Below are 46985 nucleotides of genomic sequence, written 5' to 3'. Positions count from 1 at the left end.
CCCGCCGCCGGCCGCGCCCGCCGCCCCCCCCGCCCCCCCGGGGGGGCCCCGGGGGGCCCCCCCCGGGGGGGGCGCGCCGCCCGGCCGTGCCCCGCCCCGCGCGCACCCACCACCCACCCCACCACGCACTACCCCGCAGGAGATGGTTCACGTGACGGGCGCACCCGTACTGGCGCTGCGCGAGGTCTCCAAGCGCTTCGGCGCCGTCCAGGCACTCACCGACGTCGACCTCGACGTCCACGCCGGCGAAGTCGTCGCACTGGTCGGCGACAACGGCGCCGGCAAGTCCACCCTGGTCAAGACGATCGCCGGCGTCCACCCGATCGACGAGGGCACCATCAGCTGGGACGGCCGCCCGGTCCGCATCGAGCGCCCCCAGGACGCCCAGGCCCTCGGCGTCGCCACCGTCTACCAGGACCTCGCACTCTGCGACAACCTCGACGTCGTCGCCAACCTCTTCCTGGGCCGCGAACTGCACCGCCGCGGCACCCTCGACGAGGTCGCCATGGAACGGCGCGCCAAGGAACTGCTGGACACCCTCTCGATCCGCATCCCCAGCGTCCGCATCCCCATCGCCGCCCTCTCCGGCGGACAGCGCCAGGTCGTCGCCATCGCCCGCGCCCTGGTCGGCGACCCCCGGATCGTCATCCTCGACGAACCCACCGCCGCCCTCGGCGTCGAGCAGACCGCCCAGGTCCTCGACCTCGTCGAGCGCCTGCGCGAGCGCGGCCTCGGCGTCATCCTGATCAGCCACAACATGGCGGACGTCAAGGCCGTCGCCGACACCGTCGCCGTCCTGCGCCTGGGCCGCAACAACGGGGTCTTCCCGGTCGCCGACACCTCGCACGAGGAGATCATCTCCGCCATCACCGGCGCCACCGACAACGCCGTCACCCGGCGCCAGGCACGCATCGCGGAGGAAGCGAAGTGAGCACCAGCCAGACCACCCCCACCCCGGCCCCCGCCGCCCCCGCCACCGACCCCCGACTGCTGGTGCGCCAGCAGGGCCTGGCCGGCTACGCCGAGGAGTTCCGCCGCAAGATCAAGAGCGGCGACCTCGGCTCACTGCCCGTCATCATCGGCCTGATCCTCATCGCGATCATCTTCCAGAGCGTCACCGGCCACTTCCTGCAGGCCGACAACCTCACCAACATCACCAAGTGGATCGCCGGCCCCGGCCTGATCGCCGTCGGCGTCGTCTTCGTCCTGCTCCTGGGCGAGATCGACCTCTCCCTCGGCTCCGTCGCCGGCGTCGCCGCCGCCGTCACCTCCGTCCTCGCCGTCCGCGAAGGCCTCAACGAGGGCCTGGCCATCCTGCTCGCCCTCGCCACCGCCGTCGCCATGGGCGCCCTGCACGGCTTCTTCTTCGCCAAGATCGGCGTCCCCGCCTTCGTCGTCACCCTCGCCGGCATGCTCGCCTGGAGCGGCCTGCAGGACTACGTCCTCGGCAAGCTCGGCACCGTCAACAACATCAACGACGGCATCGTCGCCAACCTCGACACCTACTTCCTCGGCGACGGCGACGTCCTCTACGCCTGGCTCCTCGCCCTCCTCTCCATCGCCGCCTTCCTCGCCGCCCAGCTCCTGGACGCCCGCCGCCGCACCGCCGCCGGCCTGCCCGCCCGCAGCACCGGCGAGATCGCCCTGCGCACCGGCGCCCTCGCCGTCCTCGCCCTGGTCGGCGCCTACATGCTCAACCAGGACCGCGGCCTGCCGCTGCCCCTGGTCGTCCTGCTCGGCGCCGTCGTCCTCACCGACTTCATGCTGCGCCGCACCTCCTACGGCCGGCAGATCTTCGCCGTCGGCGGCGGCGTCGAGGCCGCCCGCCGCGCCGGCATCAACGTCGCCCGGGTGCGGATCTCCGTCTTCATGTTCTCCGCCTTCCTGGCCGGGCTCGGCGGCCTGTTCATCGCCTCCCAGCAGGGCTCCGCGGACAAGCAGCTCGGCAGCGGCAACGTCCTGATGAGCGCCATCGCGGCGGCCGTCATCGGCGGCACCAGCCTGTTCGGCGGACGCGGCAAGACCTGGTCGGCGCTGCTGGGCATCCTGGTCATCCAGTCCATCACCACCGGCCTGGACATGGTCCACGCGGCCCAGGCCATCCAGTACATGATCACCGGCGCCGTCCTGCTGGCCGCCGTCGTCCTGGACTCCGTCTCCCGCCGCACCCGCGCCTCAGCGGCCCGCTAGCGGACCACCCGCGGCCGGCTCCACCGCCGGCTCCGCCGCGCACCGACGCCCCGGTGCCCCCGCCCTCCCGGCGGGGGCACCGGGGCGTCCGCGTCTTGAGGACCTGCCCGGCCGCGGGGCCCGGGGCCGTCACTCCTCGGACGGAAGCGGCCCGCCCGGACGTGACGCCGGCCCGCGGACCGGGCCCCGGGAACGGGCGGGTCTTCAGGCCTGCAGCAGGCCGGCGAAGCGCTCCAGGGCCAGGTCGCAGCGCTCGCGGTCGCCCGTGGTGGTGAGGTCGAACAGCAGGCCCCGCACCACGGCCATCACCAGCGTGGGGGTGGCGGTGTCCCCGGGCCCGGTGGTCACGTCGTGCAGGGCCGCCCGCAGCGGGACGAACCAGTCCGTGACGGCCCCGGCCTGGTCCGGGTAGTTCTCCGGGTGGGCCAGCAGGTCGGCGTGCACCTCGAAGAAGAGCCGTACGAACGGGGCGCGTTCGGGCGCGCTCATCCACGACCAGATCCCCCGCAGCCGCTCGCGCGGGCCGGCCTGCACGGCGCCCGGGGCCCCGCGGTGCGGCGGCAGGTGCTCGGCGAGACGGGCCGCGCCCCGGCGGCGCGCCTCGGCGAGGACGGCCGCCACCAGCTCCTGCTTGCTGCCGAAGTCGTAGAGCAGCATCCGCGGACTGGTCTCCAGCGCGGCGGCCAGCGGACGCAGGCTCAGCCCGGCCAGCCCGTGCGCCAGCACGTAGTCGGTGGCCCGGGCCAGGGTGCGCCCGCGGCGCTCGGGGTCCGGGGGGCGTCCCACGGGCGACCGTCCTTCCGCCGGTGCCGCGCTGAGGCGGCGTCAGTGATCACCAGGAGTATATGGTACGACTGTTTCAACAACGGGGAGGGGATACCGCCATGGACACCGGCGACCGCACACCGCACCACGCGCAGGACCACGCCGCCGAGCGGGCAGGCGACCGGGCGCAGGACCACGCCGCCCGCCGGACCGACGGGCAGGGGGCGCCCGACCGGGCCCTGGTCCTCGGCCCCGGCGGACGCCTGGGCGCCGCCTGGACGGCCGGACTCGTCCACGGCCTGCACCTGGCCGGGGCCGACCCGGCCGGCGCCGACCTGATCGTCGGCACCTCCGCCGGCGCCGTGGTCGGCGCCCTGCTCGCCACCGGACAGGACCCGAGCCACCTCGTCGACCCCGCCCGCCGCACCGCCCCCCGCCCCGGCGCCCGCCGGCCCGACCCCGCCGCCGCGGGCGCCGTGTTCGCCGTCCTCGGCCAGGGCCTGGACCCCGCCGAGGCCCGCCGCCGCGTCGGCCGCCTCGCCCTCGACACCGCCGACCCCGACGCCGAACAGGCCCTGCTGGACAACCGGCGCGCCCTGATCGGCACCCACCCCTGGCCCCGGCACCTCCTGATCACCGCCGTCGACGCCGGCACCGGCGAACCCGCCGTCTGGAGCGCGCACGACGGCCTGCCGCTGCTGCACGCCGTCGCCGCCAGCAGCGCCTTCCCCGGCGTCGAACCGCCCGTCACCCTCCCCGACGGGCGGCGCTGCATGGACGGCTCGCTGCGCGCCGGCGCCAACGCCGACCTCGCCGCCGGCGCCCGCGCCGTCCTGGTGGTCGAGCCGCTGGCCCACCGCTTCCCGCGCCCGCCGGCGGACGCCGAACTGGTCCTCGCCCCCGACCCGGCCGGCCAGGCCGTCCTGGACTCCGACCGCGCGGACTGGGACACCTGGGAGCAGGCCTACCGCGAGGGCCTGCGCCAGGCGGGCGGGCAGGCCCGGGCCGTACGGGCGGCGTGGGGCGCGTCGACCACCTGACGGCGTGCGGCGGTTCGGCCCCGGGGCGGCTCCGGGGCCGGGCCGCCCCGGTGGCGGGTGGTCATGGCCGGGTGGTCATCGGCGGGTGGTCGGTGGGGCGGGATCCTTCGGAGCGGTCCACCGCGGGCGCGGCCGCGGGCCGGGGCGGGCCGCCGCGGCGGTGGGGTTGCTTCCGGATGCGGCGGTGACCCGCACCGCAGTGCCGCTGCACGGGGGTGATGGCAAAGTCAAGGAAAGTCACCCGAACGAGTGAGACCAGGGGTACGCCGAAGTGGGTGGTGATGTTCAACACCCTGGTATGGCAGTCGAGTTGACTGATAGACATCACCCCCGGGGGGCCCGACGAACAGTTCACACATTCGGAGGGAACCATGAAGAACCGCTTCGTACGTCGTGCCGGAGTCGTGGTCGCCGGCCTCGCTCTTGTCACCGGTCTCGGCAGCACGGCGGCCCTGGCCGCCACCCCGGCCGCGGCCCCGGCCCCGGTCGTCGTGGTCCAGGACGTCGCCACCGCCGCCGCGGAGGTGCAGACCTGGACCTACGTCACCGGTCCGCTGGAGACCACGCTCACGCTCGACACCACCGCCCGTTCCGCGTCCATCGTGGTCTACGCCAACGTGCCGCTGCTCGGGAAGAAGAAGGTCGGCAGCGCCTCGGGCAGCCTGACCGAGGGCATCACCTTCCACCTGGGCCTGTCGCCGTTCGTCAACGGCACACAGAGGTTCTACCTGGTGGGCGACGACGTGCACCTGTACTACGACTTCGACGCGCTCGGCAAGCACTACACGGGCGACGTCAAGCTCGGCACGCTCCCGCCGCTGTAGCCCGTACGGCGCCGCCCGCCGCCCCGGAAGGTACCCCGGGGCGGCGGGCGGCGCCCGTTCGGCGTTCGTTCGGCGCCGGCCCGTCGCGCGTTCGGCGCCGGCGGGCGCCCGCCGGCGTCAGCTGTCGAAGGAGACCTGGTCGACGGTCCAGAACGCGCTGTTGGTGCCGGTGTAGCGGAACTGGAAGCGCACGCTGCTCGCGCCGGCCGGCACCGTCACCGGCAGGTGCTCGACGGTGTTCAGGTCCGCGCGGTAGGACTTCACCAGCTGCGGGGCGCCGTTGTCGAAGACCGCGTACACGTCGCCGGTCTGCGGGCCGTCGACCTTGTAGTCCGTCGCGAAGGACAGCGTGGCCCGCCCGGGCCCGGCCACCGGGTAGGCGGGGCTGACCAGGGTGGAGTCGAACTGGCCCGCGCCGTGGGTCTTGTCGTCCCACTCGTCGGAGTCGGCGACGGCGAACACGTTGCGCGCCCGCACGTTCGTCTCGCGGCTCTGCCCGAGCTGGGCGGCGGTCCAGAACTCGTCGGTGGCGAAGGCCCAGCCGCGCCACTCCGTCACGCCGCCGCCGGGCATCCGGGAGTTGTCGATGCTCCAGCCGGCGGGCGGGGTGTGGGTCCAGCCCTTGACGCCGGCCGGGATGCCGCTCTCGTCGGCCCGGGCCTGCAGGGCCGGGCGCAGCGCGTCGAAGGCGTCCGGGACGATCCGGTCGATCGGCTGCCCGTCGAGCTGCCAGGCCGGGTCGATCGCGGCGCCCTCGTGCGCGAGGACGGTCGGTGCGACGTCCACCGGCTTGACGTCGTAGCGCCGGGACCCGGCCGGGTGGCCCGCGCCGTCGGCGATCACGAAGGTCTGCCGCTCGTTGGCGCTGTTGCCGCCGTGGCCGCCGGCGTCGGTGTGGCCGTGGTCGGTGGTGACGACGATCAGCCAGTCCTCCGACCCGTACGTGGCGCGGGACTTGACGGCCTGCACCACCTGGCCGACGAGGGCGTCGACGGAGTGGATGGCGGCCGTGTACTGGGGGCTGGCGCCGCCGTAGGAGTGCCCGGCCTCGTCGACCTCGTCGAAGTGCAGGAAGGTGGCGTCCGGGTTGCCGTTGGCGAGGTAGTCGGCGGCGTCGGAGGCGGTCTTGGCGTCGTTCTCGCTCTCGGCGATCCGCACGTCGGCCCGGCCGTTGAAGACGTTGGCGGTGATCGGGTTCCACGAGCCGATCACCAGGGTGGAGGTGGCCGGGTCGGCGTTCTCCAGGCGGCTGGCGAAGTCGGGGTAGAGGTCGAAGCGGGCGCCCGCGAAGGTGTTGTCCTTGACCTGGTGCTTGTCCGGCCACACGCCGGTGCCGATGGTCGACCAGCCCGGTCCGGACAGGGTGGGCGCCAGCGGGTTGGCGTACAGGTTGCCGGTGGCGGTCATGCCACTGGCCATCAGTGCCTTCAGGTTGGGCGCGTCGGCGCTCAGCAGCTTGTCGTAGCGGGTGCCGTCGACGCCGATGACCAGCGTCTTGGCCTGGTGCACGCCACCGGGCAGGCCCTTGTACGGGGCTGCGGCGGCGTCCGTGCCGGCGGTCGCGGTGCCCGCGCCGGCGGGGGCGGCGGTGGCGGTGACGGGGGCGAGCGGCAGCAGCGCGGCGGCCACGGCGGCGGTGGTCAGGGCGGTCCAGGTGGAGCGGGGGATACGCACGGGGGCTCCCAACTCGGGGGCGGCGGGGTGCGGTTGCACCGGCACCGAGAATGGGGCGGCCGGACGAGGAGGACCCCTCCCATCTCCCACGCCGGTATGAACAACTGCCGAAATTCAGTCCAGACCGGTTATCAATCCGTTACCTGAGGGGTGTGACACCACCGCTCGATACAGTGGCGCGGTGAACCACGGCACCCCGCAGGCCCCCCTCGCCCCCGCCCGCTCCGGCGTCCCCGAGCACGGCCGGGTGCCCAAGTACTACCTGGTCAAGGCCCGCCTCGAGGACCTCATCGCCGAACTCGGCCCCGGCGGACGCCTGCCCACCGAAGCCGACCTCGCCGAACGCCACCACGTCGCCCGCGCCACCGTCCGCCAGGCCCTGCGCGAACTCCTCCTCGAAGGCCGCCTGCGCCGCCAGGGCCGCGGCACCGTCGTCGCCGGCCCCAAGATCGAACAGCCGCTCTCCCTCGCCAGCTACACCGAGGGCGTCACCCGCCAGGGCCTGCGCCCCGGCCGCACCCTCATCACCCTCGACCGCCTGCCCGCCGACCCCGCCATGGCCGAGCGCCTCGACGTCCCCACGGGCGAACCCCTCTGGCACCTGGAGCGCGTGCTGCGTGCCGACGAGGAACGCGTCGGCCTGGAGTCCACCTACGTCCCCGTCGCCCGAGTCCCGCACCTGGACGAGGAGTTCGACCCCGAAGGGTCCTTCTACGGGCACCTGCGTGAACGCGGCATCCACCTCGGCGGCGCCGACGAACGCATCGAGACCGTCCTCGCCACCCCCCGCGAAGCCCTCCTCATCGGCACCCCGCCCGCCCTGCCCATGCTGCTGCTCCACCGCCGCAGCCGCGACGACGCCGGCCGGCCCCTCGAACAGGTCCGCACCCTCTACCGCGGCGACCGCTTCAGCTTCACCCTCGCCCTGCACGCCCCGACCACCGACTGAGCGCGTCACGGCCGGCGCCGCCACCTCGCCCCAGGGGCAGCCGGCCGTCCTGGCGGTGGTCTGCCTCGTCGACGCGGCGAACCGGATGAACGTCCCGGCCCGCAACCCCGGCGGCGGCCGGGTCGTCAGGCCCGGCGCACCCGGGGGAGTCCGGTCACCGCCATGACCACGGAGTACAGCGAGGTGGTCGCGGTGAGGAAGAGGCGGTTGTTCTTCGGCCCGCCGAAGGCGATGTTGGAGACGGGCTCGGGGGTGAGCAGGCGTCCGATCAGCGTGCCGTCCGGGTCGTAGCAGTGCACGCCGTCGTCGAAGGCGGCCGCCCACAGGCGCCCCCCGTCGTCGAAGCGGATGTTGTCGAATCCGCTGTCCGGGGCCTCGGCGAAGACCTTGCCGTCGGAGAGGGTGCCGTCCTCGCGCACGTCGAAGACGCGGATGTGCCGGGCCCGGCTGTCGGAGACGTACAGCTGCCGCTCGTCGGCGGAGAAGACCAGGCCGTTGGGGCCGGTGAAGCCGTCGGCGACCAGGCGGATCGTGCCGTCGGCGGGGTCGATGCGGTAGACGTGGCAGCCGTCGAGCTCGGGGTCGGCGCGGTGGCCCTCGTAGTCGCTGGTGATGCCGAAGTCCGGGTCGGAGAACCAGATCGAGCCGTCGGAGTGCACCACGGCGTCGTTGGGGGAGTTGAGGCGCCGGCCCCGGTAGCGGTCGGCCAGGACGGTGAGGGTGCCGTCGTGCTCGGTGCGGGTGACGCGGCGGTTGCCCTGCTCGCAGGTGACGAGCCGGCCCTCGCGGTCCAGCGTGTTGCCGTTGCTGTGGCCGGCGGGGGAGCGGAAGACGCCGACGGTGCCGGTGGCCTCGTCCCAGCGCAGCATGCGGTCGTTGGGGATGTCGCTCCAGATCAGCTGGCGCCAGGCGGGCAGGTAGACCGGCCCCTCGGCCCACCGACAGTCCCCGTGCAGCTTCTCCAGCCGCACGTCCCCGTTGGCGCACTTCCCGGCCCGGAACCGGTCGTCCAGAACCTCGTACAGGCCGTACAGAACATTGCCAGACACAGTCCACCCCTTGCTGCTCAACTCCGAATCTCATTCGGTTCGGCATGAGTATGGCAGAAGCGGATATGGTTCCACCATGGCATCGGAGAACCTCGACGAGACCGACCGCGCGCTGGTCGCGCTGCTGCAGCAGGACGCCGGGCAGGCCTACGCCGCACTGGGCAAGGCGATCGGACTCTCCGCGGGCGCGACCCACGAACGGGTCCGCAAACTGCGCGAACGCGGCGTCGTACGGCGCACCACCGTCGACGTCGACCCCAAGGCGCTGGGCCTCGGCGTCCTCGCCTTCGTGATGGTCGAGTCCTCGGCCTGGATGGGCGACTCCGCCCAGGCCTTCGCCGCGATCCCGGAGATCGAGGAGGCCCACATCATCGCGGGCAGCGCCTCCGTCCTGGTCAAGGTGCGCACCCCCAGCACCGAACAGCTCCAGGACGTGCTGCGCCGCCTGTACGCCATCGACGGCGTCAGCGGCACCCAGGCGACCGTCTCCCTGGAGACCTTCTTCGAACGCCCGCCCTCCCCCACCCGCTAGGACGCGCCCGGCGCCGCAGCCCACATCGACAGCCGCTGCGGCAAAGGGAGTTCGGCCATCAGGCCGCCGCCACCCGGGCAGTGGACCTCCGGGGCCACCCGCCGCCCCGCCACCCACCCCGGCCGACCCCGGACCACAGTGTGGTGGCTTCCCCGCCCCGGACATCACCGAATCCCGTCGCCGCCGCGGGACGTCCCGCTAGGCTTCCCCCAAATCGCGTTCGGCACAGGGGAGATGCGGTTCGTGGCAGACATCGCCGAGATGGTCCAGCAGGCCGGAACGCTGATGACGGCTGCCGTGGCCGCCCACGGCCGGCAGGTGCTCGCACCGTCGCCGCCGGCCACGGCCGACCGGGCCGCCGCAACCGGGCACCGGTTGCTCCGGGCCGTCTGGGAGCACCAGGACGCCACCCGGCGCTCCGCCCTGGAAGCGGTGCTGGCGGACCTGGCGCAGGACACCCACGACCCCGACGCCCTCGCCGCGCTGCGCATGCACGTGCGGCGGGCCCTGCGCGAGAGCGTGGACCTCTACCGCGAATGGTCGGCGCTGCTCCCGGCACCCGGTGACACCGTGACGATCAACGCCTCCGGTGAGCGCTCGATCGCCGCCCAGTCCGTCTCCAACACCATCCACGGCGGTGCCTTCCACGGGACCGTCATCCAGGCGGGTGCCATCGGGGACGTCCGAACGCCCGGCGGGAACGGTTCCCCCCGGCGCCCCCCGCAGGACGCCGCCGTCCGGGACCGGGCCTCCGGCACCGCCGAGGACCTCACCGCCCGCAACAACGAGGCGATCGTGGCGCACGCGACGGGAGACCTCGAGCAGGCCACCGCCCTGATGGAGCGGAACGTCGCCGAATCCGCCCGGCTGCTCGGCCCCCACCACCCGGACACCCTGGCCGCCCGCAACAACCTGGCCAGTGCCTACCAGGAGGCCGGGGACCTGCACCGGGCCGTCCCGCTGCTCGAAGCGACCCTCCAAGCGTTCGAGCGGGTCTCGGGCCCCGAGCACCCCGACACGCTGACCACCCGCAACAACCTGGCCAGCGCCTACCGTGCGGCCGGCGACCTCGGGCGCGCCATCCCGCTGCTGGAGTCCACCCTCACGGAGCGCATCCGGGTCCTGGGGCCGGAACACCCGTCCACGCTCACCAGCCGCAACAACCTGGCCAGCGCCTACCGTGCGGCCGGCGACCTCGGACGTGCCATCCCGCTGCTGGAGGACAACCTCGCCGCCTCCGAACGGATCCTGGGGCCGGAGCAGCAGTCCACGCTCACCAGCCGCAACAACCTCGCCGGTGCGTACGTGGCCGCGGGGGACCCGGGCCGCGCCATCCCGCTGCTGGAACGCAACCTCGCCCTGTCGGAGCAGCTCCTGGGGGAAGAGCACCCCGGCACCCTGGGCGCGGCCAACAACCTGGCCGGCGCGTACCGCGCGGCCGGGGACCTGAAACGCGCCGTTCCGCTGCTGGAACGCAACCTCGCCCTGTCGGAGCGACTCCTGGGCGGGGAACACCCGCGCACCCTCGCCACCCGGCAGGACCTCGCGCTCGCCTACCACAGCGCGGGGCGCCTGCAGCAGGCCGTCGTGCTGCTGAGGATCACCCTCGGACAGTACGAGCGGATCTTCGGCGACACCCACCCCCTGACGCTGGCCTGCCGTGACGACCTCTCGGCCACCGAGCGGGAGCAGGCCGCAGGAGACCGGCGGTGACCGGTGACTCCCAGCGGACCAGGATCATCATCATCGAGCTCAGCGAGAACGACACCACCGACCTCCCGACCCTGATGCGCGCCCTCACCGAGGGCCGGCAACCGGCGATGGTGGTCGTCGAAGGAGGATTCACCATGGGCGACACCTACAACGTCGACGGACAGGCCGGTGCGGTCGGCCCGCACGCCAAGGCCAGCGACAACACGTTCATCCAGCTGCGGATGCCGGACGGCTCGCCGGTGGACCTGCCCGGCCTCGCGGCCCAGCTGGAACAGCTGCGCCTGGCCCTGAAGAGCGAGGCGGTCACCCTGGAGCACGACACCGCGGTGGGCGCCGTCGCCCAGGCCGAGGTGGCCGCCCGGCAGGGCGACGAGAACGGCGCCCTCGCCCACCTGAAGGCCGCCGGGGCCTGGGCCCTGGGGATCGCCCGCAGGATCGGCGTCGAGGTGGCCGCCCTCGCCATCGCCCACGCGATCGCCGGCGGCTGACCGGACCCGGCCGGAGTGGGAAGTCGGCCGGGCCGACTTCCCACTCGTTCCGGTGGCCGATGGCCCGGGACCGCTGGGTGGCCCTGCGCCGGGTCATGCGCACCGACCTGGGCCTGGAGGGCTGAGGCCCGCACCTGCCGGGCCCCGACGCCCCCAGTCGTGCCCCGGCGGGTCAGGTGGTGAGGGGGGTCAGGAGGATCCAGACGTGGCCGAAGGGGTCGCGGAGCATGGACTGCCGTGCGCCGTAGGGCATGTCGGCGGCGGGGGAGAGCAGCCGGGCGCCGGCGTCGACGGCGCGGGCGGTCAGCGCGTCGACGTCCGGTACGTAGACGTGCAGGGCGACGGAGGCGGCGCCGGGGGCGGGCGGGGCGAAGGGGGCGGCGTGGGCGTCGCCGAGCATCAGCGTGGCGCCGTGGACGGTGATCTCGGCATGGGCGATCCGACCGTCCTCGCCGTCGAGCCGGAAGAGCTCGGTGGCCCCGAACGCGGTCGTGTAGAAGTCGATCGCCTCGGCGGCCCCGTCGACCATGACGTGGGGGACGACTGCGTGCCGGTGGTGCTCGGGAATCCTCATGTGGATCAAGGTAGGGCGGTGCCGGGTGCCGGGGCATTGGGCGCAGGCCCCGCCCGGTCTGCGACGAAGGGAGTAGGACCGAGGTCTCACCGGCCGGCGCCGGACCGCGGTGGCCGGACCGCGGTGTCGGGGCGCGATGGTCGGGGCGCGGTGGTCGGGGCGCGGGACTTTGGTCCCCTCCCGGCCGGGGGTGGGGGTCACGCACCCTGGGAAGGGAGACCACGGGCCGTGAGGCAGAGAGGAAGAGTGCCGGACGCATGTCGGACGAGTCGACTGCCCACCGCCTGATCGAGGCCTACTTCACCCACTGCGACACCTGTCGCGAACCGCACGATCCGGACTGCCACTCCCGCTCGCACTGGCGGCTGTACCTGGATCTCGACCCGGCCACGCTGGAGCGCCTGCGCCGCTGGGCCCAGGCCCCGGACCCGCACCACCCGATCACCGACACCGAGCGCGCGGTCCTGCTGCACTGGCTGGAGGCCCGCGCCGCCTGAGCGGCGCGGGCCCGGGGCTCAGTTGTCGGAGCCGACGGTGGCGTCGTTCTCGGCGTTGATGATGTCGTCGCCGGCGATCTGGTTGCCGTCGCCGATGATCACCGTCCAGAAGTTGCCGCCGGCGACCTGCGCGGCGTCGTCCATCGCGCCGCCGGCCACCTGGCCCGAGCCGTTGTGGGAGCCGACGGTGGCGTCGTTGCCCGCGTTGATGATGTCGTAGCCCGCGACCTGGTTGCCGTTGCCGATGATCACCGTCCCGTGGTTGCCGCCGGAGACCGTGTCGGCCGAGGCGGTGCCCGGGACGGCGGCGGCCACGCCGGCGGCGGCGAGCAGGGTCAGCGCCCACGTGATGCTGCGGGTCGTACGGGTCATGGGTGTCTTCTCCGCTTCTGTCGGGTTTCGCCCCGAACGGGGCCAGGCGACAGTAGGAGCCGCGGCGGCGGTGGTGGGCGACCTTCCCCCGGTGGGCGGCGTGTCGGCCCGGTGCCGCGGTGCCGGGTGCGGCCGCAAGGTCCGCCCGGCACCCGCGCCCCCGCGGCCGCCGGGACGGCCCGCCCGCCGCGCGCCCGCCGCGTCAGACGATCTTCATCGTCCCCATCATGCCCATCGCCGCGTGGTCGATCAGGTGGCAGTGGTACAGGTACTCGCCGCGGTACCCGGTGAAGGTCGCCTGCAGCTTGACGCTCTCGCCCGGCAGCAGCGACACGGTGTCCTTCAGGCCGCACTCCGGGCCGGAGGTGACCGGTTTGCCGCCGCGCTCCAGCACCCGGAACTGCACCAGGTGCAGGTGGAAGTTGTGCGGCATCCGCTGGTTGGTGTTGGTGACGGTCCAGACCTCGGTGGAGCCGTACGGGATCACCGTGTCGATCCGGTCCGAGTCGTAGACCAGGCCGTTGATGTAGGCCATCGGCATCGCGCCGGGCGTGGCGGGGCCCTCGTCCATGCTGAGCCTGAAGTCGCGGGTGGTGGTGGCCGCCGGCAGCTCGGGCAGCGTGCGCAGGGTGTCCGGGAGCGGCTCGGTGTCGTCGCGCTCCCGGCGGGTGACCCGGAACTGCAGGACCTGCGCGGTGGGGGCGCTCTGGTCGCCGAAGGTGTTCTTCAGCACCAGGGTGGTGCCCACCGGGTAGTGGCCGAAGTCGACGACGACGTCCGCCCGCTCGCCGGGGGAGAGGAACACGCTCGTGGTGGTCAGCGGCGCGGGCAGCAGCCCGCCGTCCGAGCCGATCTGCTGGAACGCCGAGCCGTCGGACAGCGCGAGCTTGAAGAACCGCTGGTTGGAGGTGTTGAACACGCGGAAGCGGTAGCGCCGGGTGGCGACCTCGAAGTACGGCCAGGCCTTGCCGTTGGCCAGCACCACGTTGCGCAGGCGGTCGCCCATCACGTAGACGAGCTGGCCGGCGCTGTCGAAGCGTGCGTCGCGCAGGGCGATCGGCACGTCCTGCTCCTCGTCCGGCAGGTCCAGGCCGTCCTCGACGTCGTCGGTGAGCAGGTAGAGGCCGGCGAGCCCGCGGAAGACGTTCTCCGACTCCATGTGGTGGGCGTGGTCGTGGAACCACAGGTTCGCGTGCGGCTGCTGGTTCGGGTAGACGTACGTCCGGCGGCCGCCGCCGGCCGCGATCAGGTCCATCGGCGCGCCGTCGCTCTTGGCCGGCACGTGGCCGCCGTGCAGGTGGACCGAGGTGTCGACGCTCAGCCGGTTGGTCTGGTGGATCACCACGGGGCGCCCGGAGGTGGCCTGGATGAGCGGGCCGGGGAAGCTGTCGCCGTAGGTGCGCACCGCGGTCCTGAAGCCGGGCACGATCTCGGCGGTGGTCTCCTTCATCGTCAGCTTGTAGACGTCCGCGTCGCCGTCGTCGGAGTACGGCTCGAGCGGCTGCGGGACGGGCATGGCCTGGGCGAACTTCGGGATGGTGGAGGCGTCGAGGTCGGCTGCCTGCGCGACGTCCGTGAGCGCGGGGAGCAGCAGGCCGGCGGTCCCGAGCGTGGCGCTGGCCGCCACGCCGGTCCGGAGCAGGGTCCTACGTGTGATCACTGGTGTCCCCCGGGGAGAACGTCGGGCTCCCGGCGCCTGGCGGCACCCGAAGCGGTGAAGAACAGCGGGGCGACCCTTGCGCACGGGGCTCAAGATCGGCTTGCTTTCCGCTCGGATGTTCGTGTCCCGAACGAACGGCTGACACCGCGGCCCGGGCCGGCCGGGCCGGGTCCCGCTCCCGGCGGCCGGTCAGGCCAGCGCCTCCAGCACACCCTGCGCGCTCCAGTGCCCGGCCGCACCCGGACGCGAGGCCAAGTAGCGGGCGGTGCGCCGGCTGTCCCAGCCGTGGGCCTGCGCCAGGCCCGCGGCCAGGGTGCGCAGGTAGGCGGCGGAGGGCGGGTTGAGGTCGGCGCCGGCCAGGCCGGTGGGGGCGGTGAGGGTCAGCAGGGGGAGCCCGTCCAGTTCGCCCGCGTGCACCAGCGTCTCGTAGCGGCCGGGGCCGAGCGTGGCGCGCCCGGTGGCGAGCACCCCGGTGAGGTCGAGGTCGGTGCCGGGGGAGCGGTACATCTCCTGGGCGGCGATGTCGCTGAACTGGCCGAGCGTCAGCAGGTAGGCGCGGCCGGGGGCGGGTCCGGCGGCGTCCGGGTCGTAGAAGCCGCGGCCGCCGCCCCACACCGCGGACTCGGTGGCGAAGTACAGCAGCCCGGGCAGCAGCACGGGCACGTCCCGCAGCGGCGGGCGCGGGTCGCGGCAGCCGGGGCAGGCGAGGGCGCCGCCCTCGGGGCGCCCGCCGAGCAGGTAGCGGGCGAGCCGGGGGGCGTGCAGGTTCGACCCGTACGCGGCGTACCAGACCAGCGCGCCGCTCCCGGCCGCCGGAGCGCCGCCCGCACCGCCGGGCCGGGCCGCCGCACCGCCGGGCCGGGCCGCCGGCCGGTCGGGGCCCGGCGTGCCGGGGCCGTCCACCCGGTCGGGGCCCGGCGTGCCGTCACCGGGCCGCATCGCGCTCACGGACGGGGACGCTAGCAGCGCCGGCCCCGTGGCGGGCGGGCGGCGGGCCCGCCACACCGCGCGGCGGGCACCGGGCCGCCGAGCGGCTACCCTTCACCAGCGAAAACGCCCACACCCGCCCGAAACGACTTTCGAATCATCGGGCCGCCACCCCCGGCCGGCACCGATCATGAGAATTTCCTTTGACCGTACCTCCGCTGCATCCAGCCAACTCCCAGCGGAGTCATGGTGAGTGGGCGCTTCCCGCCAGGCGACACCCCGCACCACCCGTACGCGGCGAAACCCGCGCACCCGCACCGACGGAGCCGAGGACACCACCCCATGGACGCACGCCAGGACACGGTCGGCCCGGGCACCCTGCACCACCCCCACCCCGCCGCCGGCTGGCCGGTGGCCCCGCCCGCCCACCCGCGCAGCCTGCTCGACATCGTCGACGCCACCGCCCGGACCCACCCCCACGCACCCGCCCTGGACACCGGCACCGCCGTCCTCGACTACCGCACCCTGCTGCACGAGGTCGACACCCTCGCCGGCGTCCTGGCCGGCCACGGCATCGGCACCGGCGACCGGGTCGGCGTGCGCATCCCCTCGGGCACCGCCGACCTCTACGTCGCCGTCCTCGCCGTCCTGCGCTGCGGCGCCGCCTACGTCCCCGTCGACGCCGACGACCCCGACGAACGCGCCGCGATGATCTGGCAGGACGCCGGGGTCTGCGCCGTCCTGGGCGCCGAACGGCACCTGTACGCCGGCCCCGGCCCCCAACCCGGAGGCCGCCCCGCCTGGCCCGGCCCGGCCGACGACGCCTGGATCATCTTCACCTCCGGCACCACCGGCCGCCCCAAGGGCGTCGCCGTCACCCACCGCTCCGCCGCCGCCTTCGTCGACGCCGAGGCCCGCCTCTTCCTGCGCCGCCGACCGCTCGGCCCCGGCGACCGCGTCCTGGCCGGCCTCTCCGTCGCCTTCGACGCCTCCTGCGAGGAGATGTGGCTGGCCTGGCGCCACGGCGCCTGCCTCGTCCCCGCCCCCCGCGCCCTCGTCAAAGCCGGCACCGACCTCGGCCCCTGGCTGGTCAGCCGCCGCATCACCGCCGTCTCCACCGTCCCCACCCTGCTCGCCCTGTGGCCGCAGGAATGCCTGGAAGCCGTCCGCCTGATCATCGTCGGCGGCGAGGCCTGCCCCGCCGAACTCGTCGAACGCCTCGCCACACCCGAGCGCGAGTTCTGGAACACCTACGGCCCCACCGAGACCACCGTCGTCGCCACCGCCGCCCGCCTGCTCCCCGGCCGCCCGGTGCGCATCGGCGCCCCCCTGGACGGCTGGGAGATCGCCGTCGTCGACCCCGCCGGCCACCCCGTCCCCTGGTACGGCACCGGCGAACTCCTCATCGCCGGCGCCGGCACCGCCCGCTACCTCGACCCCGCCAAGGACGCCGAGAAGTTCACCGCCCACCCCGCCCTGGGCAGCACCCGCGTCTACCGCAGCGGCGACCTCGTGCGCAACGACCCCGAAGGCCTGGTCTTCCTCGGCCGCGCCGACGACCAGGTCAAACTCGCCGGCCGACGCATCGAACTCGGCGAGATCGACGCCGCCCTCCAGGCCCTGCCCGGCGTACGGGCCGCAGCCGCCGCCGTCCGCACCACCCCCGCCGGCACCGACCTGCTCGTCGGCTACCTCGTCCCCCACCCCGGCACCACCCCCGACCTCACCGACGCCCGCCGCCACCTGCTGGAACGCCTCCCCGCCCCGCTCGTGCCCGTCCTCGCCCTCGTCGACTCCCTGCCCACCCGCACCTCCGGCAAGGTCGACCGCACCGCCCTGCCCTGGCCGCTGACCACCACCGCCCCCCAGCACACCCCCGACGACCGCCCCACCCCCACCGACGGCACCGCCGGGCGACTCGCCCGCCACTGGGAACAACTCCTCGGCACCACCCCCACCACCGACGACGACTTCTTCGCCCTCGGCGGCTCCAGCCTCACCGCCGCCCGCCTCGCCTCCGACCTGCGCACCACCCACCCCGGCGTCTCCGTCGCCGACCTCTACGCCCACCCCGTCCTCGGCGACCTCGCCGACTACCTCGACACCCTCACCGGCGACCCCGACCCCACCCCCGGCCCCACCGCCGCCGCCACCGCCGCCCCCGCCCGCCCGGTACGCCGCACCCCCACCAGCGCGGGCCTGTGGCAAACCCTCGTCCTGCTCGGCGTCTTCACCCTCGCCGGCCTGCGCTGGACCCTCGTCCTCGTCGCCCTCGACAACCTCACCGGCAACCACCTCGCCTGGGCCCCCCACAGCTCCTGGTGGCCCGTCGCCGCCGGCCTCCTCCTCTTCTACAGCGCCCCCGGCCGCACCCTCCTCGCCGCCGGCGCCGCCCGCCTGCTCACCGCCGGCCTACGCCCCGGCAGCCACCCCCGCGGCGGCCCCACCCACCTACGCCTGTGGGCCGCCGAACGCGTCACCACCCTGCTCGGCGTCGCCGCCCTCACCGGCACCCCCTGGGCCCCCCGCTACGCCCGCGCCCTCGGCTGCCGCGTCGGCCCCGGCGTCCTGCTGCACACCCTGCCCCCCGTCACCGGCCTCGCCCGCCTGGGCGCCGGCGCCACCATCGAACCCGAAGCCGACCTCGCCGGCTGGTGGCTCGACGGCGACACCCTCCACCTCGGCCGCGTCGACATCGGCGAAGGCGCCCGCATCGGCCACCGCGCCACCCTCATGCCCGGCGCCCGCGTCGGAGCCCACGCCGACATCGCCGCCGGCTCCTGCGTCACCGCCACCGTCCCCGCCGGCGAACACTGGCACGGCTCCCCGGCCCGCCCCGCCCCCCACACCCCCACCCCCTGGCCCGCCCCCACCACCACCCGCTCCCGCACCTGGAACCTCGCCCACACCCTCGGCCTCACCCTCTTCGGCCTGCTCCCCCTCCTCGCCGCCCTGCCCGCCCTCGCCGTCGTCTACCCCATGATCGACACCGAGCGCACCCTCACCGACGCCCTCCTCCACCTCCTGCCCGCCACCATCCCCCTGGCCGCCCTCACCCTGCTCTGCCACGCCGCCCTGACCGCCCTGCTCGTCCGCCTCCACTCCCGCCCGCTGCGCCCCGGCTTCCACCCCGCCCACGGCCGCACCGCCTACTGCGCCTGGGCCGTCACCCGCCTCGGCGACACCGCCCGCCGCACCCTCTTCCCCCTCTACGCCAGCCTCCTCACCCCCACCTGGCTGCGCCTGCTCGGCGCCAAGGTCGGCCGACGCGTCGAGGCCTCCACCGTCCTGGCCCTGCCCGCCCTGATGCACGTCGACGACGGCGCCTTCCTCGCCGACGACACCCTCGTCGCCCCCTACGAACTACGCGCCGGCTGGCTGCACCTGGGCCCCTCCCACATCGGACGCCGCTCCTTCGTCGGCAACTCCGGCATCGTCGCCCCCGGCCGCACCCTGCCCGACAACTCCCTCGTCGGCGTCCTGTCCGACACCCCCGCCCACGCCCCCGAAGGCTCCTCCTGGCTCGGCCGCCCCGCCTTCGCCCTGCCCCGCGTCGCCGACACCGGCACCGACACCCGCACCTACGACCCCTCCCGCCGCCTCATCGCCGCCCGCGCCGGCGTCGAACTCTGCCGCCTGCTGCCCGTCATCCTCGCCGCCCTCCTCGGCGACCTCGTCCTCGCCACCCTCCAGGAACTGCGCGACGCCTACGGCCTGCCCCTGGCCCTCGCCACCGGCGGCCTCGTCCTGGCCGCCGCCGCCCTCACCGCCTGCCTGCTCACCACCGCCGCCAAATGGCTGCTCGTCGGACGCTTCCGCGCCGCCGAACACCCCCTGTGGTCCCCCTTCGTGTGGCGCAACGAGCTCTACGACACCTTCGTCGAGGAACTCGCCATGCCCTTCGGCGGCCACAGCCTCACCGGCACCCCCTACCTCAACGCCTGGCTGCGCACCCTCGGCGCCCGCATCGGCCGCGGCGTCTGGTGCGAGACCCACTGGCTGCCCGAGAGCGACCTCGTCACCGTCGGAGCCGGCGCCAGCGTCAACCGCGGCACCGTCCTGCAGACCCACCTCTTCCACGACCGCGTCATGCGCCTGGGCCCCGTCCACCTCGGCCCCGGCTCCACCACCGGCCCGCACTCCGTCGTCCTGCTCAACTCCACCCTCGGCGCCGGCTCCACCGTCGGCCCCGCCTCCCTGGTCATGCGCGGCGAGAACGTCCCCGGCGCCACCCGCTGGCTCGGCAACCCCGTCGCCGCCTGGAACACCGACCCCACCCCGCCCCCCGGCCGCCGACGCCGCCGCCCCGCCACCCTCTGATACGAAAATCCCCCGCCCCGGCCGGCCCGCCCCGCCCCCGGGCCGGCCCGGCGACCGCCCCACCCCGACCTCCCCCGGAAACCCCCGCCGCGCCACCGCCACCGCACCCCACCGGTGCCACACTGCCCGGATGGACACCACACGGGGGAGTGGAACGCCAACCGGCCTGCCGCCGTTCGCGGTTCGGCCCGTCCTCGCGATCGCCGGCGCGCTCGCCGCGCTGCTCATCGCCCTCTCCGGACGCTACGGCTTCCACCGCGACGAGCTCTACTTCCTCCTCGCCGGCCACCACCCGGCCTGGGGCTACACCGACCAACCACCCCTCACCCCGATCCTCGCCCGCGCCACCGCCCTCCTCGGCGACGGCCCCACCGCCCTGCGCACCCCCTCCGCCCTGCTCAGCGCCGCCACCGTCACCCTCACCGCCCTCACCGCCCGCGAACTCGGCGCCCACCGCCGCGCCCAGACCCTCGCCGCCGCCTGCTGCGCCGCCAGCGGCTACACCCTGGCCGTCGGCCACCTGCTCTCCACCAGCACCTTCGACCTCACCGCCGAACTCGCCGTCCTGCTCACCGCACTGCGCCTGCTGCGCACCCGCGACCCCCGCTGGTGGCCCGCCCTGGGCGCCGCCGTCGGCACCACCCTGCTCAACAAGCAACTCGTCCTGCCCCTGCTCGCCGCCCTGGCCGCCGCCCTGCTCCGGGAACACCGCCACCGGATCCGCCACCGCCGCCCCACCCCGCCCCACGCCCCCACCCCCACGACCCGGACCCCGCCCGCCGCCGCCTGGGCCCTGCTCGGCACCGCCCTGGCCCTGCTCATCGCCGCCCCCACCCTGTGGTGGCAGGCCACCCACGGCCTCCCCGAACTGAAGGTCGCCCACGAACTCGCCGCACAGAACGGCTGGGCCGGCCGATGGCTCCTCCTGCCCCTCCAGGCCCTCCAGTTCTCCCCGTTCCTGCTACCCGTCGCCCTCGCCGGCTGGCGCGCCCTGCGCCACGACGACACGCTGCGCCACGCCCGCCCGCTGGCCACCGCCTACCCGGTGCTGTGCGCGATGGTCATCGTCGGCGGCGGCAAGCCGTACTACCCGCTGCCGCTGCTGCTCGTCCTCACCGCCGCCGGCTGCGAACCCGTCCTCGCCCGCACCCGCCGCAGCGCCCGCGCACTGGCCCGCACCCTGGCCGCGGCCACCGCCGTCAGCGCCCTCGCCACCCTGCCCCTGCTGCCCGCCGGCGCCCTCGCCCTGCCCAACGCCGTCGACCCCGACCAGGGCGAACAGGTCGGCTGGCCCGAACTCACCGCCGCCACCGCCACCGCCTGGCACGACCTGCCACCCGACCGGCGCGCCCACGCCGTCCTGCTCACCTCCAACTACGGCGAGGCCGGCGCCCTCGCCCACTACGGCCCCGCCCTCGGCCTGCCCACCCCCTACTCCGGCCACATGAGCCTCGCCGACTGGGGCCCGCCGCCGGCGGACGCCACCGGCCCCGTCCTGCTCGTCCACCCCGCCGGGCATCCCGCGCTGGAGGCCCCGTTCACCGGCTGCCGCACCGTCGCCAGGGTCGACAACGGGCACGGCGTCGACAACCTGGAGCAGCACGCCGCCGTCGTCCTGTGCGACCCGGCCCCGCGGCCCTGGAACGAGCTGTGGCCGCAGCTGCGGCAGTACTGATGCGCCCGCGCCGGTCCGGTGTGCGCGAGGGACGAACGGGTGAATCCTCCGAGACCGTCGGCCAAGTCACCTGGGCGGATCGCCAGTTGGCCGGACCTTTCCCGCACCCGGATGGCAGTTTCGCCACCGCCGCCGTGTAGGTTTCTGTCCGTCGCCACCCACGGGTGCGGTGTTCCTCCCCCTCCTCTGAACCCGGCCCGGGCCGACCGGCCCGGGCGTCGTACGGAGACGGGAGGAGACCGAGTGGAAGGCGACGAGCCGCCCCGGACACGGAGGTCGGAGCTGATCGGACGGTGGCTGCGGCGCAACGCCGGGGTCATCACGGCGCTGGCGACCGTGGCCGCAGTGGTGGTGGCGGCGGTGAAGTAGGGCCCGGCAGGGCCCCGGTGAACCGCCGGGCGGGCCCCGCACAGGGGAGTGCCGGGCGCGCAGGGCCCGGTCCGTCCACCCGCCCGCACACGAAGGGCCCCCGACCAGTCGCAGTGGTCGGGGGCCCTTCCGTTCGCCCCACACGCTACCGCACCGGGCCGCCGCCCACCGGCCCCCCGTCCACCGGCACGCCGCCGGTCAGCCGCACCGCCAACTCCTCGGCCAGCACCGCCGACGGGCCCCGCCGCCGGCGCGACAGCACCAGCCCCAGGTGACGGCACGGGCCCGGCGGGGCCAGCGGCAGCGCGACCAGCTCCCCGTCCCCGCTCAGACCGATCTCCGGGATCAGCGCGATGCCCACCCCGGCGTGCACCAGCGCCTGCGCGAACCCGTAGTCCGTCGCCGTGCACGAGATCCGCAGCCCCACACCCGCCGACTCGGCGTACCGCGCCAGCTGCACCGCGGACTTGCGGCACCCCAGGATCCAGCGCTGATCGGCGAGTTCGGCCAGCCGCAGCGGATCGGGCCGCGCCCGGTAGCGCACCGCCACCGGATGGCGGCGCGGCAGCACCACCCGCAGTGGGTCCTCGCCCAGCGGCGTCCACTCCAGCCCCGAACGGTCCCCGGGCCGCCCCGGCGCCGGGGCGTCGTCGAAGTGATAGGCCAACGCGAGGTCGGCACGCCCCTCGCGCACCCCCGGCAGGCTCTCCTCCGGCTCCTCCTCCAGCACCGTCACCTCCACCTCCGGATGATCGGCGACGAAACCGGCCAGCGCCGCCGGCAGCAGCCGCCGCCCCGCACTGGCGAACGTGGCCACCGTCAGCACCGCCTGACCGGCCGCCAGCCGCTCCAACCGCTGCCGGGTGTCAGCCAGTTCGGCGGCGATCGCCTCCGCCGCCTCCACCAGCAGCCGCCCCGACTCCGTCAGCACCACCCCGCGCGTGGAGCGCACCACCACCGCCGCGCCCAGACCGCGCTCCAACGCCGCGACCTGCTGCGAGACCGCCGAGGCCGTACACCGCAGCGCCACCGCCGCCCGGTTGAAACTCCCGTGCCGGGCCACCTCACGCAGCACGGCCAACCGCTGGACATCGATCAACAGTTTCCCTAACGACGAGCCAATCCGATCGATACTACCGCTGGTGACCGCCGTCCAGCAGGCTGAACCCCGACACCACAGGACGGGCCGAAAGGGGCCACCGCAAATGGACGTGTGCGTGATCGGCGGAAGCCGCCACTTCGGACGCCGACTGATCGAGGAACTACGCGACGGCGGCGCCACGGTGACCGTCGTCAACCGGGGCTCCACACCCCCGCCCCCCGGCGTGACCCACCTGCTCGCCGACCGCGACGACGAACGGGCCCTGCACACCGCCCTCGCCGACCGGCACTTCGACACCGTCGTCGACCAGGTCTGCTACACGCCCCGCCAGGCCGCCATCGCCACCCGGGTCTTCGCCGACCGCACCCGCCGCTACGTCCTCACCTCCACCGTCGAGGTCTACGCCGAGACCGGCCGGCCCGGCGGCCCGGCCCTGACCGAATCGGCCGTCGACCCCGCCACCCACCCGATCGACCTCGAACTGCCCTGGCACGAGCAGCAGTTCATCGCCGACCACTACGGCGAGGGCAAACGCCAGGCCGAAGCCCTGCTCACCCGGCAGGCCCCCTTCGACACCGCCCTCGTCCGCACCGCGCACGTCCTCGGCGGCGCCGACTTCACCGGCCGCCTCGCCCACTACGTCCGGCGTATCGAAGCCGGCCTGCCGGTGGCCGTCCACCCCGCACCCCAACCCGCCTCCTTCGTCCACGCCCCCGAGATCGCCCGCTTCCTGGCCTTCACCGCGACCGCCGACTTCACCGGCCCGGTCAACGCCGCCTCCCACGGCCCGCTCGACGCCCACGAGTTGTCCGCCGCCATCGCCCGCGAACTCGGCACCCGCACCGAGCCGGTCGCCGCCGCGGACGTGGCGGTGAGCGCGGACGCGGAGACGGACGCACTGTTCTCGCCGTTCTCCTTCGACCGCTGCTACGCCATGGACACCACCCGCGCCGCCGACCTGGGCTTCCGCTTCTCCCCGGTCGCCGACTGGCTGCCCCAGGCCGTCCGGGAGGCCCGGGCATGACGCGCACCCCTGACGCCCCCGCGGTTCCCGCCGGCTGCGCCGGTCCCGGCGCTCCCGCCGTTCCTGCCGCTCCCGCCGCTCCCGCCGATCCTGCCGGTCCCGCCGGTCCGGTGGTCCGGAGCATCGGGGCAGTCGCGGTGGGCGCCATCGGCCTCGGCGCGATGCCGCTGTCCGTCGAGGGCCGCCCGGGCGAGGAGCAGGCCGTCGCCGTCGTCCACGCCGCCCTCGACGCGGGCGTGCGGCTGATCGACACCGCCGACTCCTACCACTGGCACGCCGGCGAACTCGGCCACAACGAACGGCTGATCGCCCGCGCACTGGCCTCCTACGGCGGCACCCGCGGCGCCGACGAGGTCCTGGTCGCGACCAAGGGCGGCCGGGGCCGCCCCGGCGACGGCACCTGGACGGTCGACGGCGACCCGCGCCACCTGCGCCGCGCCGCCGAGGCCTCGGCCGCCCGGCTCGGCGTGGCCGCCATCGGCCTCTACCAGCTGCACAAGCCCGACCCGGCCGTCCCCTTCGCCGACTCGGTCGGCGCGCTGCGCGACCTCGCCGACGCCGGCACGATCCGGATGGTCGGCCTCTCCAACGTGGACACCGAGCAGATCCGCATCGCCCGGGAGATCCTCGGCCCGCGCCTGGTCTCGGTGCAGAACCGTTTCTCCCCGGCCTACCCCACCACCCGGGACACCCTCGACCTGTGCACCGGGCTCGGCCTGGCCTTCCTGCCGTGGAGCCCGCTCGGCGGGATCTCGCCCAGCGCCGTCGACGACCCCGGCGGCCCCGCGCCGGCACCCGACACGCCCTTCCACGCCCTGGCGCGCGAGCGCGGCGTCAGCCCGCAACAGGTCTGCCTGGCCTGGCACCTGGCGCAGTCGCCCGTCGTCGTCCCGATCCCGGGCGCACGCCGGCCCGCCTCCGTGCGCGACTCGGCCGCGGCGGCCGCCCTCACCCTGTCGTCGGCCGAACTGGCCGCCCTGCGGCCGGAATCGGGCTGACGCCGCACGCGGGGCCCCGCAGTCGCGTCCGGGGCTCCGGCGGGCCCTGCCGGCCCGGGGCCGCCTGCGGCACGATCGGAATCCAGGCGGCCCCGGGACCGGACGGGTCCGTACGGGCGGGGCATCGACCGCGGTGCCCGTACGGCGCGGTCGGGACCCATTCGACGACGTCAACCGGGCTTGAAGTCAAGCCCCGGCCGTCGCCACTCCCGGACGCCCGGCCGTCGCCCGTCGCGGATGCCCGGTCGCGCCCCGGATGCCCGGTCCCGCCCCGCGCGCCCGGGGCCGTCCGGGGCGGGGTAGCCTCGCTCCCGGTGGGGGCGGCGGACGAGCTTTCAGGGGCGGGGATGGACGAGCAGCAGCGCGGCTACTGGCGGGTCGCGGACGGGGCGGCGGTCAGCGCCACCCAGGCGCAGGTGGCCTGGACCAGGGCCGCCTACCCGGCCCTGGTGGACGTGGCGGGCCGCTACCACGCGGTGATCACCTACGCCGAGCTCGCCGAGGAGGTGCAGCAGGCCGCCGGGGTCCGCACCCGGGTCCACCAGCGCAACTGGATCGGCAAGGTGCTGGCCCTGGTGGTGCGCGAGGCGCACCGGCGCGGCGACCCGCCGCTGACGGCGCTGGTGGTGCACTCCACCGACGGCATGGTCGGGGCCGGCTACCAGGAGGTGCTGGCCGTCGCGGGGGAGCCCCCGGTGGCCGGGGAACTGGACCGCGAGTACCACGCCGCCGCCGCCCGGCTCGCCTGCTACCGGCACTTCGGCGCGACGCTGCCCGCCGACGGCGGCACGCCCGCGCTGGCCCCGCGCCTGAAGGCGTCCGTGGAGCGCAAGGCGGCCGCCGCCGCCCCGCCGCGGCCGCCGGCGATCTGCCCCTCCTGCTTCCTGGAGCTGCCCGCCACCCGCATCTGCGACTCCTGCGGGGAACGCGCCTGACGGGGGCCGTCCCGGCGGGCGGTCCCGGCGGGCGGTCCCGTTCTCACACGCGTGCGGGCAGACGGCCGGGCATCCGCCAGCCCTCGGCCAGGCGGGACGGCGACAGGCGCTGCCCCTCGCCGAAGAACTCGCAGAACTTCATGATCAGCGGGTCCCAGCCCAGCGGGTCGACGTAGTGGTCGGTGCCGGGGACGATCAGGGACTCCTCGACGTGCGCCCGCACGACGGTCACCTCGAAGGCGGTGCACCCCGGGTTGCCGGCCAACGGGACGGCCGCCTCCAGCCGGCACTCCAGCTGGACGGGGCACTCGGCCACGCGCGGAGCCCGCACCAGCTCGGACGCCTGCTCGGTGAGCCCGGCGGCGGCGAACTTGCGCCGCTCGTGGCGGTAGCCCTGGCGCTGCCGGTACTCGGTGATGTGCGGGTTGGCGGTCAGCAGCGCGAGCCGGTCCACCGCGTCGACCAGTACGGAGGAGGGCAGGTTGAGCACGCACTCGCCCTCGTGCCGCAGGTTCTGCGAGGTCTGCGAGCTGTTGCCCAGGCCCAGGACGCAGGACTGCCCGAGCCACCACGCCGAGGACATCGGCGCCAGGTTGGCGCTCCCGTCCTCGTTGCGCGAACCGATCAGCACCACCGGGGTGCCGAAGTAGAGGACCTTGAGGTCGGTGACCTTGTGCACGTGATGCCGTCCTTGCCCGTCGTCGTGGAACGTTGACCGGGACCGACTCTGCCCGCCCGCGCCGCGTGGCGCTGGCGGAGATCGGACACGGCGTTCGGGCCACGGGGCTCGGGTGACGGTGTTCGGGTGACGGCGTTCGGGCCGGGGCCCCGGGCCGGGTCCGCAGGCGCGTCCGACGGGGTGCGGGGTTCGCCGTACCGGCCTGAACGGCCCTGCGGCGGTGCTATGTTCGGCCCGTCAGACAGCCCGACCAGCCGCCGCACCGACCGGGGCCGTGACCATGACCCACACCGACCGGCCGTCCGCCGCCGAGACGGCGGCCACGCGCGCCTTCCTCGACGAATACGCCTCCGGCGTCCGCGAGTTCACCGGCCGCGAGTTCACCGGCCTGCGGCTCGGCCGCGAGGACCTCTCCGACGCCGTCTTCGTCGACTGCGCGTTCGACAACTGCGTCCTCGCCTTCGGCGACCTCTCCCGGTGCATCTTCCGGCGCTGCCGCTTCCGCCGGATCAACGCCCTGTACGCCCGGTTCATCGAGGCGCGGTTCCTCGACTGCGACCTGAAGAAGGCCGCGTTCGGCACCGCCGACTTCTTCCGCGCGGTCTTCGACGGCGGGACGTTCGAGGGCAACTACCACGACGCGTTCTTCCTCCAGGCCACCTTCCACCGCGTCACCTTCGTCGGCGCGACCTTCGAGGGCGCCCACTTCGGCCTCGGGGTCTTCGCCGGCTCGAAGTTCCTCGCCTCCACGCTCGACCCGGTGGTGGTCAACGGTCTCTGCCGGGTCGACGAACGCACCGTCGCCGACTCCTTCCAACTCAACCACCAGGCGCTGGAGCTGGCCCGGGAACAGCTCGGCGACCAGGAGGCCGTGCGGGAGCTGCGCACCGACCTCGCCGGCCTGGACCGCTTCTTCACCGCGGTGGGCGCCGACCCGGACATGGTCCGCGCCCACCGCGACAGCGTGCCCGACCTGGCCGGGCCCGAGCGGCCGAGCGCCTTCATCAGCTACTCGTCACGGGACGAGGCGTTCGCCGCCCAGCTGCACCGGATGCTGGAGGCCAACGGGGTGGACACCTGGTTCGCCCCGCACGACATCCGCGGCGGGCGCACCGTCCTGGAACAGATCACCGAGGAGATCCAGCGGCGCGGCCGGATGATCCTCGTGCTGTCCGAGGCGAGCATGGCCAGCAACTGGGTGGCCACCGAGATCGGCCGCGCGGTGCGTGCGGAACGCGAGAGCGGCACCCGCAAGCTCTTCCCGATCCGCATCGTCGCGCACGAGCGCCTGCTCGACTGGGAACTCTTCGACGCCGACGCCGGACACGACCTCGCCCGCACCATCCGGGCCTACCACATCCCCGACTTCTCCACGGCCGCCAACCCGCTCACGCTCAGCGAGGCGGTCAGCCGGCTGGTGCGCGACCTGCGCCAGGACTGACCCCCCACCGCCCGGGCGGCGGCAGGGGGTCGGGGCCGGGCCCGGTCCGGGTCCGGGTCCGGTCGTGTCCGGTCCGGACCGGTCGGGTCGTGGTGGACGGTCGGGTCGGTCGGGTGGGTGATCAGTCGGGGTCGCCGACCGGGCCGCGGGCGGCCACCGTACGGGCCTGGCCGTCGTGCAGCCGGTAGGACAGCCCCACCACGGCCGCCTCGCCCGCCGCCACCTTGGAGGCGAGCACCTGGGAGCGCTCCAGCAGCAGGTCCACGGTCTGGCGGATGTGCTCGTCCACGATCGCGTCCGGGTCCTCGATGCCCGCCGCCCTGGCCGCCAGCACGCTCGGGGTCACCCGCTCCACCACGTCGCGCACGAAGCCGCCCGGCAGGCGCCCCTGGTCGAGTGAGTCCCGCGCCGCGGCCACCGCACCGCAGGAGTCGTGCCCCAGCACGACCACCAGCGGGCACTCCAGCACGCTCACGCCGTACTCGATGCTGCCCAGCGCCTCCGCCCCGGTGACGTGCCCGGCGGTACGGACCACGAACAGGTCGCCCAGCCCCCGGTCGAAGATGATCTCGGCCGCCAGACGCGAGTCGGAACAGCCGAACAGCACGGCGAAGGGCCGCTGTGCCGGAGCGAGGGCGGCCCTGCGCCCGGCGTCCTGGTTGGGGTGCTCCGGGCTGCCCGCGACGAACCGGGCGTTGCCCTCCAGCAGGACCCGCAGCGCCTGGTCGGGGCCGGATATCGGTGAGGAGATCATGCCAGCACCCTAGATCGGCGCTGGTGGGGACCGCACCAGGGGGGTCCGTCCGGCGTTCGTCCGCTGCCGTCCGGTGTCCGCTGCCGTCCGGTGTCCGTTGCCGTCCGGTGTCCGTTGCCGTCCGATGGCCGATGGCCGATGGCCGATGTCGTCCGCGGCCCCGGGGGCGGGGCGCGGGCTCAGAAGGCGTAGCGCACCCGCAGCCAGGGGGCGTGGCGCTCGATCAGCACCCCCAGCTCGGCCAGCGCGGCGGCCTTGGTCCGGGCCCGGTAGCGCACGTTCCAGGCGCCGTTGCCGGAGAGCTTGGGCTCCTGCAGCGCCGGACGCCACAGCACCTGCTCCGCCTTGGGATGCCAGCCGAGGTTGACCTCGTGCAGGTCCTGGTTGTGGGTCAGCATGATCACCTCGGCGGCCGCCTGCGCCTTGACCGCGGGCCCCAGCACGTCGTCCATCCGCTGCAGGAGCTCGGCCCAGTCGGCCTGCCAGCCGGGGCGCAGCACGACGGGGGAGAGGTTGAAGTGGACCTCGTACCCGGCGGCCAGGAAGTCGTCGGCGGCGCGCACCCGCTCGGGCACCGGGCTGGTGCGGACGTCCAGCAGCCGGGCGTCGGCCGGCGGCATGACGGAGAAGCGGATCCGGGTGCGCCCGCGCGGGTCCAGCTCCAGCAGGTCCCGGTTGACCCACTTGGTCGCGAAGGACGCCTTGGCGGTGGGCCACTGCCGGAACGCGGCGACCAGGTCGGCGGTGTTGTCGCACACCAGGGCGTCCACCGAGCAGTCGTTGTTCTCCCCGATGTCGTACACCCACGCCAGCGGGTCGCGCTGGTCGGGCACGCTCTTGCGGCCCTGGCGGGCGACGTGCCCGCCCAGGTAGCCGATGATCCGGTCGATGTTGGTGAACACCGTGATCGGGTTGGCGTAGCCCTTGCGCCGGGGCACGTAGCAGTAGGCGCAGGCCAGCGCGCAGCCGTTGGCCGAGCTCGGCGCGATCCAGTCCGCCGAGCGGCCGTTGGGCCGGGCCGCCAGCGACTTCTTCACGCCCAGGACCAGCACCTCGCGCTTGATCCGCGCCCAGCGCCGCACGTTGCCCGCGTTGCCGTGCAGCTGCGGGATCGCCCAGTGCGAGGGCACCTCGACGACCCGCGCCCCGGGGAAGCGCGCCAGCACCTGCCGTCCGCGCGGCGAGGCCAGGGCCGCCGGCTCGGCGTGGATCTCGCGGATGTCCAGCAGCGCGGCGGTGGTGGTGGCGGGCCGGGGGGTCGGGGCGCCGGAGTCAGGGGTTCCGGGCGCGGCCGGCACACCCGGCACACCCGGCATGCCCGGCAGGTGGGGCTGGTCGGTCACCGCGCGTCCCGCCCGGGGCCGGGGCGCCGTTCCGGTGCCGGCACCGGAACGGGTGCCCGCGCCGGTCCCGGCGCCCGCTCCGCCAGGTCCGCGAGCACCTCCCGGGCCGCCCGCGCGCCCGAGGCCAGCGCCCCCTGGACCGAGGCGGTGGCCCGGTGGTCCCCGCACACGTACTGCCCCGGCGCCCAGCGCGCGCTCCGGCTGAGCGGCAGCGGCGCCGGCCCGGCCGGCAGCGCATCGGCGATCCGGTAGTCCGTCAGCGTCCGCCACCGCGAGGTGTCCACCCCGTACAGCTCACCGGCCCGCGACCGGGCCGCCCCCTCGTCCGCGTCCAGCCCCAGCACCGAGGTCGACACCAGCGCCCGCCCGTCCGGCGAACACCGCGGCACCACCTCCGACAGCACCACCGTGTTCAGCACCCGCCGATCCGCGTCCACCACCAGCGTCGGCTCGCGCAACGGACTCACCGGCGCCACGTGGTAGAACGTCGTCACCGCCCGCCCCGCCGGCACCGGCAGCCCCGGCAGCAGCCGCGCCGCCTGCGCCATCCCGGTCGCCACCACCACCGCGCCGCCCGCCCGCAGCACCGACCCGTCCGCCAGCAGCACCTCCTGCCGCCCCACCCGCTCCACCCGCGCCCCGCACACCACCCGCCCCGCCGCCAGCCCCCGCGCCAACTGCCGCGGCACCGCACCGATCCCCTCCTGCGGCAGGCACAGGCTCCCGCGCAGCATGCTGCGCCACACCAGGTGGAACAGCCGGCTCGACGTCTCCAGCCCCTCCTCCAGGAACACCCCGGCCAGGAACGGCCCCAGCACCCCCTCGACGGTGCGCCGCGACACCCCGGCCGCCCGCAGCGCCCGCGCGGTGCTCACGTCCGGCGCCCGCTTCAGCACTCCGGCGGGCAGCACCGCGTCCCGCAGCCCCAGCAGCCCCAGCGCCGGCACGTCACGCAGCGGCACCGCCCCGCCCGGGCGCAGCAGCTCCAGCGCCAGGCCCGGGCGCCGGGTCGGATCCACCACGGGGAACCGGCCGCGCCCGCCGGCCAGCAGGAAACCGGGCGTGAACGGGTGCAGCCGCAACGCCTTCAGGTCGACGCGCCGGCGCACCTGCGGATAGGCGGTGTTGAACACCTGGAACCCCCGGTCCAGCCGGAACCCCTGCACCACGTCGGTGCGCATCCGGCCGCCGACCTCGTCCCCGGCCTCCAGCACCAGCACGTCCCGCCCGGCCGCGGTCAGGTCCAGCGCGCAGGCCAGCCCGGCCGGGCCCGCCCCCACGACGATCACCTCGGCGGCGGTCTCCCGTCCCGTTCCCATGGCGGGCCGTCCTCTCGTTCCTCCCGCGGGCCGCGCTGCGCGTCCGGGGTCCTGCTGTGGTCCTTCCGGGGTCCTGCTGCGGTTCCTTCTACGGTGCCTTCTACGGTCCGCCGGGACGCGCACCGCGTCGCGCACCGGTCGAAACGTGCTTCGGATCCGCCCGGCGCCGTGGATTGGACCCGCCCCGCCCGCCCGGGTCCCGCCCCGCCCGGGTCCCGCCCCTCCTCGCCGGGCCGGCCCGGGGCGCCCTCCCATCCGTTCCGGCGGCGGCACCGAACATCAGGCACCGTCCTGCTGCGCCGGACACCGTCCGCCGGACACCATCGGGAGGCCCGCCATGCCCACGGTGACCCCGCGGGCCCGTCGGCCCGCCGGGTCCGCGGCGTCCCACCGTGCGTCCCGCCACAACGATGCGCAAACGATGCGAGTAGCCCTCCGGACCTCCACTACGCGACGGTCGCACTGTGGAGGAACCGGCACCGTGACAGCACTGATCGACCGCCCGGCCACCCGGCCGCCCGCGGACCAGGCCCCCGGCGACGGCGGGCGGGCCGCCCTGCGCACCCTGGCCGCACGCGTCGCCCACGGCGACGAACGGGCCTTCGAGGAGCTGTACGGCGCCACCGCCGGCGCCGTGCTCGGACTCGTCCTGCGGGTCCTGCGCGACCGCGCCCAGGCCGAGGAGGTCACCCAGGAGGTCTTCTGGCAGGTGTGGCGGGAAGCCGCCCGCTACCGCCCCGAACGCGGCGAGGTCCTGCCCTGGGTGCTGACCCTCGCCCACCGGCGCGCCGTCGACCGGGTCCGCTCCGCCCAGGCCGCCGCCGACCGCGACCGCACCGCCGCCCTGCGCGCCTACACCCCCGTCTTCGACGAGGTCGCCGACCAGGTCGAACGCGACCTCGAACGCGACCGGGAACGCGAACGCCTGCGCCGCGCCCTGGCCACCCTCACCGACGTCCAGCGCGAGTGCCTGCTGCTGGTCTACTTCGGCGGCCGCACCCAGGCCCAGGCCGCCCAGGACCTCGGCGCCCCCCTCGGCACCGTCAAGACCCGCATCCGCGACGCCCTGCTGCGCCTGCGCGCCCAACTCGCCGCCGACACCCCCGCCCACCAGGCGTAGACCCGTGCCCACTCCCGCCCCCGGCCCCAGCCCCGTCCGTCACCGGTGCCACGGACAGCCGGCGGCTGCCCGTGCCCATCCCACCGCCGCCCTCACCCCGGCCCGCCCGGCGAGCGTCGTGCACCGGCCGGCGCGTCCGGGTCCTCGCCTTCGCCCCGCCGCTGTCCTCGGTCGTCCCGGGGCAGGGCCCGGACCGGGTCGGGTCTCCGTCGGGCACCCCGGGTCGGCAGGCCCCCTGCGGCGGCCGGCTCACTCCCGCTGTCCCGTGCGGGTGCACGCATGGCCGGGCCCGGGGCGAGGGCCCGTCCGCGGGCCGGTCGGGCGGCTGGCGGCCGACTCCGGGCCGGCCGTCGGCGGCCCGGCGCGTCGGCAGGCCGCCTCCCCGACACCGGTCCGCTGCCCGGGGCGTCGCCCCGGCACCGGCCCGGCCCGTCCGGCGTAGGCTCGCGCACGTGTCCGCCCCCGCCTCCGCCTCCGTCGGCCGGCCGTCGGCCGAGGCCAGCCTGACCACCGGTGCCCTCGCCCGCCGGCTCGGCGTCTCGCCGACCACCGTCCGTTCCTGGGAACGCCGTTACGGCATCGGCCCGGCCCACCGGGACCCCGGGCGCCACCGGCAGTGGAGCCCGCGGGACGTCGCCGTGCTGGAGGAGATGTGCCGCCTGACGGCCCGTGGCGTCACCCCGGCCGAGGCCGCCCGCCTCGCCCTCGCCGTCGATACCGGCGCTGACGTCGACCGGCCCGCACCGCCCGCCGTCGCGGCCCCGCCCGCCGGGCCGACACCGTCCGCCACGCCCACGTCCGCCACGCCCACGTCCGCCACGCCCACGTCCGCCACGCCCACGTCCGCCACGCCCACGTCCGCCACGCCCACGCCCGCCACCGGGACGGCGCCCGGCGGCCACACCCTGCCCGTCGGCACCGTACGACCCGAGTGCCGGGGCCTGGCCCGCGCCGCCGTCCGCCTCGACGCGCCCGAACTCGCCCGGATCCTGCGCCGCAGCATCGAGGAGTTCGGCGCCGTCACCGCCTGGACGGACGTGATGATGCCCGCGCTGCGCGCCGCCGGCCGCAAGTGGGCCACCGAGGGCGAACGCTACGTCGAGGTCGAGCACCTACTGTCCTGGCACGTCGCCGCCGCGCTGCGCCGCGCCGCCGACCGGGCCGAGCCGCCGCAGGGGCCGGCCGTCCTGCTCGCCGGCATGCCCACCGAACTGCACGCCCTGCCGCTGGAGGCGCTGGCCGCCGGGCTGGCCGAACGGGGGCTGCCGTTCCGGATGTTCGGCCCGGCGCTGCCGCCCGAGGCACTGCTGGAGGCGGTGCGGCGCACCGGGCCGCCGGCCGTGCTGCTGTGGTCCCAGGTCGCCCGCACCGCCGACCGGGCGCTGGCCCGTCGCGTCGCCCAGACCAGCTGGGGCCCGCACGGCGCCCGGATACACCCCGCCCTCCTCATCGCCGGCCCCGGCTGGACCGCCCCCCGCCGCCCCCCGGGCGCCCTGCACCCCCGCGACCTGCCCACCGCCCTCGACCAGCTGCAAAACCTGCTCCGCTGACCCCTGCCGCCGCAAGCCCCGGACGGCTCCTGACGTGTCGAAGCGGAGCCGGTGAGCCTCGGCGCCCGGGCCGTGGGGCCGGCGAACCGGCGTGCACTCTTCGGCGGTGCGGGCGGTGTAGGCGGTGTCAGGGGGATCGGCTTTGATGTGGCTGTGCCTGTTTCTGACCTGATCCGCCAGTTGCCCGAGATCTCCCTCGTCCGGGACCGCTCCCGTGCCATGGCGATGCTGGACGCCATCCTGAGCCCGGAGTGGGGGGACCGGTACTTCTCGTTCGACTCCCGTTGGTCGCCGACGGAGGAGATGGCCTCGATGCGCGACGGCTCCGGCAACGAGTACTCGATCGTCTTCTCACCGGCAGGCGCTTATGCCCGCGGTTTCGATCACGAGTCGCCGATGACCCCGTACCGGGTGACACCTCCGGCGCCGTGGCCGGGCCTGTTCGACGGGGTGCCGGAGGCACTCCGCGCGCACGTCGCGGAGCCCGCCTTCAGCGACCACGGGACACCGCGGGCGACGGTGTGCTTCTGGCGCGAACGATCCGACGGTGCGTGGAGGGCAGGGGCCGTCGAGCCCCTGCCGGAGGGCGTGGAGGACGACGGCAGCGCCGAGTGGTTGTTCGACGTACTGCTGGACGGCCGTCCCGAGGCGTATCAGCGGTTCGCTGAGGAGTACTACGAGGTGGCGGTCGACATGGCGGCCGTCCGGCACGTCTACGCCCTGCGCCCTCTCACCCGGCACGTCGTGTCCTTGCTGAACCCGGAACCGGACATTGCCCACCTGGCGGAGGACGCCGCCCAGATCGGATATCCGGGCGGATATCCGGCCCAGGAGTGACGGTCCGCCCCGGGATCGTCGGAGTGGAGGCCGCGCGGATTCACATGACAGCTGCGGCCGGCTCGGCGATCCCTTGCCGATGGCCACGGAACCGGACCTGCTCCGTCTGACCATCGTCTGCCCACCGCCCGGCGAGGGCGGCTGGGCTACCCGTGGCCGTAGCCGGGCGACCCGCCGTTCACGGGAACGGCGGGAAGACCGCTGGGTATAGTGCAGGCGTTTCGGGGGGCCGACGGCGGGAGTCCGTCGACGTGACGCGCCACCGCGCGTTCGCGGACGTCCAGGACGCTGCGGGAGCCCCGATGACCCGTATCGCCGAGGAGGCCGCCCCATGGAACCCGTCACGCTGATCACCGGCGGCTCGACCGGAATCGGTGCGGCCACCGCCCGCGTCCTGCTCGGGCAGGGCCACCGCGTGGCCGTCACCGGACGTGACGCGGACAAGCTGGCCGCCTTCGCGGCTTCGGCCGGAGCGGGCGAGCGGCTGCTGACGATCACCGGCGACGCCGGCGACGAGCACGACGTCGCCTCCGCCGTGCGCCGCGTGGTGGACGCGTGGGGCCGGCTGGACAACGTCATCGCCAACGCCGGTTTCTCGCTGCCCGGCAACCTGGAGAGCCACGCGCCCGAGGACATGCGCGCGATGGTCCTCACCAACGTCCTGGGCCCGGCCCTGCTGGTGCGGGAGACCCTGCCGCACCTCAGGGAGTCCAAGGGCCGGATCGTGATCATCGGTTCGGTCGCCGGGGTGCGCAACACGCCCGGCAACCTGTACTCGGTCACCAAGTGGGCCGCGCACGCGCTGGCCGAGAACACCCGGCTGCTGGTCGGCAAGGACGGAGTCGGCGTGACCGTCGTCGCCCCCGGGGTGGTGGATACCCCGTTCTGGGACGAGCGCGGCGGCACCCCCGACGCCTCGCCGACGATGACCCCCGAGCAGATCGCGAACACGATCGCCTTCGCCCTCGACCAGCCCGCGGGCGTCGACATCAACCACATCACCATCCGGCCGACCGGGCAGCTCGGCTGACGCCGCGTCCGCTGCGCGCAGGAAGTCGGACCGGCCGACTTCCTGCGCCGCTCTCCTGGCAGGCCCTCGCCCCCTGGGGTCCTCGTTCCCCTGGGAGCCCGGGAGGAATATGTCGATCGGTCTACATATTCGGCGCCGAGGGGGGAGTGGGGCCGGCCGTCACTCGCCTGCCGCCGGGTGCGGCACGGCCTCCAGGGCTGCCACCAGGTCCGGGAGGGTGCCCGTGGCGAGGGCGAGGGTGAGGTGGTCGTGGTAGTCGCGGCTGTGGACGATCAGTCCGTCGCGCACCCGCAGGACCTGGACGTTGGCGGCCTCGAAGCGTTGCCCGCTCACCCGGTTGTACACCTCGTAGTCCCACTCGGCGACGACCACCTCCGGATCGTCCGTCTCGCGGACCAGCACGTTCTTCGGGGTCAGCTGCAGCGGTGAGTGTGCGGCGACCTCCGCGAACCGCGCCTCGAGCGTGGCCCGCCCCTCGAACCGGCGTGGCCCGACGGGGGCGAGGGCGGTCTCCACCACGGTGTCCTCGGCGTAGAGCCCGCCCAGTTCCGTGAGCCGTCCTGCGGTGATGCCGTCGAGCAGGGCGTGGAAGGCCTCGCGCGGTGACCGCGTTTCAGACATGATCAACCTCCGGTACGATCCGTCGCTGGAATCGGACTAGCAACTCCGTTTCGACGATACGGACTGGCGACTCCGCTTGTCCAGGGGTGGCGTCGCCGGACCGTCGCGATCTGTGGAAGAGGGTGGACGGCATGACCGGCGCTCAGGAGCGCCCGCTGCGGGCGGACGCGGCCCGCAACCGCGCCAGGTTGCTGGACGTCGCCACGGAGGTGTTCACCACCCGTGGCGTCGCCACGCCGACCGAGGAGATCGCCCGGGCCGCCGGGGTCGGCGTCGGCACGCTCTTCCGGCACTTCCCGACCAAGGAGGCCCTGCTGGAGGCGGTGATGGTCCGCCGGCTCGAGACCATCGCCGCCCGCACCGCGGAACTGACCGCCGGTGCCGAGCCCGCCGAGGCCTTCTTCGACGGCTTCCGCCTGGTGATCGACCAGTCCGCGGGCAAGGACGAGTTCACCCAGGCGCTCGCCGCGGCCGGGGTGGACGCGCACGCCTCCCTGCGGGAGTCGAGCGGGGCGATCCGGGCGCAGCTCGCCGAACTGCTGGCCGGGGCGCAGCGGGCCGGGGCGGTCCGCCCGGAGCTGGGCCTGCCGGAGCTGATCGCCCTGCTGGTGGGCGTCGGCGCGACGATGGAGCAGCTCGGCCCGGACCGGGAGGCCCGCGAGCGGATCTTCGAGGTGGTCTTCGACGGGCTGCGCCCGCGCTGAGCTGTCGGTGCGGGAAGGCGGCGCGAGAAGTCGGCTCCGTCGACTTCTCGTGCGTTTCGGGCCGAGGCCCCGCCGGACGGGCGGTGGCCGGTCCGCGGATCTCCGGTGCCGCGTGGTGCGGGCCGTCGACGACGGGGGAGCTGTGGTGCTGCAGGTTCTGTACGACGGGAAGTGCGGGGAGACCGAACTCTCCGGGACGCGCCCGGCGCTCCTGGCGCTCGGGCGGCAGTTGCGGGGGGCGGCGGGGACCTGCGACCTCGCGGAGAGCGGGAACCCCTCTCCCTACGAGAGGTCGCTGTCGCAGCTCGCGTTCCGGGAGGATCCGGAGCGCGAGGGCGCCTCGATCGTCACGGAGGGCCCGGTCCTGTGGATCCGGGGAGGGCGGGAGGCCCTCGACCTGCTCGCCGAGAACATCGAGGACTTCGCCGTCGAGGCCGACGCCACCGCCCACTGCCACGTCGAGTACCAGACGTACGACTACATCGCGTCGGACTCGGACCCGCTGGTGATCACGTTCACCAGGTGAGCGAGGCAGGCGAGGCAGGCGAGGCGGGCGAGGTGGGCGAGGCGGGCCGGGTGGAGGCCGCGGGGGTCACCGGCGGTCGGCGGAGCGGTAGAGGCTCGCGAGCACCCACCCGTCGGCCGGCGGCCGGGGGCGGCTGAACACCACGGAGACCCCGGCCTGCGTCCGGACGGCGAGCTGGTCGTCGAAGGTCAGGGCGTCGTCGTCCCGCCATCGGCAGCCGGTCCGCCGGAGCCCGTCGAGCACCGCCTCGCGGGTCGGGGCCTCGATCACCTCGGTCGCTTCGGTCGACCCGGTGGCCCCGCGGCCCGCCGTGCCGGCGCGGGAGGGGGCTGCGAACCTGCCCGCGGTGTCCACCGCGTCGAAGCCGAGCAGGTGCACCAGCCCGTCGGGACCGGCCCACACCTCCAGGCTGCCGTCCTTGACGCCGGCGTCCCCGTCCTCGGCGGGCCGTACCGCCGCCGGGGCGCCCAGGGCGGTGCCGCCGCCCAGCAGGAGGTCCGCCTCCCCGCCGGGCATGCCGAGCCTGAACGGGCCGATCTCACCCGTGGCCGCGAAGGAGATCATCGAATCGAGAAGGGAGTCCACCGGTGGGAGGTTAGCGGCGAAGTCCACCGGTCCTGCAGCGAGTTTCCGTAGGTGGACGGGGGCTTCGGCGCGCGGGAAGTCGGCCGGGTCGACTTCCCGCGCACCGGCGCGAGGGGCGTCTCAGCGCGACGGGAACGGGGACAGGTCCCGGTCCCATGCGTCGGCCGCCCGCAGCAGTGCGTCGTCGCCGCAGTCCAGCTCGACGGCGAACCGGTAGAGGTCGAAGCCCTCGTCCTCGTCGTCGCTCCCGTCCCCGTCCTGGCACTGCCACGGAGGTGCGGCCTCCAGCGACAGGTGGACGTGCAGCAGCGACCGGCCGCCGGAACGCCCGGCCAGGCTGAAGGCGAGGTTCGGTTCCAGGAAGGTCAGGCTCGGCGACGGTTCGCCGTCCGGGTCGGGCACGGTCACGGCCACCCTGCCCGCGGCGACGGCGCGCAGCCAGCGCGACAGGCCGCGGCACTCGTCGGTCAGCAGGGACGGGTCCTGGAACGACCACCGGCCGGACGGCGTCGTCACCTGGCCCTGGATGACGAGCCAGTTGTCGTCGTAGGGATCGCCGCTCGTCGCGGAGAACTGGTAGCGCAAGGGCCGCAGCTCGACGGCGGACTGATGACTCGCAAGCAGCACCGCCACAGGATGGCACGGGCGTTCGCCCCGAGGGTCGCCGGGCGGCGGTGCGGCCGGGGAATATGCAGACCGGTCTACATGGTGTGTGGGAGTTGTGGGGGTGCGGGGTGGCCTGTGGGTGGGCCCTATTACGCTGGGACGGGTCCGAACGATCCCCGGACCGTCGGCCGGGTGTTCGGTCGGCGGGGCGGGGAGGCCGGCTCGGGCTGACGACGAGGGAACTTCACGGGGGGAACAGGAGCATGGCCGAGGACCGGACGGACGTCGGGTACGGCGCCCACGGGTACGGGGACCAGGGCTACGCGGCTCAGGGGTACGGGGACCAGGGGTACGGCGGTCACGCCCACGGAGCGCACACCCACCCCGGGTACGCGGACCAGGCGGAGGACGTCACCCCCGTCGGGGACGGGACCGGGGACGGGACCGGGGACGGGCCGGCGCCGCGCCGCTCGGCGGGGCGCCGGGTGTGGATGGTCGCGCTCGGCGGGGCGTTCGCCGGGCTGCTGGCGGCCGGGGGCATCGGCGCGTACAACCTGGTGAGCGCCGTGACCGGCGGGACCGCTGCGGACGACTCCCGGCAGCAGGAGCCCACCGCCGCGGTCCGCTCCGCGCAGCCGCCGCCCACCGGTGAGCAGGCCGCGGCCGTGGCGAAGGAGTTCCTGGCCGCCTGGAGCCGCGGCGACGTCGCGGCCGCGGCCGCCCTGACCGACCGCCAGGAGGCCGCGCGCTCCGCACTGGCGTCCTTCCGCGAGACGGTCAAGGCCCGCACCTTCACCCTGACCGGGACGGGCCCCGCGCCCTCCGGCACGCCCAGCGAGCCGGCGCTCGCCTTCCGGGCGAAGGCGGAGTTCGACGGCACGGCCGGCGCCTGGGAGTACGACGGTGCGCTGAGCGTGGTGCGGGCGGCGGACGGGCGGGTCGTCGTGCGGTGGGCGCCGAACGTGCTCCACCCGCACCTGGACCCGGGGGAGACGATCGCCCTGCGCCCGCTGCCCACCCCGGTGGTGAAGCCGGTCGACCGCAACGGCAAGTCCCTGGAGGCCTTCCCCTCGCTGCGCACGGTGCTGCCGCAGATCACGCCGGCCGACGGGGCGTCCGCCGTCACCGGGCAGGCCGTGGTGATCGCGGACGCCGCGGGCGCGCGGCAGCCCGAGCAGCTGTTCGTGCTGACCCCGCCGAGCGCCCCCGAGGTCAGGCTCACCCTGGACGCCGGTCTCCAGCAGGCCGCCGAGGAGGCGGTGAAGCAGCAGGCCGCCGGCGGCAAGCCGGCCTCGCTGGTGGCCGTCCAGCCGAGCACCGGCAACATCCTGGCGATCGCCTACTCCTCGCAGGACGGCTTCAACCGCGCCGTCGGGGGCGGGCAGGCACCCGGTTCGACGATGAAGGTGATCACCTCCGCCGCCCTGCTGGAGGCCGGGCTGAGCCCGGACAGCGCGGCACCGTGCAAGGAGACCACCGCCTCCCCGAAGCTCTGGCACAACGACGAGCCCGGGGACTTCCCCGGCTACACGCTCACCGACGACTTCACCCGCTCCTGCAACACCGGCTTCATCGACAAGGGCCTGGAGAAGCTGCAGCTCGGCACGGTGCCCAGCGTCGCCCGCGACCAGTTCGGCCTCGGCCTGGAGTGGCACATCGGCATCCCCAGCCGGGACGCCACCATCCCGGTGCCCAGGAACGGGGACGAGGCGGCCGCCACCTACATCGGCCAGGGCCGGATCCAGGTCAACTCGCTGGCGATGGCCTCGGTGGCGGCCACCGTGCAGAGCGGGACGTTCCGCCAGCCCGTGCTGCGCACGGACGTCAAGCGCGTGACGGCCCCCGGCCGGCTGCCCGAGGGCGTCGCCCAGGGCCTGCGGGCGATGATGGCCAAGACCGCCACCCAGGGCACCGCCCGGGCCCCGATGTCCGGACTGACCGGCCAGATCGGTGCCAAGACCGGCACCGTCGAGGCCGGCCCGGGCAAGGACACCAACAGCTGGTTCATCGCCTACCGCGGCGACCTGGCGGTGGCCGCCGAGGTCGAGGGCGGCGGCCACGGCAACAGCGCGGCGGGCGTCGCCGCCGCCCAGGTGCTGAAGGCCGGCGGCGGCCGGGGCTGACGGCGGCAGGGCGCGCCTTGGCGGCCGATCCGGTCCCCGGGGTGCCCGGTCCGGGGCCGCCGGGCTTCGAGGCGCCGGGCTTCGGGGTACCGGGTCCGTGGCCGCTGGGCTTCGAGGCCGGTGCTCCCTGACGCCGAGGGTCGCCGGACCGGGCCCGGGGACACCCCGGGCCCGGCGGCCCGCCGACGCGCACCCGGCCGTACCGGGCGATGCCCGGCCGACGCGCCGCGATCCGGGCACCGCGGCACTCCGACGCCCCGGCGTCGCGCGGAGCCGTCCGTCGGGGCCCGGCGGACGAAGGCGCCCGGCGGACGAAGGCGCCCGGACCGCGGGCGAGGACCCACGAAATCCGACGGGCGGGGGCAATCCGCTCCGGCCCCGGCGACGAATCAGGGAGCAGGAAGGCGCCCCGGCGCCGTGCGGGCTCCGGACCGTTCCCCGGACGAGACGGTCCGCCGCCCCCGTGAGGCTCCGGGACCGGCCGTCCGCTGCTGGGTGCGGGCGGCCGGGCCGCCGCCGGTGCGACGCGGCGGTCGCCCTCCCGGGCCGGAGAACGGCCCTGTGGTGTCGGATCGCGGGTGTCGGTGCCTGTGCCCCGCCGGGTGGCCCCCGGCGGGGCACAGGCGTTTCCGGCCGCCCGGGGGCGGGGGAGCAGGGTGCGGTCCCCGACTACCGGGGGTTGATCGTCGGGGACCGCGGTCCGGGTCCGGCGCGCGCCCCGTCCGCGGGGCGGAGGGGGCGGGAGCGGGACGGCGCCGTGCCGGTGAGCGCCTCGGCGGCCGGGCCCCTACCGGCCACGGGGGCCGCCCGCCGCATCGCCCACACTCCGCATTCGGTCGCCGCCCGCCCCCGGACGGGTGCGACCTCCGGAGGACCCCCGATCGGGTGAGGCGGGCCGGCAGCCGACGACGCGGCGGTTCGGCCGCCCGGGGGTGCCGGACGGGGCCGGGTTGCCCCGGCGCGTTCACCCGTGCCGGTGAATTCACCGCCCGTCAGGGTCCGGCGGGCGGGCGGCTGTCCGACGGTATCGAAGGAACGCGACGGGGCGGCCGGACCGGGACGGGGACGGAAGGAACCACCGGACGGCAGACGGCCCGTGCGACCCGACCACCACCGTCCGACCACCACCGCCCGACTGCCCGACTGCCCGACACCCCGCACCCCCGCGAACGGAGCACCGCCGTGACCGTCCCCCGCCTGTCCCGCGCCGCCGGCACACTACTGCTGGCCGGCGTCCTCGCCGCCTGCTCCAGCTCCTCGACGAAGCCCGCCCAGCCGACCACCGCGGCCGCCTCCCCGAGCGCGGCGACGGGCAGCCCGAGCGCCGGGACGCCGTCCCCGGCCACCACGGCTGCCTCCCCGAGCGCCGCCGCGACCTCCCCGAGCGCCTCGCCCAGCCAGGCCAACGGCGTCACCCACGTCGCCATCAGGAACTTCCAGTTCGAACCCGCCGCCCTCACCCTGGCCCCCGGCACGACCTTCACCGTCACCAACCAGGACAGCACCGCCCACACCCTCACCGCCGACGACAAGAGCTTCGACTCCGGCACCATCGCCCCCGGCGCCACCGCCACCCTCACCGCACCGCAGCAGAGCGGCGCACACCCCTACATCTGCACCATCCACCCGTTCATGCACGGCACCCTCACCGTCTCCTGACCCCGGCCACCCGGAAGGAACCCGCCGCCACCGTGGCCACCCCCGCCCCGCCCCCCAGGCTCCTGCCGCTGCTCCTGCGTCTGGTCGCGGCCGCCGGACTCGCCGTCGACGCCGCCGTGCACGCCCGCCTCGCCGACCAGTACGACGCCGTCTCCGCGAGCATCAGCCAGGGCACCCTGTTCCGCATCGAGGCCGGCGCCGCCGCGCTCGCCGTCCTCCTCGTCCTGCTCTGGCGCCACCGGGCCGGAGACCTCTACGCCCTGGTGGTCGCCGCGGCCGGCCTGGCCGCCCTCCTGCTCTACCGCTACGTGGACGTCGGGGAGCTCGGCCCGCTGCCGAACATGTACGAACCCGTCTGGTTCACCGACAAGACCCTCACCGCCTGGGCCCAGGCCGCCGCCGTCCTGGCCCTCGCCACGCTGCTGGCCCTGCGCCACCGGGCCGCCCGGCACCCCGCCCCGCCGTGACCCGCCCTGGCGCGGCCAGCTCGGGCACCCCGCCCCGCCGTCACCGGCCGGCGGGGTCAGGTGCGCTGGAAGGCGTGGTGGTGGCCGATCGGGGTGAAAGGTACCGGGAGTGCGCGTACCCGGCCCCGGCCAGCGGCTGCGCGCACGCCCGCGCGACCTCGTCGTCCAGGACAGAGAGCACCCGGTAGGGCAGCCCGCCCAGCACCTCGTCCGCCAGGGCGGGCAGCGCTCCGGGGGCGACCGTCCGCAGCGTCCCGTCGACGACCAGCTGGTTGTTCGCGTAGGAGAGCGCGAAGTCGTCGTCGAAGACGGCGAACCCACCGGGCACGTCGACGGTGCGGTGGGCCTGGTGCCGGGCGAAGGTGGACAGGAAGGCGTTGATCCGCTCCAGCTCGGGACTCGACATGACGCCGACCCTAGGAGCCCGGACCCGTCCCCGGGGCCGATTCCAGCCCTTCAGCCCCCGACCCCGACCCCGACCCCGACCCAGACCCCCGACCCCCGGCCCCCGCCCAATCCCCGGCCCCGGCCGCTCCGAATACCCGGGCGGCGCCCCCGGGCCTGGCGGGGCCCGGGGACACGCCGTTCCCGGGGGACCGCACGAGAGGAGCCGCAGGTGGACGAGCCGACCCCGACGCGACCGCTGCGCTGCCTGGTCACCGGCGCCACCGGCTACATCGGCGGACGCCTGGTGCCCGAACTGCTCGCCGCCGGCCACCGCGTGCGCTGCCTGGCCCGCGACCCCGGACGGCTGCGCGACCAGCCCTGGCGGCCCGAGGTGGAGGCCGTCGCCGGCGACGTCACCCGCCCCGAGACCCTGCACGGAGCCTTCGACGACATCGACGTCGCCTACTACCTGATCCACTCCCTGGGCACCGGACCGGGCTTCGAAGCCCTCGACCGGCACGCCGCCCAGGCCTTCGCCGCGGCCGCCCGCACCGCCGGCACCCACCGCATCGTCTACCTCAGCGGCCTGCTGCCCGCCGGCGTCGCCGAACGGGACCTCTCCGCCCACCTGCGCTCGCGCGCCGAGGTGGGCCGCCTGCTGCGGGCCGGCGGCGTCCCCACCGCCGAACTGCGGGCCGCGGTGATCATCGGCTCCGGCTCCGCCTCCTTCGAGATGCTGCGCCACCTCACCGAACGCCTCCCGGCGATGGTCACCCCCCGCTGGGTCGACACCCGCATCCAGCCGATCGCCGTCCGCGACGTCCTGCACTACCTGGTGGGCGCCGCCACCCTGCCCCCCGACGTCGACCGCCCCTTCGACATCGGCGGCCCCGACGTCCTCACCTACCGCCTGATGATGCGCCACTACGCCGAGGTCGCCGGCCTGCCCCCACGGCTGATCGTGCCGGTGCCGGTGCTCACCCCGGCCCTGTCCAGCCACTGGGTCGGCCTGGTCACCCCCGTCCCGGGCTCGCTCGCCCGCCCCCTGGTGGAGTCGCTGCGCCACGAGGTGGTGTGCCGCGAGCACGACATCGCCCGCTGGGTGCCCGACCCGCCCGGCGGCCTGACCGGCTTCGACCGGGCCGTCGAACTGGCCCTGCGACGCATCCAGGACGCCCAGGTCGCCACCCGCTGGTCCTCCGCCTCCCCGCCCGGCGCCCCCAGCGACCCGCTGCCCACCGACCCCGACTGGGCCGGCGGCAGCCTCTACCAGGACCTGCGCCGGTGCCGGGTGGCCGCCGACCCCGCCGCCCTGTGGCGGGTGGTGGAAGGCGTCGGCGGCGAGAACGGCTGGTACTCGCTGCCCGTCGCCTGGACGCTGCGCGGGCTCCTGGACCGCCTGGCCGGCGGCGTCGGCCTGCGCCGCGGCCGCCGCGACCGCGACCGGCTGCGGGTCGGCGACGCGCTCGACTTCTGGCGCGTCGAGGAGATCGAACCCGGCCGCCTGCTGCGGCTGCGCGCCGAGATGCGCCTGCCCGGCCTGGCCTGGCTCGAACTGCGGGTCACCCCCGACGGCGACGGCGGCGCGCTCTACCAGCAGCGGGCGCTGTTCCACCCGCACGGACTGGCCGGCCACCTCTACTGGTGGTCGATCGCCCCCCTGCACACCCTGGTGTTCGGCGCCATGGCCCGCAACATCACCGCCCGTGCCGGCCAACCCGACTGACACCCCGAACATCTGACGCACCGTCATTACGTCTCCGCGCCGCCCCCGACACGCCCGGGCCCACCCGCCCCGTGGCCCCGCACCCCATCCCGTGCCTAGGCTCACCCAATGAAGCTGCGGATGACACGACTGGACGCCATCGACCGGGCCCTGTTCGACCGCCTCGCCGCCGCCCCCCTGCACGGGGCCCGCCCCTGGCTGCGCGCCCTGAGCCGGGCCGCCGACCACGGGGCGCTGTGGACGGGCACCGCCGCCGTCCTCGGCGCGACCGGGGGGCGCAGCGGACGCCGGGCCGCCCTGCGGGGCCTGGGCGCGCTCGCCCTCGCCTCGCTGACCGCCAACACCGTCGCCAAGCACGCCACCCGCCGGCCCCGCCCGCTGCTGGACCCGGTGCCCGCGGTGCGCCGCCTGGTGCGCCAGCCCGTCACCACCTCCTTCCCCTCCGGCCACTCCGCCTCGGCCGCCGCCTTCGCCACCGCGGTGGCCATCGAGTCCCCGCTGCTGGGGGCCGCCGTCGCCCCGGTCGCCGCCGCGGTCGCGCTCTCGCGCGTCTACACCGGCGTGCACTACCCCGGCGACGTCCTGGCCGGGGTCGCGCTCGGCACCGCCGCCGCCGTCCTGACCCTGCGCTGGTGGCCGCGCTCGGTGGACGTGCCGCCGCCCGCCGCCCCGGCCCGGCGCCCGGCCCCGGCCCTGCCGGGCGGGCGCGGCCTGGCGGTGGTGGTCAACGCCGGCTCCGGCAACGGCTCCCCGCTCGGCACCGACCCCGAGGAGGAGGCCGCCCGGCTGCGCGCCCTGCTGCCCGAGGCGGACGTGCGGCTGTGCGGGCCCGACGACGACCTGGCGGCGATGCTCGCCGGGGCCGCCGAGCGCGCCGCCGGGGCCGGCGGCGCGCTCGGGGTGTGCGGCGGCGACGGCAGCGTCAACCTGGCCGCCGCCCTCGCCGTCGAACGGGGCCTGCCGCTGGCGGTCTTCCCCGGCGGCACCCTCAACCACTTCGCCCTCGACCTGGGCGCCACCACCCACCGGGACACCGCGGACGCCGTCCAGGCCGGCCACGCCGTCGCCGTCGACCTCGGCCTGGCCGCCGACGACACCGAGGTGCGGGTCTTCGTGAACACCTTCAGCCTCGGCATCTACCCCGAACTCGTCCGCCGGCGCGAGAAGTTGGAGGGCCGCATCGGCAAGTGGCCGGCCCTGGCGGCGGCCGTCGCCAGCCTGCTGCCGAGCGCCGAACCCGTCACCGTGCACGCCGGCGGCCGGCCCCGCCGGCTGTGGCTGCTGTTCGCCGGCAACGGCGCCTACGACCCGCCCGGCTTCGCCCCCACCCACCGCGCCGCCCTCGCCGACGGCCACCTCGACATCCGGGTCGTCGACGCCGGCCACCCCTTCGCCCGCACCCGCCTGGTCGCCGCCTTCCTCACCGGCACCCTGCACCGCTCCCGCGTCTACCAGTCCGTCCGCCTCGGCGCCCTGGACCTCGACTCCCTCGGCGACGCCGACCGCATCGCCGTCGACGGCGAGAGCGTGCCCGCCAAGGGCGCGCTGCGGCTGTCCAAGGCCCGCGCCGCCCTCACCGTCTACCGGCCCCCGCTCACCACCTGAACCGGCCGTACCGTCCGAGCCGGTCCCGGTCCCGGTCGGGGGCCTGGACCGTGCGTCCAATCCATCGCGCCCCGCGGCTCCGAACACCCGGTGCGGCCGGCGGGCCCCCCCCCCCCGCCCCCCCCCCCCGCGCCCCCCCCCCCCCCCCCCCCGCCCCCCCCCCCCCCCCCCCCCCCCCCCCCCCCCCCCGCCCCCCCGGACACCCCCCGCCGACCGGTGAAACACC

Annotated in this window: 43 protein-coding genes; 27 read left to right on the top strand and 16 right to left on the bottom strand. The window is 75.4% G+C overall.

Annotated elements, in window-relative coordinates; all coding sequences use genetic code 11:
- Window positions 1–142 precede the first annotated feature (142 nt).
- Both ACFYUY_RS24285 and ACFYUY_RS24280 read left to right on the top strand, forming a co-directional pair.
- A complete protein-coding gene (locus ACFYUY_RS24285; protein WP_360206900.1) occupies window positions 143–931 on the top strand; it encodes an ATP-binding cassette domain-containing protein in 789 nt (262 codons plus the stop codon).
- The gene (locus ACFYUY_RS24280; protein WP_387903577.1) at window positions 928–2190 is read left to right on the top strand and encodes a sugar ABC transporter permease; all 1263 of its coding nucleotides are present in this window, start codon (window positions 928–930) and stop codon (window positions 2188–2190) included. The genes ACFYUY_RS24285 and ACFYUY_RS24280 overlap by 4 nt, the downstream gene beginning before the upstream one ends.
- Window positions 2191–2394: 204 nt before the next feature.
- On the opposite strand, the gene ACFYUY_RS24275 is transcribed toward ACFYUY_RS24280, so the two are convergent.
- Window positions 2395–2976: a TetR/AcrR family transcriptional regulator gene (locus ACFYUY_RS24275; protein ID WP_387903574.1), complete on the bottom strand. Its 582-nt coding sequence runs from the start codon at window positions 2974–2976 to the stop codon at window positions 2395–2397.
- Window positions 2977–3074: 98 nt separating this feature from the next.
- Between ACFYUY_RS24275 and ACFYUY_RS24270 the strand changes: the two genes are divergently transcribed.
- Both ACFYUY_RS24270 and ACFYUY_RS24265 read left to right on the top strand, forming a co-directional pair.
- Entirely contained in the window at window positions 3075–3995 is a 921-nt protein-coding gene (locus ACFYUY_RS24270) for a patatin-like phospholipase family protein (RefSeq protein ID WP_387903572.1), read from the top strand.
- 371 nt (window positions 3996–4366) lie between these two features.
- The gene (locus ACFYUY_RS24265; protein WP_360206911.1) at window positions 4367–4819 is read left to right on the top strand and encodes a hypothetical protein; all 453 of its coding nucleotides are present in this window, start codon (window positions 4367–4369) and stop codon (window positions 4817–4819) included.
- 117 nt (window positions 4820–4936) lie between these two features.
- On the opposite strand, the gene ACFYUY_RS24260 is transcribed toward ACFYUY_RS24265, so the two are convergent.
- The gene (locus ACFYUY_RS24260) at window positions 4937–6493 is read right to left on the bottom strand and encodes an alkaline phosphatase family protein (RefSeq protein WP_387903568.1); all 1557 of its coding nucleotides are present in this window, start codon (window positions 6491–6493) and stop codon (window positions 4937–4939) included.
- 181 nt (window positions 6494–6674) lie between these two features.
- Between ACFYUY_RS24260 and ACFYUY_RS24255 the strand changes: the two genes are divergently transcribed.
- Window positions 6675–7442, top strand: coding sequence for a GntR family transcriptional regulator (locus tag ACFYUY_RS24255; protein WP_387903565.1), 768 nt, complete (start codon window positions 6675–6677; stop codon window positions 7440–7442).
- 125 nt (window positions 7443–7567) lie between these two features.
- On the opposite strand, the gene ACFYUY_RS24250 is transcribed toward ACFYUY_RS24255, so the two are convergent.
- Window positions 7568–8491 (bottom strand): SMP-30/gluconolactonase/LRE family protein, encoded by a 924-nt coding sequence (locus ACFYUY_RS24250; protein WP_387903563.1) that lies wholly within the window; start codon window positions 8489–8491, stop codon window positions 7568–7570.
- Between the two features lie 76 nt (window positions 8492–8567).
- On the opposite strand from ACFYUY_RS24250, the gene ACFYUY_RS24245 reads away from it, so the two are divergent.
- The 3 genes from ACFYUY_RS24245 (at window position 8568) to ACFYUY_RS24235 (ending at window position 11224) form a co-directional block, all read left to right on the top strand.
- The gene (locus ACFYUY_RS24245; RefSeq protein WP_360206921.1) at window positions 8568–9023 is read left to right on the top strand and encodes an Lrp/AsnC family transcriptional regulator; all 456 of its coding nucleotides are present in this window, start codon (window positions 8568–8570) and stop codon (window positions 9021–9023) included.
- Between the two features lie 243 nt (window positions 9024–9266).
- On the top strand, window positions 9267–10736 hold the full coding sequence (locus ACFYUY_RS24240; RefSeq protein ID WP_387903560.1) for a tetratricopeptide repeat protein: 1470 nt from the start codon (window positions 9267–9269) through the stop codon (window positions 10734–10736).
- Window positions 10733–11224 carry a hypothetical protein gene (locus ACFYUY_RS24235; RefSeq protein WP_360206926.1) on the top strand — a complete coding sequence of 164 codons (492 nt, stop codon included), beginning with the start codon at window positions 10733–10735 and terminating at the stop codon, window positions 11222–11224. The genes ACFYUY_RS24240 and ACFYUY_RS24235 overlap by 4 nt, the downstream gene beginning before the upstream one ends.
- Before the next feature lie 172 nt (window positions 11225–11396).
- Here ACFYUY_RS24235 and ACFYUY_RS24230 read toward each other — a convergent pair whose 3' ends face one another.
- On the bottom strand, window positions 11397–11798 hold the full coding sequence (locus ACFYUY_RS24230; protein WP_360206929.1) for a VOC family protein: 402 nt from the start codon (window positions 11796–11798) through the stop codon (window positions 11397–11399).
- Window positions 11799–12055: 257 nt separating this feature from the next.
- Here ACFYUY_RS24230 and ACFYUY_RS24225 point away from each other — a divergent pair, with 257 nt between their 5' ends.
- A complete protein-coding gene (locus ACFYUY_RS24225) occupies window positions 12056–12295 on the top strand; it encodes a hypothetical protein (RefSeq protein ID WP_360206932.1) in 240 nt (79 codons plus the stop codon).
- An 18-nt stretch (window positions 12296–12313) separates the two neighbouring features.
- Here the strand turns inward: ACFYUY_RS24225 and ACFYUY_RS24220 are convergent, their stop codons facing one another.
- The 3 genes from ACFYUY_RS24220 to ACFYUY_RS24210 form a co-directional block, all read right to left on the bottom strand.
- Complete coding sequence (locus ACFYUY_RS24220) at window positions 12314–12667, bottom strand: hypothetical protein (protein WP_360206934.1); 354 nt, start codon at window positions 12665–12667, stop codon at window positions 12314–12316.
- Window positions 12668–12869: 202 nt separating this feature from the next.
- Window positions 12870–14327: a multicopper oxidase family protein gene (locus ACFYUY_RS24215; RefSeq protein WP_387903556.1), complete on the bottom strand. Its 1458-nt coding sequence runs from the start codon at window positions 14325–14327 to the stop codon at window positions 12870–12872.
- A 189-nt stretch (window positions 14328–14516) separates the two neighbouring features.
- Complete coding sequence (locus ACFYUY_RS24210; RefSeq protein WP_360207172.1) at window positions 14517–15266, bottom strand: histone deacetylase; 750 nt, start codon at window positions 15264–15266, stop codon at window positions 14517–14519.
- Window positions 15267–15596: 330 nt separating this feature from the next.
- Between ACFYUY_RS24210 and ACFYUY_RS24205 the strand changes: the two genes are divergently transcribed.
- From ACFYUY_RS24205 to ACFYUY_RS24195, 3 genes are all read left to right on the top strand, one after another.
- Complete coding sequence (locus ACFYUY_RS24205) at window positions 15597–19574, top strand: Pls/PosA family non-ribosomal peptide synthetase (protein WP_387903553.1); 3978 nt, start codon at window positions 15597–15599, stop codon at window positions 19572–19574.
- 130 nt (window positions 19575–19704) lie between these two features.
- Complete coding sequence (locus ACFYUY_RS24200; RefSeq protein ID WP_387903550.1) at window positions 19705–21249, top strand: ArnT family glycosyltransferase; 1545 nt, start codon at window positions 19705–19707, stop codon at window positions 21247–21249.
- Window positions 21250–21492: 243 nt separating this feature from the next.
- Window positions 21493–21618: a hypothetical protein gene (locus ACFYUY_RS24195; RefSeq protein ID WP_360206946.1), complete on the top strand. Its 126-nt coding sequence runs from the start codon at window positions 21493–21495 to the stop codon at window positions 21616–21618.
- A 145-nt stretch (window positions 21619–21763) separates the two neighbouring features.
- On the opposite strand, the gene ACFYUY_RS24190 is transcribed toward ACFYUY_RS24195, so the two are convergent.
- Window positions 21764–22717, bottom strand: a complete 954-nt coding sequence (locus ACFYUY_RS24190) for a LysR family transcriptional regulator (RefSeq protein WP_387903547.1) — start codon at window positions 22715–22717, stop codon at window positions 21764–21766.
- A gap of 106 nt (window positions 22718–22823) precedes the next feature.
- Here ACFYUY_RS24190 and ACFYUY_RS24185 point away from each other — a divergent pair, with 106 nt between their 5' ends.
- From ACFYUY_RS24185 to ACFYUY_RS24175, 3 genes are all read left to right on the top strand, one after another.
- Window positions 22824–23744 carry an NAD-dependent epimerase/dehydratase family protein gene (locus tag ACFYUY_RS24185; protein WP_387903545.1) on the top strand — a complete coding sequence of 307 codons (921 nt, stop codon included), beginning with the start codon at window positions 22824–22826 and terminating at the stop codon, window positions 23742–23744.
- Window positions 23745–23881: 137 nt separating this feature from the next.
- On the top strand, window positions 23882–24742 hold the full coding sequence (locus tag ACFYUY_RS24180) for an aldo/keto reductase (RefSeq protein ID WP_387903542.1): 861 nt from the start codon (window positions 23882–23884) through the stop codon (window positions 24740–24742).
- Between the two features lie 347 nt (window positions 24743–25089).
- Window positions 25090–25677 carry a hypothetical protein gene (locus ACFYUY_RS24175; protein WP_360206955.1) on the top strand — a complete coding sequence of 196 codons (588 nt, stop codon included), beginning with the start codon at window positions 25090–25092 and terminating at the stop codon, window positions 25675–25677.
- Window positions 25678–25720: 43 nt separating this feature from the next.
- Here ACFYUY_RS24175 and ACFYUY_RS24170 read toward each other — a convergent pair whose 3' ends face one another.
- Window positions 25721–26356 carry a flavin reductase family protein gene (locus ACFYUY_RS24170; protein ID WP_387903540.1) on the bottom strand — a complete coding sequence of 212 codons (636 nt, stop codon included), beginning with the start codon at window positions 26354–26356 and terminating at the stop codon, window positions 25721–25723.
- 280 nt (window positions 26357–26636) lie between these two features.
- Here ACFYUY_RS24170 and ACFYUY_RS24165 point away from each other — a divergent pair, with 280 nt between their 5' ends.
- Window positions 26637–27797 (top strand): toll/interleukin-1 receptor domain-containing protein, encoded by a 1161-nt coding sequence (locus ACFYUY_RS24165; RefSeq protein WP_387903538.1) that lies wholly within the window; start codon window positions 26637–26639, stop codon window positions 27795–27797.
- Between the two features lie 121 nt (window positions 27798–27918).
- Here the strand turns inward: ACFYUY_RS24165 and ACFYUY_RS24160 are convergent, their stop codons facing one another.
- From ACFYUY_RS24160 to ACFYUY_RS24150, 3 genes are all read right to left on the bottom strand, one after another.
- Window positions 27919–28551 carry a carbonic anhydrase gene (locus ACFYUY_RS24160; RefSeq protein WP_360206960.1) on the bottom strand — a complete coding sequence of 211 codons (633 nt, stop codon included), beginning with the start codon at window positions 28549–28551 and terminating at the stop codon, window positions 27919–27921.
- A 179-nt stretch (window positions 28552–28730) separates the two neighbouring features.
- Window positions 28731–29867, bottom strand: coding sequence for a spore photoproduct lyase family protein (locus tag ACFYUY_RS24155; protein ID WP_387903807.1), 1137 nt, complete (start codon window positions 29865–29867; stop codon window positions 28731–28733).
- A gap of 23 nt (window positions 29868–29890) precedes the next feature.
- Window positions 29891–31213 carry an NAD(P)/FAD-dependent oxidoreductase gene (locus ACFYUY_RS24150; RefSeq protein ID WP_360206965.1) on the bottom strand — a complete coding sequence of 441 codons (1323 nt, stop codon included), beginning with the start codon at window positions 31211–31213 and terminating at the stop codon, window positions 29891–29893.
- Between the two features lie 481 nt (window positions 31214–31694).
- Between ACFYUY_RS24150 and sigK the strand changes: the two genes are divergently transcribed.
- From sigK to ACFYUY_RS24130, 4 genes are all read left to right on the top strand, one after another.
- Entirely contained in the window at window positions 31695–32333 is a 639-nt protein-coding gene (gene sigK, locus ACFYUY_RS24145) for an ECF RNA polymerase sigma factor SigK (RefSeq protein WP_387903535.1), read from the top strand.
- A 452-nt stretch (window positions 32334–32785) separates the two neighbouring features.
- A complete protein-coding gene (locus ACFYUY_RS24140; protein WP_387903532.1) occupies window positions 32786–33883 on the top strand; it encodes a MerR family transcriptional regulator in 1098 nt (365 codons plus the stop codon).
- Window positions 33884–33934: 51 nt separating this feature from the next.
- The gene (locus ACFYUY_RS24135) at window positions 33935–34720 is read left to right on the top strand and encodes a hypothetical protein (protein ID WP_387903529.1); all 786 of its coding nucleotides are present in this window, start codon (window positions 33935–33937) and stop codon (window positions 34718–34720) included.
- A gap of 331 nt (window positions 34721–35051) precedes the next feature.
- A complete protein-coding gene (locus tag ACFYUY_RS24130; RefSeq protein ID WP_387903527.1) occupies window positions 35052–35750 on the top strand; it encodes an SDR family oxidoreductase in 699 nt (232 codons plus the stop codon).
- A 159-nt stretch (window positions 35751–35909) separates the two neighbouring features.
- On the opposite strand, the gene ACFYUY_RS24125 is transcribed toward ACFYUY_RS24130, so the two are convergent.
- A complete protein-coding gene (locus ACFYUY_RS24125) occupies window positions 35910–36371 on the bottom strand; it encodes a nuclear transport factor 2 family protein (protein WP_387903525.1) in 462 nt (153 codons plus the stop codon).
- Window positions 36372–36502: 131 nt separating this feature from the next.
- Between ACFYUY_RS24125 and ACFYUY_RS24120 the strand changes: the two genes are divergently transcribed.
- Together ACFYUY_RS24120 and ACFYUY_RS24115 are read left to right on the top strand one after the other, a co-directional pair.
- Entirely contained in the window at window positions 36503–37075 is a 573-nt protein-coding gene (locus tag ACFYUY_RS24120; RefSeq protein WP_360206981.1) for a helix-turn-helix domain-containing protein, read from the top strand.
- A gap of 145 nt (window positions 37076–37220) precedes the next feature.
- Entirely contained in the window at window positions 37221–37601 is a 381-nt protein-coding gene (locus ACFYUY_RS24115; RefSeq protein WP_360206984.1) for a hypothetical protein, read from the top strand.
- 66 nt (window positions 37602–37667) lie between these two features.
- Here ACFYUY_RS24115 and ACFYUY_RS24110 read toward each other — a convergent pair whose 3' ends face one another.
- On the bottom strand, window positions 37668–38186 hold the full coding sequence (locus ACFYUY_RS24110) for a hypothetical protein (protein WP_387903521.1): 519 nt from the start codon (window positions 38184–38186) through the stop codon (window positions 37668–37670).
- 120 nt (window positions 38187–38306) lie between these two features.
- A complete protein-coding gene (locus ACFYUY_RS24105) occupies window positions 38307–38813 on the bottom strand; it encodes a hypothetical protein (protein ID WP_387903518.1) in 507 nt (168 codons plus the stop codon).
- Between the two features lie 242 nt (window positions 38814–39055).
- Between ACFYUY_RS24105 and ACFYUY_RS24100 the strand changes: the two genes are divergently transcribed.
- From ACFYUY_RS24100 to ACFYUY_RS24090, 3 genes are all read left to right on the top strand, one after another.
- Window positions 39056–40915 carry a penicillin-binding transpeptidase domain-containing protein gene (locus tag ACFYUY_RS24100; RefSeq protein ID WP_387903516.1) on the top strand — a complete coding sequence of 620 codons (1860 nt, stop codon included), beginning with the start codon at window positions 39056–39058 and terminating at the stop codon, window positions 40913–40915.
- A 1182-nt stretch (window positions 40916–42097) separates the two neighbouring features.
- A complete protein-coding gene (locus ACFYUY_RS24095; RefSeq protein ID WP_360206994.1) occupies window positions 42098–42574 on the top strand; it encodes a cupredoxin family copper-binding protein in 477 nt (158 codons plus the stop codon).
- A gap of 32 nt (window positions 42575–42606) precedes the next feature.
- Entirely contained in the window at window positions 42607–43041 is a 435-nt protein-coding gene (locus tag ACFYUY_RS24090; protein ID WP_360206997.1) for a hypothetical protein, read from the top strand.
- A gap of 40 nt (window positions 43042–43081) precedes the next feature.
- On the opposite strand, the gene ACFYUY_RS24085 is transcribed toward ACFYUY_RS24090, so the two are convergent.
- Entirely contained in the window at window positions 43082–43447 is a 366-nt protein-coding gene (locus ACFYUY_RS24085) for a hypothetical protein (protein WP_387903513.1), read from the bottom strand.
- A gap of 210 nt (window positions 43448–43657) precedes the next feature.
- Here ACFYUY_RS24085 and ACFYUY_RS24080 point away from each other — a divergent pair, with 210 nt between their 5' ends.
- Entirely contained in the window at window positions 43658–45154 is a 1497-nt protein-coding gene (locus tag ACFYUY_RS24080) for an SDR family oxidoreductase (protein WP_360207002.1), read from the top strand.
- Between the two features lie 108 nt (window positions 45155–45262).
- Entirely contained in the window at window positions 45263–46759 is a 1497-nt protein-coding gene (locus tag ACFYUY_RS24075) for a bifunctional phosphatase PAP2/diacylglycerol kinase family protein (RefSeq protein WP_387903509.1), read from the top strand.
- Window positions 46760–46985 lie beyond the last annotated feature (226 nt).

Origin of the sequence: Kitasatospora sp. NPDC004745 (genome assembly GCF_042873275.1) — a bacterium.
GTDB lineage: Bacteria > Actinomycetota > Actinomycetes > Streptomycetales > Streptomycetaceae > Kitasatospora.
The sequence above is the reverse complement of the archived record's forward strand: the minus strand, read 5'-3'. Positions and strand labels throughout refer to the sequence as shown.

Coding starts and splice junctions, on each gene's coding strand:
- ACFYUY_RS24285 (WP_360206900.1), top strand. CDS start 143: ATGGTTCACGTGACGGGCGCACCCGTACTGGCGCTGCGCGAGGTCTCC.
- ACFYUY_RS24270 (WP_387903572.1), top strand. CDS start 3,075: ATGGACACCGGCGACCGCACACCGCACCACGCGCAGGACCACGCCGCC.
- ACFYUY_RS24265 (WP_360206911.1), top strand. CDS start 4,367: ATGAAGAACCGCTTCGTACGTCGTGCCGGAGTCGTGGTCGCCGGCCTC.
- ACFYUY_RS24245 (WP_360206921.1), top strand. CDS start 8,568: ATGGCATCGGAGAACCTCGACGAGACCGACCGCGCGCTGGTCGCGCTG.
- ACFYUY_RS24230 (WP_360206929.1), bottom strand. CDS start 11,798: ATGAGGATTCCCGAGCACCACCGGCACGCAGTCGTCCCCCACGTCATG.
- ACFYUY_RS24225 (WP_360206932.1), top strand. CDS start 12,056: ATGTCGGACGAGTCGACTGCCCACCGCCTGATCGAGGCCTACTTCACC.
- ACFYUY_RS24220 (WP_360206934.1), bottom strand. CDS start 12,667: ATGACCCGTACGACCCGCAGCATCACGTGGGCGCTGACCCTGCTCGCC.
- ACFYUY_RS24210 (WP_360207172.1), bottom strand. CDS start 15,266: ATGCGGCCCGGTGACGGCACGCCGGGCCCCGACCGGGTGGACGGCCCC.
- ACFYUY_RS24205 (WP_387903553.1), top strand. CDS start 15,597: ATGGACGCACGCCAGGACACGGTCGGCCCGGGCACCCTGCACCACCCC.
- ACFYUY_RS24200 (WP_387903550.1), top strand. CDS start 19,705: ATGGACACCACACGGGGGAGTGGAACGCCAACCGGCCTGCCGCCGTTC.
- ACFYUY_RS24185 (WP_387903545.1), top strand. CDS start 22,824: ATGGACGTGTGCGTGATCGGCGGAAGCCGCCACTTCGGACGCCGACTG.
- ACFYUY_RS24175 (WP_360206955.1), top strand. CDS start 25,090: ATGGACGAGCAGCAGCGCGGCTACTGGCGGGTCGCGGACGGGGCGGCG.
- ACFYUY_RS24165 (WP_387903538.1), top strand. CDS start 26,637: ATGACCCACACCGACCGGCCGTCCGCCGCCGAGACGGCGGCCACGCGC.
- ACFYUY_RS24160 (WP_360206960.1), bottom strand. CDS start 28,551: ATGATCTCCTCACCGATATCCGGCCCCGACCAGGCGCTGCGGGTCCTG.
- ACFYUY_RS24155 (WP_387903807.1), bottom strand. CDS start 29,867: ATGCCGGGTGTGCCGGGTGTGCCGGCCGCGCCCGGAACCCCTGACTCC.
- ACFYUY_RS24150 (WP_360206965.1), bottom strand. CDS start 31,213: ATGGGAACGGGACGGGAGACCGCCGCCGAGGTGATCGTCGTGGGGGCG.
- ACFYUY_RS24130 (WP_387903527.1), top strand. CDS start 35,052: ATGGAACCCGTCACGCTGATCACCGGCGGCTCGACCGGAATCGGTGCG.
- ACFYUY_RS24125 (WP_387903525.1), bottom strand. CDS start 36,371: ATGTCTGAAACGCGGTCACCGCGCGAGGCCTTCCACGCCCTGCTCGAC.
- ACFYUY_RS24120 (WP_360206981.1), top strand. CDS start 36,503: ATGACCGGCGCTCAGGAGCGCCCGCTGCGGGCGGACGCGGCCCGCAAC.
- ACFYUY_RS24100 (WP_387903516.1), top strand. CDS start 39,056: ATGGCCGAGGACCGGACGGACGTCGGGTACGGCGCCCACGGGTACGGG.
- ACFYUY_RS24085 (WP_387903513.1), bottom strand. CDS start 43,447: ATGTCGAGTCCCGAGCTGGAGCGGATCAACGCCTTCCTGTCCACCTTC.
- ACFYUY_RS24075 (WP_387903509.1), top strand. CDS start 45,263: ATGAAGCTGCGGATGACACGACTGGACGCCATCGACCGGGCCCTGTTC.